Genomic DNA, 54,942 nt, shown 5'->3' on the forward strand with positions numbered 1-54,942 from the left:
CAGCGCTTGTATAAGCAGCCAACTCTTGTCGAGCGGGCCGCCGGCGACGCCGATTTTCTTGTCCTTGAGATCGGCGACCGTCCGGATCGGCGAATCCTCTTTCACCATGATCGCGCCCACGGCGGTCGAATAGGGGGTCAATGTGAGGTCGCCGCCTTCGGAGCGCTGGCGCGAGACCCACAGCCAGTCGGAGACGATCATGTCGATCGCGCCAGCCAGCATCGCGACGTTGGTTGCATCCTCGCCGGCGAAGTCGATGATCTCCAGACCGATCCCGTTGGCGGCATCGAATTTGTGCTGCCTTAGCGTATCGAGTTCCCAACTCACGGTTCCAAACTTCAGCACACCGAGGCGAATCCTGGCTGCCGCAACGCCCGGCCTGGTAGCAAGAACAGCGGCTGTCCCGAGAACCGCCAGACGCAGCGTCATGCGCCGTGAAACCATCATGACACCTCCTCCCCAGGGTTCCGCGCTGCCAAATCAGATGGCTCGTTCCTTGTTCGGAAATGCGCATTTCCAGCGCATGACCTTGAGGGTTGGGTGTTCTTGAGACCATTTCGCGATTTCGCTGGGGGCAAGGATCATGCATTGGAACAGAGTGCCGCGGCTCTCGAAATAGAGATGCTCGTCTCGGCAATTGCTCGGATTGGCGCTGAGGCAAACCGTCAATATGAGATCGACCATGTCCATCCAGCACCTCTTGCGCGTTCCCAAACGCCCATCTCGGCGAGCTCAGCCCAACCAGGAGCGAGGACAAAATCACCGCTTGCCGGATTTCCCGAGGTGCCAATGGAGAAACCGGAATGGGGTCAAGCTACGCGCTCGCCCGATAGCCGTCAACAAAGACGAATGGACAGGTCTGTTGAGCACCCAGGCCTCTAAACCTTTGTACGATTGACTTTCACAACATGCCAATTAGCTTCTGAATCACGCGGCGCGGCTCCACGGGAGAAGCGGATATTCCACACCACCGCGTAAGGCGCATGCCGACGGATCAAAGGATCGGCATGCGCAAATCGTCCAGGGCACCCAGACGATCAATGAGGAAATGCCATGCGCGCAATCGCATTTTTCGCAGTCATGTCCGTTGTGCCCTTCATCGCGAGCCAATCCCAGGCACAGGATGCGGCGGCGGGTGAGAAGGTCTTCGCCAAATGCAAGGTCTGCCATGTCGCCGACCAGGACAAGAACAAGGTCGGCCCGTCGTTGAACGGCGTCATCGGCCGAACGGCCGGCACGCACCCGGGGTTCAGCTATTCTCAGGCGATGGTCGCGGCAGGCAAGTCCGGCGTCAAATGGGATGAACCCACGCTGAAGACTTACCTTCACGATCCCAAGGCCATGGTCAAAGGAACAAAGATGGCGTTTGTCGGCCTCAAGCAGGACGAAGACATCGCCAATGTCATTGCCTATCTGAAGCAATTCTCGAAATAGAGCGCAGCCGGCCGTTCGAATTTGCGTTCGGCCGGCGGACGCCTCGATCACGCATCGGCTTGCAGCCTCTGCATTGCCGAAGGCAGATCGAAAAGGCTGTCGCAAACAAGGTCGGCGCCAAGCTCTTCCACCGGAATGTGGCTGTAGCCGCCGCGCAACAGAATGACGGGCATGCCGGCGGCGCGTGCGGCGCCCAGGTCAGCGCCACTGTCTCCGACCAGCAGCGCGTCACCGGCGTCGACCCCAAGCTGTGCCAACGCCAGCAGCAGGGCATCGGGCGCCGGTTTCAGGAATGTCACCGCGTCTCCGCCAACGATTGCGCCGAAATATTCCGTCAATCCGAAATGAAGCAGGATTTCGCGGGTCGCCAACTGCGGTTTGTTGGTTACCACCCCCATGCTTACTCCGCCCAAATGAAAGTGGGTGAGAGCCTCCCTGACGCCAGGCATCAGCCTTGTCAGGCCGGTCAGATGCCGGCGGTAGATAGGCGCCATGACGCGGTTGGCCTCATCGAGAGCGTTACCGAGCAGTGGCGCTCCCGACGCCGCGAAGGCTCGCTCGATCAATTTCCTGACGCCGCCGCCGATCATGGCCGTGACCTGATCCAGGCGCAGCGGCGGCAGATCGCGGCTGGCCAGCAATTCGTTGACTGCGGCCGCTATGTCCGGCGCCGAGTCGACCAGCGTGCCGTCGAGGTCGAACAGGATCGCCTTCGGCGATCGAAGCGGCCTACCTGCGCCGACGTTCATGCGGCATCCTTCCACTTGATCGAGCAGCCGATCGAGGCGATCTGGTCCAGCGGCCCGTCGCCGGTTCGGGCAACCTGCTTCATCGCCTCGAACAGATCGCGTCTCAGCCCGGGCGCTCCGGCTTCTCGTCGCGAGGCGTCCAGCCGACCGCGATATTGCAGTCCCAACTCGCTGTTGAACCCGAAGAAATCGGGAGTGCACACGGCTGCGTAATCGCGCGCCACAGTTTGGTGCTGGTCGTGCAGGTAAGGGAAGCTGAAGCCGCTCGTCGTGGCGAATAGCTTCATTTGGTCGAAGGAATCCTCCGGGTAGGCATCGGCATCGTTTGAGTTGATCGCGACAAAGCCGATACCTTCGGCCTTGAGGTCGTTGGCATCGCGCACGATACGTGAAATCACCGCCTTCACATAAGGGCAGTGATTGCAGATGAAGGCCACGACCAGGCCGTTCGGGCCGGCCTGGCTGAAGATCGAATGCGACCTGCCGTCGACGTCAGGCAAAACGGCATCGATGGCGCGCCAGCCGAAATCGCAGACAGGGGGGACGGCCGCCATGCTTGCCTCCGATGGAATGGTTTACGCGGCTTTCCGGATCGCACCGTCGGCCGCCTGTCGGATGGTTCCAATGTTGGCGCGATAGGCCGCCTCGGTGCCCCCCTTGAACACGGCCGACCCGGCGACCAGCACATTGGCGCCGGCCGCGGCGACCAGCGGGGCGGTTTCGGCCGTGACGCCGCCATCGATTTCGATGTCAATCGGGCGGTGGCCAACCAGTGCCTTGATTCGCCTGATCTTCTCGATGACCGCGGAAATGAAGGCCTGGCCGCCAAAGCCTGGATTGACCGTCATCAGAAGCACCAGGTCGAGCCTGTCGAGCACATATTCGATGGCGCTCTCCGGCGTCGAAGGATTCAGCGATACGCCGGCCTTCTTGCCGAGATTTTTGATCGCCTGCAGGGAACGATCGAGATGCGGCCCGGCCTCGGCGTGCACCGTGATGATGTCGCAGCCGGCGTCGGCGAAGGCGGCCAGATAGGGGTCGGCCGGCGCGATCATCAGATGGCAGTCGAAGACTTTGTCCGTTCGGTCGCGGATCGCCTTGATCACCGGCGGACCGAAGGTGATGTTGGGTACGAAATGCCCGTCCATCACGTCGAGATGGATCCAGTCGGCACCCGCCCGCACGACAGCTTCGACCTCGTCGCCGAGCCGCGAGAAATCCGCGGAAAGCACGGAGGGTGCGATGATTGTCCTGGTGACCATGGTCGTCGTCTCCAATCCTGTCTGCGCTGTTGGTCTCTGCGCCAGCCGGCTTCATCCCGTCAGCGCATCTTCGTCTCCGGTTCGCCTTCGAGTTTCCCTTCCGCGAACACGCGGCTGCCGCGGATGTCGGATTCCTCGATGGTGACAAGATCGGCCTTGGTCAACACCCTGCTGCGCGATGCGAAAAGCCGGTTGGCCTGCCGCAGCCGTGCCCGATCGAGCCCATTGCGGACCGAACGCGCGTTGGAGAAATGCGGCAGCCTCATGCGGATCGGAAGATACTCTTCGAGCGCACGGGATGCCGCCTCGCTGAGGCGATAATTCTGCTCCGCGAGCATAATCTCGGCGATTGATTTCAGTTCGCTGACACCATAGTCGGGGAAATCGAGATGGTGGGCGATGCGCGAACGCATACCGGGATTGCTGTCGAAGAAGCGGTCCATCTTGTTCTTGTAGCCGGCAAGGATCACAACCAGATCGTCACGGTTGTTCTCCATGCACTGCAGCAGGATTTCGATCGATTCCTGGCCGTAGTCGCGTTCGTTCTCGGGCTTGTAGAGATAGTAGGCCTCGTCGATGAAAAGCACGCCGCCCATGGCACGCTTGATCACCTCGCGGGTCTTGGGCGCGGTGTGGCCCACATACTGGCCAACAAGATCGTCGCGCGTCACGGCGACCATGTGGCCTTCGCGGACATAGCCCAGACGATGCAGGATTTCGGCCATCCTCAGCGCCACGGTGGTCTTTCCGGTGCCGGGATTTCCCGTAAAGTTCATGTGCAGCGTCGGGGCGCCCGAGGTCAGCCCGAACTTGCGGCGAAGCCGGTCGACCAGGAGGAGAGCGGCGATCTCGCGGATGCGGGTCTTGACCGGCTTCAGGCCAACGAGTTCGCGGTCGAGCTTGTCCATCACCTCGTCGATGTTGGAGGCCTCGAACTCGGCCTGCAGATCAACCGTCGCGTCCTGTGCGGCAGCGTCCTTGGTCATCGCGTTCAGCATGGTTCAGCTAGCTCCGCTCGCCCTCGGGCCTGTCGGTCGCATAAGGCACGATCGAATAACCCTGGCTGCGGCCGTCGCGCTCCTGGCGCAGCAGCCGGAACCCGGGTTCGCTGGGCGGCCGGTTGACAATGAACGACATGCGCGGCGCTTCCCAGCCCTTGGTCGAATCGAAGGCGGTTACCCGCACATACATGTTCGGACAGGCTTTCCGGCAAGCATTGACCTCGAGCAGTATGCCCGCCGGATCTTTCAAATCGAACATCGGGTTGCCGTACATTTCCCAGTAGGTGTTTCGCGGATGCGGATCGTCCGTGTACTCGACGCTGACCGCCCAATGGTTCTTCAGCGCGTATTTGATCTGCGCCGAAATCTGCTCGTCGGTCAGGTCGGGCAGGAACGAGAACTGTCCCTGCGTGACCTTGTTTCCCGGATTGGTCATCATGACGACGGTTCCTTTCGTCTAGAAGCTGGGTGTTGCGGTTGGCACGAAGTCGGCCGTGTCGGTCGATTCGTAGTTGAAGGTGACGTCCTTCCAGGTCTCCAGGGCAGCCTTCAGCGGCGTGCACCATCTGGCCGCCTGTTCGAGGATCTTGGTCCCTTCGCGCAAATAATCGCGCCCCTCGTTGCGGGCCAGGATCATCGCTTCCAGGGCGACGCGATTGGCCGTCGCGCCTGCCTGGATGCCGTCCGGATGGCCGATTGTGCCGCCGCCGAACTGCAGGATGACGTCCTCGCCGAGATAGTGGATCAACTGATGCATCTGGCCGGCATGGATGCCGCCCGAGGCGACGGGCATCACCTTGTTGAGCGAGGCCCATTCCTGATCGAAGAACAGCCCGGTTTCGAGGTTCTGCGGCGTGCGCTCCTCACGCAGCGTGTCATAAAATCCCTTGATCATGAGCGGGTCGCCTTCCAGCTTGCCGACCACCGTGCCGGCATGGATGTGGTCGACGCCGGCCATGCGCATCCATTTGCAGATGACGCGGAAATTCATGCCGTGGTTCTTCTGGCGCGAATAGGTCGAGTTGCCGGCACGGTGCAGGTGCAGGATCATGTCGTTGCGGCGTGCCCACTTGGCCATCGACTGGATCGCCGTGTAGCCGATGACGAGGTCGATCATGACGATGCAGGAGCCAAGCTGCTTGGCGAATTCGGCGCGCTCGTACATCTCCTCCATCGTGCCGGCGGTGACGTTGAGATAATGGCCTTTGACCTCGCCGGTGGCAGCCGACGCCTTGTTCACGGCCTCCATGCAGTAGAGGAAGCGGTCGCGCCAGTGCATGAAGGGCTGCGAGTTGATGTTCTCGTCGTCCTTGACGAAATCGAGGCCGCCCTTCAGCGCTTCGTAAACGACGCGGCCGTAATTGCGGCCCGACAGGCCGAGCTTCGGCTTCGTCGTAGCGCCGAGCAGCGGCCGGCCGAACTTGTCGAGCCGCTCACGCTCCACCACGATGCCTGTCGCCGGCCCCTGGAAGGTTTTGAGGTACGCGACCGGGATACGCATGTCTTCCAGCCGCAGCGCCTTGACTGCCTTGAAGCCGAACACATTGCCGATGATCGATGCGGTCAAATTGGCGATCGAGCCCGGCTCGAACAGGTCGAGGTCGTAGGCGATGTAGGCGAAGTACTGTTGTTCGGTCTTGGTTCCGGGACCGGTGTTCGGCACCGGCTCGGATCTGAACGCCTTGGCGCGGTAGAGCTCGCAGGCGGTCAGCCGGTCGGTCCACACCACGGTCCACGTCGCAGTGGAGGATTCGCCGGCGATGGCGGCCGCCGCCTCCTCGTGGTCGACGCCCGGCTGCGGCGTGATCCGGAACATGGCGATCAGATCGGTCTCCTTGGGCCTGTAGTCAGGCTCCCAATAGCCCATCTTCTTGTAGGGGATGACCCCTGACTTATAGCGTTCCTTGCCTTCCTTGAGCGTCCCCGCTGGCAGTATGTCGATCTTGTTCATGACAGGTCTCCTGTTTGTTGCTCAGGCGGCTTTCGCGGTTGCGATATGGGGGTCGAGTTTTCCCGCGGCGTAACGTTTCGCCATCTCGTCCATGGCGATGACCTTGATCTTCGAGGCGTTGGAGGCCGTACCGAAACGCTCGAAGCGGTCCCGGCAGAGATCGCGCAAGGCATCCATGGCGGGTTTCAGGAATTTGCGGGGATCGAACTCGCGCGGGTCTTCCGTCGCGACGCGGCGGAACTGTCCGGCCATGGCCATGCGGCAATCGGTGTCGATGTTGACCTTGCGCACGCCGAAGCGGATGCCGCGCTCGATCTCCTCGACCGGAACGCCAAAGGTCTGGGGCATCTCGCCGCCGTATCTGTTGATGATGTCCTGCAGCTCCTGCGGCACAGAGGAAGAGCCGTGCATGACCAGATGCGTGTTGGGCAGCTTCTCGTGGATCGCCTCGATCACCTGCATGGCCAGGATGTCGCCGTCCGGCTTGCGGGTGAATTTGTAGGCGCCGTGCGAGGTGCCGCAGGCAATCGCCAGCGCGTCGACCTGGGTTGCAGTCACAAAATCGACCGCCTGATCTGGATCGGTCAAGAGTTGGTCGTGAGAGAGCGCGCCCTCGGCGCCGTGGCCATCCTCCGCCTCGCTTTGGCCGGTTTCCAGCGAGCCGAGCACGCCCAGTTCGCCTTCGACGGAAGCGCCGACCCAATGCGCCATGCGTGCGACGCGTTCGGTTATGGCGACGTTGTAGTCGTAGCTTGCCGGCGTCTTGGCGTCCGCCATCAAGGATCCGTCCATCATCACCGAGGTGAAGCCGTGGCGGATCGCGGAAAGGCAGGTGGCCTCGCTGTTGCCGTGGTCTTGATGGATGCATAGCGGGATGGCCGGGTGGATTTCGGTCAGCGCCTCCATCATCTTGGCCAGCATGATGTCGTTGGCATAGGACCGGGCGCCACGTGAAGCCTGGATGATGACTGGCGCGTCGCAGGCCTTGGCCGCCTCCATGATGGCGAGGCCCTGTTCCATGTTGTTGATGTTGAATGCCGGAACGCCGTAGCCGTGCTCGGCGGCATGGTCGAGAAGCTGGCGAAGGGTGATGCGAGCCATTGTGAATCCTCCTAGATGATGAGCTTCAGCGCCGCTGCAGCAACCGCTTCGGACGTTATGTTGAAATGCCGGTAGAGGTCGGGGGCAGGGGCGCTGGCGCCGAAGCCGGTCATGCCGACGAAAGCGCCGGTCTCGCCGATCCAGCGGTCCCAGCCCAGCCGGGCTGCCGCTTCGACCGCGACGCGCGGCGCCGAGCCGAGAACGGCCTTGCGGGTGGCGCTTTCCTGCTCCTCGAAAAGCTCCCAGCACGGCATCGACACGACGGCGACGGCGACGCCATGCTCGGTCTCCAGCCTTTCGGCGGCAGCAACCGCGATCTCGACCTCCGAGCCGGTGGCGATCAGGGTGACGGCGCGGTGCTTTGTCGGCTCGCGCAGGATGTAAGCGCCTTGGCAGGAGCGGTTCTCGTCGCTGTGCGACCGACGCAGCATCGGCAAGTTCTGGCGCGACAGCACCAGGACGCTCGGCCGATCCTTGCTCTTTAGCGCGAGTTCCCAGCACTCCGCCGTTTCGATGACATCCGCCGGGCGGAAGACGTTGAGATTAGGCGTGGCACGCAGCATCGCAAGGTGCTCGACCGGCTGGTGCGTCGGGCCGTCCTCGCCGAGGCCGATGGAATCGTGTGTCATCACATAGATGACGCGCTGGCCCATGAGCGCCGAGAGCCGCATCGCGCCGCGCGCATAATCGGCGAAGCACAGGAACGTACCGCCATAGGGCACGAAACCGCCATGCAGCGCGATGCCGTTCATGGCGGCAGCCATGCCGTGCTCACGAATGCCGTAGTGAATGTAGCGGCCCGCATAATCACCCGGCGCAATGCGGTTCATGCCCTTGGTGATCGTCAGATTTGAATGCGTCAGATCGGCCGAGCCGCCGACGGTCAATTCCGTTACGCCGTTGATGGCCTCCAGCGCCATTTCGGAGGCTTTTCGCGTCGCCACCTTGGTTGCCTTCTCGACATGTTCGCGACGAAAGGCGTCGAGCGCTTTGAAGACGGTGTCGGGCAGTTCGGCGGCGACGGCGCTCTCAAAAGCCTCGCGCCGCGGCGAGGCGGCAAGCCGCTGCTCCCAGGCGCGCCGCATCGCTTCGCCGCGACCGGCAATCTCGCGCCAGGCGAAAAGGATATCATCCGGCACATCGAACGGCGCGTGGGCCCAGCCGATGTTTTCGCGTGTCGCGGCGATCTCTGCTTCACCCAGCGGTGCGCCGTGCGTCTTCTCCGAACCGCCGAGATTGGGGGCACCCATGCCGATCACTGTGCGGCAGGCAATCAGCGATGGCCGATCCGACCGCCGCGCCGACTCGATTGTCGCGGCGACTGCCTCCATGTCGTGGCCGGCGACGCTTTGGACATCCCAGCCGGCGGCCTTGAAGCGCGCCGGCTGGTCCATCGACGTGGAGAGGGAGGTCGGCCCGTCAATGGAAATCGCATTGTCGTCCCAGAAGACGATCAGGCGGGAAAGCTTCAGGTGACCAGCGAGGTCTATCGCCTCGTGACTGATGCCCTCCTGAAGGCAGCCGTCGCCCGCAATCACATAGGTATGATGATCGACCAGATCGGTACCGTAGCGGGCGGCAAGCATACGTTCCGCCAGCGCCATGCCGACCGCCGTGGAAATGCCCTGTCCCAGCGGTCCGGTGGTGGTCTCCACGCCAAGCGCATGGCCGTATTCCGGATGTCCGGCGGTGCGGCTGCCCAACTGCCGAAATCGCTGCAATTCCTCGATCTGCATGTCTTCATAGCCGAGCAGATGATGCAGCGCGTATTGCAGCATCGAGCCGTGGCCGGCTGAAAGCACGAAACGGTCACGGTCGGGCCAGCCCGGCCTCGACGGATCGATGTTGATGAAGCGGTTGAACAGCACCGTTGCGACATCGGCCATGCCCATCGGCATGCCAGGGTGACCCGAATTCGCCTTTTGGACACTGTCCATCGCCAGCGCGCGAATGGCGTTCGCCATGTCGCGCTCCGAGACGGGAGCGGTTGTGGTGACGGGCTTCAGTGCTGTTTGGCTGGTCATTGCATCCTCCTCACGACACACGGCTCTTGCGTTCAATCAATTGCAGGATGAGCGGCGTCAGGATCAGCTGCATGGCAAGATCGAGCTTGTTGCCTGGCACCACGATGGAATTTGGCCGCGACATGAACGAGTCGTGGATCATCGACAGCAGATACGGAAAATCGATGCCGCGCGGATTGGCGAAGCGGATAACCAGCATCGATTCGTCCGGCGTCGGGATCCAGCGCGCGATGAACGGGTTGGACGTGTCGACGATCGGCACGCGCTGGAAGTTGATGGCGGTCTGCGAGAATTGCGGGACGATGTAGCGGACATAGTCGGGCATCCGGCGCAGGATCACGTCCATCACCGCCTCGGTGGAATAGCCGCGTGTCGAACGGTCGCGATGGATCTTCTGGATCCATTCGAGATTGATGACCGGCACGACGCCGATCTTGAGATCCGCATGCTTGGCCAAATTGATCGTGTCGGTGACGACACAGCCGTGCAGCCCCTCGTAGAAGAGCAGGTCGCTGGGAGCGAATTCGCGCCATTCGGTAAAGGTTCCCGGTGGCGTGCCGTGCTGCTTTTCCTCTTCCTCATCATGAATGTAGGTGCGGGTCTTGCCGGTTCCGCGGCGGCCATATTCCGTGAACACCTCTTCGAGAATTCCGAGTTCGTTGGCCGCGGCATTGAAATGGGTGAAGTTCGGGTTGCCGGCCTTTTCCTCCTCGGCCACCTTTGCCTTCATCGCCGCGCGGTCGTAGCGGTGGAATGCGTCGCCTTCGATGAAAGCGGCCTCGATGTTCTCGCGCCGGAAAATCAGCTCGAAGATGCGCTTGACCGAGGTCGTGCCGGCGCCCGACGACCCGGTGATGGTGATGATGGGGTGCTTGGCTGACATGGTGCTGCTCAGGCTCTGAACAGGCCGCGGCGGCTGAACAGCGGCGCACGCTCACCGATGTTGCTCGGCTCTGTGTGGTAGCGGGTGATGCGCGCGACTTCCCGCGCCGACCCGAAGATCATCGGCACGCGCTGATGCAGGCTCTCGGGTTCGATTTCCAGGATGCGGTTGATCGCATCGGTGGCGGCACCGCCAGCCTGTTCTATGAGATAGGCGATCGGGTTGGCCTCGTAGACGAGGCGCAGCCGTCCCTGACCATAGCCCTTGCGCCGATCGCCGGGGTAGAGAAAAACGCCGCCGCGCATCAATATGCGGTAACAGTCGGCAACCAGAGAGGCGATCCAGCGCATGTTGAAATCCTTCTCGCGCGGTCCTTCGGTGCCCTCCAGGCAGTCGTCTACATAGAGCCGCACGGCCTCGTCCCAGTGCCGGTAGTTGGCGGCGTTGATGGCGAACTCCTGAGTGCGTTGCGGAATGATCCGGCTTTCATAGGCCTGGACGAAGGTTCCGAGCCTTGTCGAGAAGACGAAGACATGCGTGCCGCTGCCGAGCGACAGGACGAGTGCCAGCTGCGGCCCATAGATGAAGAAACCGGCGCCTAGCTGGTTCACGCCCGCCTGCAGGAAAGAGGCGGCCGGATCAGCGTCCGGCGCGCCAGTTGCGGTCAGGAGCGAGAAGATCGTTCCGATCGACACGTTGGTGTCGATGTTGGAAGAGCCGTCGAGCGGGTCGATCGCGATGGCGAGTGGCGCTTGCCTGTCGAGCAGGACTGGCTGCTCCAGCTCCTCGGAGGCGTAAAGCGCGACCGGTGCACGGCGCATGGCGTCGAGGAAGATGTCGTCGGAGAAGACGTCGAGATCCTTCTGGACGTCGCCATCGGCATTGGCGCCACGGGTTTCGGCAAAGGCGGCGCCGAGCACCCCTTGGTTGATGGTGTTGCGGACCTTGATGGCGGCCTGTGTCAACTGACGGACGGTCGTCACAACTGCCGAGCGAAATTCGTCAGGCTGGCCGAGATAGGAGTTCAGAAAAGCGTCGAGCGTTGCCGCTGGCATCGTAACCTCCCGGTCGGGCCGCATCTCCTCGGAGCGGCTGGACTGGAGGAATGGAAACAAACGTCGCCAGATAAGTAAAATTCAATAACTTTACTTAATCAGTAAAAATAATTTAGTATGCGGCATGAGAAACCTCACCCTTAAGCATTTCAAGACCGTCCAGGCAATCATCAAGTGCGGCAAAATTGTCAGCGCAGCCAAGATGTTAGGTCTGTCTCCTCCAGCGCTGACAATCCAGCTGCGGCAAGTGGAGGAAGAATTCCAGCTGGCTCTGTTCGACCGAACGTCGGACGGCATGCGTCCCACTGCCGCAGGTCGGGCTTTCGTCGAGACAGCGCAGGTTATCGAGGAGCATCTCGGTTTGCTCGAAGACAAGATGGATGCCATCAAGGGCGTACGCACCGGCAGCTTGAGGCTCGGCGTTGTTTCCACCGCCAAATATTTCGCGCCGCGGCTGATGGCTGCGTTCATGAAGGACCATCCCGACATCGACATGCGGCTTGCCATCGGCAACCGTGCCCAGACGATCGACAACCTCAGGAATCACGACATCGATATCGCGCTGATGGGGCGCCCGGCGAAGGAGGTTCCGGTGCGTGCTTCGGTCTTCGGCGATCACCCGCTGGTCATCATCGCGCCGCCCGACCATCCGTTGGTCGCGGCGCGCGATATCTCCAAGGAGCGCATCGCCGAGGAGCATTTCCTTATTCGCGAGCCCGGCTCCGGAACCCGCATCTCGTTGGAAATATTCCTGAGCGACGTACCTGGGCGCATCGACGACCTCGGTGTCGAGATGGCCTCGAACGAAACGATCAAGCAGGCGGTGATGGCTGGTCTCGGCATCGCCTTCATCTCTGCCCACACCATCGCTGCGGAAACCGAAGCAGGCCGGCTTGTCATCCTCGACGTTGTCGGCATGCCGATCCGCCGGCAATGGTTTTCGGTGATGCGAACCGATCACGCGATCTCGCCGGCCATGGCCACGTTCAACGATTTCCTGATGCGCAAGGGCGCGATGTATCTGCCCCTTTTCGGAAAGCTGTATCCAGACAAGGCGGGATGACATTGCACGAACGCAACGGATGAAAGCCCGGTGGAGAACGCTCGCGATCGTTGGTGTTATATAAGCAATATGTTATGTTGCAGTGCGAAAGAGCGGGGGCCACGTCCTTTCACACCCGTAAGCGATCCGTATGTGCAACCCCTGCAGACTGTTCGGAAACCTCCCGGGTAGCGTTCGGGAATTCGAAGGGGAAAAGGGGCAATGCTCTACACACTCGTTATGATGGTCTGCCTGACGGATGTACCGCGGACCTGCGAACAACGCGAACAAATGGTGGACGGTATGGCGATGAACCCCGGGACCGCCTTCATGCAGGCGCAGCCGCTGGTGGCTCGGTGGATCGAGACGCATCCCGGTTATTTCGTGCAGCGCTGGCGTGTGCTGCCTGGCAGGGGGTCATGAGGCAGGCGGCCAAGGTCTATTTCTTCACGACGAGCGTTTCCGAGACGGTCTTCGACAACTGGTAAAGCCGCTGCTCGATTATCGTAGGCACATCGCAGACATAAGTCAGCGACTGGACCCGTTCGGTGAAAATTCGCGTCGCGAAATTCAGTTGGTCGGTTCGCCGTTCGACTTCGTCCGGATCCGCATCGGCCTTGGCGCGCAGCGCGTCGACTTCGGATGCTTCCTTGCGCAACTGTGCCGCCATTTCGAGCTGTTTGTGCGCGTAGCGGGAGATGCCGGAGATCACGTGCGAACGCTCGGCGTCCATTTGGTCGAACATTCCCTGCACCAGCATCGTCATTTTTGGCGCAACCTGCTCGGGCGGCAGGGAAGTCGCGAAATCCTTGATCTCTTTTTGGGCTTCGGCAATCGGCGTCCGCCGGGCCGCCACCGCCTCGACAAGCGCCGACACACCGTGATCCTTCGCCCAATCTTTCGCGGTCGCAGGAAGCTCCGGCCCATTCCAGATCTGGCCAAGCGAGAGCTGTGGCACCTTACGCTGCATGCAGGGCCAGTCGGGATCGGTGTTTGCCGCGCCGGCGCTCCCCATCGAGGCAAGCGTGGCGACCAGAACCAGAGTGTGAGCAAGCCTCATTCGCGCCATCAGGCGTTTCCTCCCATGTCCTGTTTGCGGATCACCAAACCGCGCGAAGGGTCGTATGCGATGATGGCGCCGCCCAGAAACAGCAGCGTGCAGCCGGCGACGACGCCCAGCGACAGCCATTCGATCTGCCCGTAGAAGGCAAAGCGGATCAGTTCGACGGCATAGGTGAACGGGTTGCAGAGGCAGATCTTGTAGAGCAGCGGGCTCGCCTCCTGGATGCGCCACAAGGGATACAGCGCCGGAGACGCGAAATAGCCGGGAAAGATGACGAAGTTCATGATGCCGGCGAAGTTTTCGAGCTGCTTGATCAGCGAAGACAAGAGCATGCCGAGCGCGCAAAGCATCATGCCCGACAGGAACAGTGCCGGCAGCACGTAGAGGTAGCCGAGTGGCGGCGCCTTGACGCCCCACAACCAGGCAACGATCAGGAACGCGTAGACCTGCACGATCGATACGGCCACACCAGCGAGCATCTTCGACACCAGCAGGAACCAGCGCGGAAACGGGCTGACCAGCAGGATGCGCATGTTGCCCATCTCGCGGTCGTAGACCATCGACAGCGAAGACTGCATGCCGGAAAACAGCAGGATCATGCCGCAAAGGCCCGGTGTGATATAGACCTCGTAGAGCACATAGGTCTTGTAGGGCGGGATGATCGACACGCCGAGCACCTGGCGAAAGCCGGCGGCGAAGATGAACAGCCAGACGAGCGGCCGGACCAGCGAGGAAATGAAGCGTTCGCGCTGGTGCAGGAAGCGCAGGCACTCGCGCAGGACGACACCTTTCAGGCAAATGAGATAGTGGCGCAGGCCGAATGGCTCAGACCGCACCGGCATGATGCCGGCGAGCTTTCCGGGCATCGCTGGAGCGCTCATGGTGACGTCTCCACCATGCACGCCGCATCGACGCGGCTGAGCTTCGAAAAGGTTTCACGAAGCGAATTTCCGCCGTTCGCACGGATCACATCCGACACCTTGCCGCTCGCGACCAGGTCACCTCGCCGCAGTATGACGACATGGTCGGCGTCTTCGACTTCGTCGATCAGATGCGTGGCCCAGAGCACGCCGATGCCCTCTGCCTGGACGAGCTTGCGGATGGTGGCGAGGATGCCCGCGCGGGACTCGATGTCGAGGCCGACGGTCGCCTCGTCAAGCAGGAGCAGGGAAGGTCGGTGAAGCAGCGCCCTGGCGATTTCGATGCGTCGCATCTGACCGCCGGAGAGGCTGCGTGCCTTGTCGTGCTGGCGGCCCTGCATGTCGACCGTTTCAAGCAGCGCGGCAATGCGCTGGCGAGCTTCGCGTCCGCCAATGCCATGCAGCGAGGCGTGGTAGGAGAGATTCTGGTAGACGCTGAGGTCGAGGTCGAGCGTGCGTGCCTGGAACACGATGCCGACCCGTCTGAGTGCTTCGCCGGACGCGCGGCGAATGTCATGGCCGAAGATGCGGATCGATCCGTGACGCGTGTCGTAGAGGTGGCTTATCAGTGAGAACAGCGTTGTCTTGCCGGCCCCGTTGAGGCCGAGCAGAACGGTGAAAGTCGCCGGCGCGATCGAGAAGGAGACGTCGTTGAGCGCCCGCTTCTGGCCATAGGAATGGCTGGCGGCGCCGACATCGAGCGCCGCCACCTCTTCTCCCGGACCGTTTGTCCTCATATGCTGCATGCCGGGTCGCTCCTTCAGGACGCGTTGGCTATCTGGCGCCCTGGTCGCCTTTGTCTCACTTGATCGTAATCTTGCCCTTCAGTCCCTTGTCGGCAAGGTCGGGAACCGACCAGGTATATTCGCCCGGGCGAACGGTATGGAACTGCACCTGGATCGTTCCCGCATCGTCGAATTCCAGCCAGGCTGGTCCGCCGTCCATATGCACTTCCAAATCGTTGATGACGATCTGGTCCATCCAGACATTGCGGAAGAGGTCGGTCACGAACTTGTATTCGAAACCGCCTTTGGAGGTGATCTTCCAGCGATACCCCTGGCCGGCGATCAGCTCGAAGTCCTTCTGATTGACGGCATAGGTGGAATCGGCCGAACCGATAATCAATTCCGGCAGGTTCTTGCTGGCACGCGACGGTTTTGGTGTTGCGTCGTCGGCGCTTGCTCCGATCGGAGCAAGGACAAATCCGGCGAGCGCGGCGAAGAAAAACCTGCGGCAAAGTTTCATGTCTTGAGCCTCCCGATGATCAATGTCTGCTATTTGGGCGAAATGACCACACCCCAGGGCTGCTGGCCCACGGTGAGCGATTGGACCGGCTCGTCGGTGGCCGTGTCGATGAAGGTGATATCGTTGGAATTGCCATTAGTGGTGATTAGCGTTTTCTGGTCGGGCGTGAAGGCCAGATGCCAGACGCGCTGGCCGACGAGGATGTATTTCTCCACCTCGTAGGTATCGGTATTGATCACCGCGACATGGTTCGCCGGGCCGAGCGCGACATAGGCTTTCTTGCCATCGGCACTGATGGCGATGCCTACCGGCTGGATGGTTTCGGCCCGCAGTCCCTGAATCGCGAACTGGATCTTCTTCACCACTTCGCGTTTGGCGTTGTCGATGACGCTGACGGTGCCGCCAACCTCGGCGCTGACCCAGACCTGCGTGCCGTCGGGCTTGAAGTCGGCGAAGCGCGGGCGCGTGTCGACCAGCACGTTGTCGGTCACCTCATGCGTGCCGGTGTCGATGAAATGCGCCATGCTGGTGGTTTCCGAGGTGTTGACCATGGTCTTGCCATCGGGGCTGACACCCATGCCTTCCGGTTCCACGCCGACCGGAATCTCGGCCAGGACTTGCTTGCTTTCGACGTCGATGGCGGTGACGAGATTATCGTCCTCATTGGCGACATAAAGCGTCTTGCCGTCCGGCGAGAGCACGAACAATTCGGGATCGGGGCCGGATGGCAGCGTACCGACGATTTCAAGCGTCGCGGTATCGATGATCTGGACCGTATCGTCATCGCTGGCGCATAGGTAGACGAATTTGCCGTCATGCGAGATGGTGATGCCGCGAGGTCTCTGGCCGACTTCAACTGTCTTCACCACCTGCATCGTCGCCGTGTCGACGACGGTCATCGTGTTGTCCTTCTCGTTGGAAACGTAGGCCGTATAGGCCGATGCCGGACTGGCCGTCAGGCCGGCCGCGAGAATGGCGAATGCGCAAGCTCGTTTCTGCACGCAAATTCCTCCCGATTGACTCTACTTGAGAGCGCATTTCGTTTCCGGCTGATCGACACCGAGCGTGTCGAGTTCGGAGACCTGGTGAAGATAGCCCTCTTGTGGCGATGTCGAGACGACGGACTTGGTGTCGCCAAGCAGGATCGGCTGGCGAAGCTGGAGGTTCCATTTGCGGAAGGTCAGCTTCTGCCCCTTGAAAGCAGCAACCGAAAAATCGTCAGAGCGCATGTAGTCGCTGATCTTTTTCGCATCGTCGCCCTTGGTGCGCGTGGTGGCCTCGCCGACGGCACGCACCGCCGTCCAGGCCGACATGTCCTTGGAGAGCATCCGCCGGCTCGTCGTCTTCAGGAAGCGGCTCTGCATCTGGATGCCGCCCCATTGTTCGCTGGCGGGATGCCACGACGATGCAACCAGACCGGCCGTGCCGGCGACCAGCCGCGGCGTCCAGGTGCGATAGGGCACGTAGGTCCCGAAAACCTCGCTTTCGTCGGCGACAAGCACCACGTCATGCTCCGGGAGATCTTGCGTGAACACGGAAATCTGCTGCTGTATCTGCGTGGCGCCGGTGTCGGTGCGCCTGGCTGTGCCGGTATCCTTGAATTCCTTCTCGGCGACGATCTGGCCGCCGAAGCGGGTTGCCGCGCGGCGCAACGCATCGGCGTAGAGATGATCCTGCTTATGCGATCCATAGAGCAGCACCCAATTCGGCCACTTCTTTACCATGAGATACTGCGCCAGCGCATCGGCCAGCATGCTGCGCGTCGGCGCGATATGGAAAACGTTGATGCGGCAGTCCTCCTCGCGAAGGCTGTCGTCGGTCGCGCCGACGTTGAAGATCAGCACGCCTTTTTCGCGGGCGATGTCGGCGATCGACAGCAATTGTTTGGCTGAAAGATCGGCGACCACATAGCGGTCGCCTTTGGCGATCATGTCCTCGAACGCCCGAACCGCGTCGCCTTCGGGTTTGATCTCGGTCACGTCGAGGCTGAATTTCTGGTTGGTGAACTTTCCCGTCGTATTGTTGTCGCCGATCGCCACCTCGGCGCCGGCGACACCTTCGTCGCGCGGCGGCAGGTCGAGCATGGAAAGCGTCAATTGCGGCGCGTAGGCGCGCAAATAGCCTATCTTGATTTCAGTTGTCTTTTTTTCCGGCTTCGCCACCGTTTCCTGGCCTGCCGCATCGGAAACGTTGACGGTCAGGGAAAAAAAGCACAAAAAGGCAGCGAGAGTGCCTGGCACCGCGCTCGTCATCGATAGTAATTACCCATTCTTGCGCAAAGGTTCGACTGTTGCCGGACCCGCGCCAAGTCAAGGTGCCCATGATCAGCTTAGCGGACCCGCAAAATTTATCAAACCCCATCGGGAAACTTTTCGCGTCTGCCGGAACGGTGCGGAAGGTCTCTGACTTTATCCTCCAAATCAACGGCTACGCTCATGCCGCCGTCCCGTCGCGGCCGGCAGCTGCCGCCAGCGTCGATTTGCGTGGCAACACCGAGGAGACGTGGCGCAGCGACGTCGACTGCCTTTATAAAAACGTCTTGTCCTCCAAGCTGGAGAAACTGTTCAAATGACCAGAATGCTGGCAAGCGTCACCGGCATCGAAGAGGCGGAGATCGCTCTTTCTGGAGGTGTCGATATCGTCGACCTGAAGGACCCGAAGGCGGGAGCCCTGGGCGCGGTGTCCACGGAAACCATGCGCCGAACGATTTCGTTCATCGCTGGTCGGGCTCCGGTCAGCGCCGTCTGCGGCGACCTGCCGATGGAACCTGAAACGATCCGCATCAAGGCCGAAGAGATCGCGGCGACCGGCGTCGACTATGTGAAGATCGGATTTTTCCCTTCGGCAAATATCTCTGCCTGCGCGGAAGCGCTCGAACCGCTCGCCGCACGAACGAAGCTGATTGCCGTGCTGTTTGCCGATCTGGCGCCGGAGTTCGAGCTTCTGCCGATGTTCGCCAGGCATCGCTTCCATGGCGTGATGGTCGATACCGCGCAAAAGGGGAAGGGCCGGCTGCTCGATCATCTGCCGCCGGAGCATATTCCGGGATTCGTCGATCGCACGAAATCGCTCGGTCTGATGGTCGGCCTGAGTGGATCGCTGGAAGCTCCGGATGTTCCGCGCCTCTTGCCTTTCGCTCCCGATTTTCTCGGCTTTCGGGGGGCGCTGTGTGGCCATTCCGGTCGCACGAGTTCGATCAGCGCCGAGGCGGTCTCGCAGATTCGAGAGTTGATCCCGGCGGAATCCGGGACCGGCGGTCAATCGAGTATCGACTATCGCCTGTTGGCGGCGAGAGGCTATTCGCCGGACACCGACCCGACACTGGGCACGGACAGGATTTTTGTGCGGGATTTTGTTCTGCCGGTCCAGATCGGTGCCTACAGCTTCGAGCATGGCCATACTCAAAAAGTGCGCTTTGATGTGACCGCCGACGTGCTGCAAATCACCGACCATCCCGAGGACATGCGCCATGTATTCTCTTATGACATCATCATGGACGGCATTCGCACCATCGTCGCGCGAGGCCATATCCAGCTCAGCGAGGCTTTGGCCGAGCAGGTGGCAGCGCACGTCCTGGAGAACCAGCGGGTCGTGCGCGTTACGGTAAGGGTGGAAAAGCTCGAGCTCGGTCCTGGCGGTGTCGGCGTCGAGATCGAACGCAAGCGCCAATCGGCGGGACGCGGCGCTGCCTCCGGCACCGCTGGCCGAGAAGACCGAAGCGTTGTCTTCCGGCCGCGCCAGGAACGCCCCGAAATGCTCCGACGGGCCATCGTCAAGCTTGGCGGCAGCACGGCCCACGCGGCGGAGATGAAGAGCTGGATCGCAGCGCTGGCGGGTTCCCGGCTGCCGATCGTCATCGTGCCCGGCGGCGGGCTCTTTGCCGATCATGTGCGTGAGACGCAGACACGCATGGATTTTTCCGACACCGCCGCACATGCCATGGCGATCCTGGCCATGGAACAGTTCGGCCATGTCATCCTCGACCGGGACGAAAGGCTGACGCCGGCACGGTCGCTGGATGAGATCGGGCGAGCGTTGGAGGCGGGGAAGGTTCCGGTGTGGCTGCCGTCGTCACTGGCACTGCCGGCGCTGGATGTTCCGGCCTCCTGGGACATTACCTCCGATTCTCTGGCCGCCTGGCTTGCCGGTAAGCTTGGCGCAAACGCGCTGTTGCTTATCAAGCAGACCGGTGCATTCTTCGACAGCGATACCGCTGACAGCCTGAGGACCCGAGGCATTGTCGACCCAGGCTTTGCCGCCATGCTGCCTGACGGCGTCGATTTCCATCTCGCCGGTCCGAAGGATGCTGCCGAGGCCGGCGCGATGCTCGTGTTAGGCAAGCTGCCCGGCATCAGGATCGTGGCTTCTACAGGGTCGTCGGCAAAGAAGGCGGGATAGCCGATGGTGAAGCTGCATGTGCCGCGCTGGGCGTGGGTTTTGACGGGTTCCGGGCATTTTTTTACGGAGAGCTTCGCACTTGTTCGCCAACTCGAACATTGCGATGTCTTCGTGTCGAAGGCCGCCAACGAAGTGCTGCGCATGTACAAGCTCAAACTTGATTTCCCGGAGACGACGCGCGTGCTGCACGACAAGACCGCGAGCGCGATCCCGGTCGGCGAATTCTACCACGGTGTCTATCACACGGTCGTGGTGGCGCCGGCCACGTCCAACACGGTCGCCAAATGCGTGCATGGCATTTCCGACACGCTCGCCACCAATGTCTTTGCCCAAGCGGGAAAGTGCCGTGTGCCAGCCATCGTCTTTGCTTGCGACACCGCACCGGAACTCGAAACCCAGGCACCGCACGGGCTGGTCAAGGTCTATCCGCGCAGGATCGATCTGGAAAATACCGAGCAGTTGAAGAGTTTCGAGCGGACCCAGGTGGTCGAGTCGCTCGCTGATCTCGAAGCCTCGCTCACACGGCGACAGGCCGAACTCGCAAGCGATGGCTGAGCGGCTGGTTTTTCTTACCGGCCATCTGGCCAAGGCGCGGCTGGAACGGCTGCTGGCCGGGCTGGGCAGAACCGAATTCGCGTGGGAAATCGTCGACGTCGGCGTCAAGGTCGCCGCGCTGATGAGCGAGGACATTGTGAAGCGTCGGCTCACTCTGACAGGAGACGCCGACCGCGTCATCCTACCCGGACGCTATCGGGGAAACATCGAGCACCTGTCGGAGCATTTCGGCGTGCCTTTTGTGCGCGGCCCCGACGAGATCGCCGACCTTCCGGCCTTCCTTGGCCGGGCGGGCAAACCGCCGGATCTGACGCGTCACGATATGCGCATCTTCGCCGAGATCGTCGATGCGCCGATGCTGTCGGTCGAGGCACTGATGGCGAGGGCCTCGATGCTAGCTGCGGCCGGCGCCGATGTCATCGATCTGGGCTGCCTGCCGGAGACGCCGTTTCCATTGCTGGCGGAGGCTGTGCGAGCGCTCAAGGCACGGGGATTTATGGTCAGCGTCGATTCGGCCAGCGTGGACGAACTGACGATCGGGGCACGCGCCGGCGCGGACTATCTTCTCAGCCTCGATGAGAACACGCTGCCGTTGATCTTCGATCATAGGGCTACGGCAGTGTTGATACCTTCCACGCCTGGCGATCTGGATTCGCTCGGCCGGGCCATCGAAGCCGCGCAAAAGGCCGGTATCGCCTTCATTGCCGATCCCGTGCTCGACCCGATCCATTTCGGCTTCGCCGTTTCACTCGGGCGCTTCATCGAGGCGCGGCGCCGCTGGCCGGACGTCGAATTGCTGATGGGCACCGGCAATCTCACCGAATTGACCGACGCGGACAGTTCTGGTGTTACGGCCGTTCTAGCGGGACTCTGCTCGGAACTCCGGATCCGAAACGTGCTGGCGGTGCATGTCAGCCCACACACGGTGCGGACGATCGAGGAGCACGATATCGCCCGCCGCGTCATGTTGGCTGCTTGCACGGACGGCGCCTTGCCGCGCGGCTATCACCCAGGCCTGTTGCAGGTCCACGATCGCAAGCCTTTCACAGCCTCAACCGACGATATCGAGGCATTGGCGGTCCAGGTGCGCGATGCCAACTTCCGGATCGCGGTAGCGGAGGACGGCATCCATGTTTTCAATAGCAAAGGGCATGCAGTTGCCACGGATGCGTTCGAACTTTTTGCCGGGCTGGACGTCAACGCCGATGGCGCACACGCTTTTTACCTCGGCGCGGAACTGATGAAGGCCGAGATCGCGTGGCGCCTCGGCAAGCGTTATGTGCAGGACGAGCCGCTCGCATGGGGCGTTGCCGCGCCGGCTCCCGAAACCGACCGTACCCGTCTTGCCGAGCCGGGCAAGACGCTCCGCGCAAGGAAAGAGCGCTAGGACCATGCCCTACATCCGCGAATCGATCATCACGACGGTCAACAAGGCAGGCAACGTCCACATCGCGCCGATCGGCATCATTGCCGAGAATGACGGCTGGGTGATTGCGCCGTTCCGGCCGTCGGTCACGCTCGACAATCTCGCCGAAGTGCCGTTCGCCATCGCCAATTATACCGACGACGTGCGTGTCTTTGCCGGCTGCCTGACAGGCCGCAAGCATTGGCCAATCGTTCCGGTTGACGGGTTTCCGGTGCCGAGGCTCGAGGCGGCGCTGGCGTATTCGGGGCTCCAAGTCCAGGCAGTCGATGACAATGGCGTGCGCCCCCGCCATTTCTGCCGCGTGGTGCGGGAGGAAGCGCTTGCGCCGTTCACCGGCCTCAACCGAGCCAAGGCGGCGGTGCTTGAGCTGGCCATCCTGGTCAGCCGGCTCGGCATGCTGCCGCGCGACAAGATCGAGGCGGAAATCGCCTACCTTTCGATCGCCATCGAAAAGACAGCAGGCGACGGTGAAAAGGAAGCCTGGGGCTGGCTGATGCAGCGTGTCAGCGATCACTTGACCGCCAAAAGTTCCGGTAGCGAGGACGCGCGAGCATAGGCGCGGGCGCCGCAACCTGCTTACGAAGGATATCCCGCCAAAAGCGCCACCGCGGACGCGGGTGCCGCGCTGCTCGCTTGCCCGCGAATGGTGTCATCAGCGGGGATGATGTCGGCGAAATCAATGTAACTGCGTTCCATGCGTTCTGCCAGTCGCCTGATCTGCCAGCGGCCGATTCCGGCGCCGACGATCGGGACATCCCGAGGCAGGGTTCCGGCAACCAGCGACGCTGCATCGTGCACTTTGCGCAGTTGCTGCTCGCTGAACCAGCGCGCGACTTCACCCCATTCCGGCGGGGTAAGGTCAGTGGCGTCGCGCCCGACCATGCGCGCCAGCCGCGCGATCGAGCCATCCACGGTCTTTTCCTTGCCGTCGGCGGGAGGGTGCCTGTCGTCGTCCTCGTCGAGCACGCCCAGGATGCGGTGAGCGTCGGCGATTGAGGCGAAATACTCGTTCATCAGCGGCGTTAGCCTGCCACGGACGGGAGCCGACGAGGCTACGCCGAACAGGAATGTTCTGGTAAAGCCGGTATAGACCAATTCGCCGGTTAGAAGCCGTCCGGCGTCGGTGTAGCCGTCATTGGCCACGGCGCCGTTCTTGATGGCGATGATATCGGTGGTGGTGGAGCCCATGTCGACGAACAGGGCATCGCCGGCAAGTTTTGCCACCAATAAGGCTGTCGCGTGCCAATTGGCGGAAGCCACATCGGCGCCTAGCTGCGCTGCCCGCTCGACCCCGACGAAACCGGATGGTCCGGCATAGACCAGCTTTTTGTCTGTGGGGAAATGGGTGGAAATCTGACCCAGCAGAGCCGCTACGCCGACATCGCGAGACGGAAAGATGTCCGACAGTTCGCCTGTCATGGTGAATGCGTTGAGATCCGCACCCGCGTAGATCGGAGCCGTTTCGTCGAGGGCTGAAGCCAGCTTGTGCAGCCCTTGCCAGAGCGGCGTTGCGATCGTTACCGCCTCGACGATGCGACCGTCTTGTGCGCGGGTCACCTTCAGATGTGCGCCGCCAATGTCGAAACCGGCAATGATGCCCTTTCTTTTTTCCACGCTTCAAGCTTTCATGACGGGGGCAATTGGTCGGTGAAAAAAGCGTTGCGTATCATTCCGGTTCTCGACCTGAAAGACGGCGTGGTGGTTCGCGCCCAGCAGGGAAAACGCGATCGCTACAGGCCGATCGTTACGCCGCTCAGCCGAAGCCCTGATGTCGTCGCGGTCGCTGAAGGACTGCGTGGGCTTTATCCTTTTTCGACCTTCTACATCGCGGATCTGGACGCTATCGAAGGCGGTGTGCCAAACAGCGACGCACTCGCCCGGCTGAGGACGATGGCGGAGCCGCCGGAACTTTGGGTCGATGCCGGTGTGGCCGACGAAAAGACACTTTTGGCGGCGCTTGCCGAACGCTCGCTGTCTCCTGTTTTGGGCTCTGAATCGCAGCGGGACGACATGTTGCTGCGGCGTTTTCGCGATCATCCCGATCTCATCCTGTCCCTTGATTTCGTCGGCGATAGTTTTTGCGGACCGCGTTCTCTTCTCGATGAGCCCGAGCTTTGGCCGCAAAAGGTGATTGTCATGACGCTGGCCAAGGTCGGTGCGGCCGCCGGTCCCGACTTCGGGCGGTTGCAGGAGGTCAAGGCCAAGGCCGGAAATCGCGCCGTCATCGCGGCCGGCGGCGTCCGAGATGAGACCGACATCAGCGCCTTGTCCGCGATGGGTGTCGCCGCGGCGCTGGTCGCAACCTCATTGCACAACGCTACGCTCACCCCCGGCCGCCTCGCGTCACTCGGCGCCTGACAATCGTCGCTCGTCAACTCCCGAAGGGCGAGCGCCCTTCGGGAGTTGACGTTTCAAAAGCCCAGAACCTTTTTCAGCCGGCGCAACAGACCATCCGTCTCAGAAGAGGGTTTTTCCTGTGCGGGGCTGTCTCTTGTCTAGGCTGCGAACGGATGCTTGACCTTGTCGCGCTGGGCCGTTGCTTCGGCGGCGGTCGGCGTTCCTGCAACGGCGCGCTGGATAGCTTCCTTTGTCGCCTCGTAATTGTATTTCTGGATCTTGGCGTCGTCCGCCGCGTCCCAATGGATGAATACCCCGACGCAGATGAACACGTCGTCCGCTTCGTTGGCCGGAATGGTCCCGTCCGCGACGCTGTCCTGCACGGCCTTTGCCACGGCGTGCTGCGCCGGGCCGAACATCTGGACCGCCTGCTTGGCGCCCTTGATCGTGACCTTGTTGAACATCACGGTGTTGGGCTTGCATTGAAGATTGGGCGCGATCACCGCCAAAAGCGAAGTAAAGCCGTCCTTGTTGTTGGTAAGCGCGTTGCAGAATGCCGTTTCGACCGCGCTCCCCCGCGGGCCGATGAGCAGGTCGACATGCGCGACTTCGTTGCCGTCTCCCACCAGCGATTCACCGACCATAACCTTTGAGATTTTTGCCATGCCAATTTCCTCCAAGACACAATTATGGTGTCCACGGACGCTGCAACCGAGCAGGCGCTCGATGGACAGCTATCCTTGTTGGCAGCGTCCGGATTTGCCCGGACCGGTTGGCTAGATAGCCGCGGAAGCACAGCTTCCGCTTTTGGAAGTCAAGCACCAACGCCGCGATTATGCAAGGTGAGGGCGAGGGTGTGGACTAAAAGAGTAGCCACGGTGAGGTCGGCCGAGGTGCCGGGATTGATGTTGTCGGCCTTTAACCGACGGTCGAACTCCATGAGCAGGCGAATGCGAGACGGTTCGTCGCCCTCGGCATGGAGCGCCGCCTGGACGGCAACGGCTTCCTGCCGCGCCTGATTTGCGACGTCAACGCCGTGCTTGCGCATCACATGGCTGTCGGGGAAGTCGGCGAAAAACGCCATGTAGACGAATATCGTCGGCCACATGCCGGTTTCTCCACGTGCCAACGCTCCATCCAGCGCCGCGAGCCCGACCCCGAACACGTCGCCGAAACAGCTGCCGTACTGGCGGGCGATCATGTCGCGGTCGGTGGCCTCCCGCATCGCGTCCAGCAAATGGATCTTCGGCTCCTGCCGCACATCGTTGGCGGCTTCTCCGAGGCCACCTGGCGCGGCCGTGACGATCGCCTCGAACACCGCCTTGGTATCCTGCACGCTCAAAGCCCGAAGCAGCGAGTCGAGATTGTCCTGCAGTCTGTCACCGCTCATTTCGGCGGCGCATATCAGTGGCCCTGTCAGAAGGATGATTCCGAGATTGGTATTGGTTGCGACCGCCAGTCGGGTCGCGCGCACCGCCTCCAGCATGCGCTGTCCGACCGGCAGACGAGGATCGGTCAGCGGCCCGGAAGAAACCTCCGCACTCATCATGAATTGAGCGGCCGACATGCCGTGTCCGTCGGCGAACAGATGGACGTTGCCCGGTTTGAGGGCTTCGATCTCCATCCTGCAGGCATCCTTGTAGCTGGCCCGGAGGCGTTCACGCGATAGCGCCAACCTAGCGGCCCTCACGAATTCGCAGGCGCGGCGAAACGGTAGGGCCGCGGCGCGGCGGCCGCTTCGGCGCGGTCGGCCAGGAGTTTCAGCAAGGCATCGGCGATTGCTTCGGCGATGTTCACGGCGACCACCGATTGCAATCCCGACCAGGCGGGCATGCTGTTCACTTCGAGTATGAGCAGATTGCCGTCGTCAGCCCGCACGATGTCCACGCCGGCAAAATCCGCGCCGACCGCAGCTGACGCGGCGACAGCCAGCGAGGCCAGTTCCGCCTTGCCATGTTCGGAAACCTGTTCCGGCACGCCGCCCCTGTTGACGTTCGTGATCCAGTCGTCGCTGATGCGGCTCATCATCGCCACGGTCTCGCCGGCGCAGACAAAGACGCGAAAATCCCGGAAAGGCGGACCGGCACGCGACACATATTGCTGAAGGTAGTAGACGCTGTTCACCTCTTCTGCGGCCGGCAGGTCCGAGAGCGTGCGGATCAGCTTTATCCCGCGGCCTTGCGCCCCGAACAATGGTTTCAGCACCAGCGGTCCCCGCGGAAGCTCTTGCGCCGCGATCTCCTCGGCGACGGCAAGTCCTTCTACGGCAAAGGTGCGTGGCGTAGGCAGGCCGGCATTTTTCAAGAGGAATGTCGTCATCGACTTGTCGACGCAGCGCTCGATCGCCTGCGCGGAATTCCACACGGGAACCGACAGTCTGCTTAACGCGTGCAGCACGCCGAGGCGCCGGGTAATCGCTTCGAACGATCCAGCGGCGATCGAACGGACGAGCACGGCGTCGGGCAGCGTGCCGCCGAAGCCAGGGATCGAAAGCCCGCTCGGGCTGCCGGTGTCGAATGCGATAGCCGCCAGCGGCGCGGCTGCAACGGCGGCGCCCCGCCGACCAAGCCCTGCCGCCAGGCCGTTGGAGCCGGTGTCCACTTTGTCGCTGACGATCAGGATGCGAGGGATCATGTGGCCTCTCGGGTGCGGGAATGTCGGCGGCGCGAGCGATTCCACGCCCTCATTGCCGCGTCCGCGGCAGGGCTGCACGAAATGCAGTCGTCGGGCAGGCGAATGACGGACGAATCCCTTTGCACCGCCATCCTCTTAGCCGAGACTCCGTTCGAGCATCTTCAGATCACGCCCACCGGCGCGAAACGTATCGCCGGTTTCGATCGCTGTCACGATCACTTCGGCCGGGCTGAACAGCAGCGGGTCGATGGCATAGAAATCGCCCTTGAACCGCGTGAAGATCTCGGCGAAGGGTTGGCCGTAGTCCCGTGAGGCGCTGCTTGGGAGTTTTTCCGCGAGTTTGCCAGCTTCTTTCGCCGATCCTTTCACGAAGAGCTGGACGCTGCCGCCATAGATGATGGCATCGTTGGTTCGGCCCATGGCGGTCAGGAAATCCGGATGGGGGGCGGGGATCGGAGCCGTTCCGATGCCATCGACAACGTTCTCCAGCGGGAATTTGAGATCGTTGATCTTGTGCAGGGCAACCTCGAGCGCGCGCGCAACGATCTGCACGCCGCCGGCAAGGCTTTGTGTCGGCGCATAGAGGAAGGTGAGCTTTTCCGTCGCCAGTCCAGTTGCCTTGCCCACTTTCTCAACGATCGCGCGGGGAGGCGGTTCGGCGGTCTCCAGGATAAGCACCGCGGACGATGCGATGTCGCGATAGGAAAGTGTTTCGAACAGCGGTTCGACCCGGGCGAGTGCCCGCGCCGGTCCAGATCCCATGGCGAAATAGTCCTGGCCAGACAGGTTCCAGCCCGCATACTGGCTGCCCAGGCAGGCTAGCACCGGCTGCGAAGATCGCGCTTCGACGGTGAACGGCCATTGCTGTGACGCGCGATCCATGAACACCGAAACGCTGCCGAGACCGCCCATCGCGGCCTCAGCCATGCGCAGCCCGGCTTCGACGCTGCCGACGGTCTTGGCGCCGGCATCGATCAGGCGCTCGCCCAATGGCCCCGTGGAGACGACGATACGCAGGCGTTCGGCGTCGCCGATCATGCCGTCAACGATGCGCTGTGCATTGTCGTTCAGGAATGCCGAACCGTCTTTCATGTCCGGTCTCCTTCCCATTGGAGTTGCAATTGACTGGCTTGTCCCTTGATGAGCCGCTTGGTCGATTGGACGCTCGGACCGCGTGCGAAGACCGTGCAGACAGGGTCGCCGGCAATCAGACGGGTGCCAGCCGACTGCTGGTCCGCTGTCCATTCAGGCCAGGCGATCGACGGAAAGTGAGTGATTGGCGTCGCGGCGTAAGTCACCATCGACGCCATCGAATCGACGAAGCGCGGCAAGCGGAAGACCTGACCCGTCGCGGCGCGCAGATGCGCTTCGATCAATGGCGCTTCGACATCGTCGAAAATGTCGAGGGTGGCGCCCGGCCTCGGATTGATCTCGATGAACTTGTAGCCATCCGGCCCGCGGATGAGATCGGCGCTGCACAATCCAACCAGGCCGGCGCGCCGCGTCAGACTTGAGAGCCAACCGCCGATGAGCGCCGCCTGTCTGCGATCGAAGCGTCTCAACCGCACGGCGCCGCCGTAGCGATAGGGCGCTGTCGGGGAGGGGGACGTCCACTGTTGGCTGAAGCCCACGATGTGCGCGGTTTGCCCGTTGCCGACGAACAGGGCCGAGATGCTGCGTCCGGCAACGAAGCGCTGGAAATAGCGGCCGGCGGTCGGGCTTTCTCCGGCTGCTCGTCTGACGTGCCCGCCGCCGGCGCCGCCCGCGGTCTTGACCACCCAGTTCTCCGGATCAGGCGGCTGGTCCCATCGCAATTGCGGATGCGGGATGCCGAGTTCGGTGCAATCATCAGCCAGCAACTGCGGATCCTTGATCCTGCGGATCGCGCCGCCGCCATTGCCTGCGAGCGGAAAGTGTCGCGCGATCTTGTCCACGGTCTCAGGCATCCGCTCAAACCCAGAGCCCAGGATAATGGCGACCGGGAGGTCGTCGCCAGCCAATCGCCGAAGCGTGTCGATGATGCGCTCGCCATCGACGCCCCCCTGCAGGTCGCCCGGCAATGTCGTCGCGCGTTCTGCGAGCGCGACGGTGTCCGTATCGCAAAAGAAATCGGCGACCAGCGGACGATAACCGGCGCGACGCGCGGCGGCGGCCAGCGCCCGGCCTGAAATTGCCGCGATCAAAAGAGATCCGGCGTTACTTGGCAATCTCGCGTGCAAGGGAAAACGCTTCCTGAAAATCGAGCGTGATCGTCTTTTCGGATTCGATCATTCTTTTGAAGAGACCGAATTCGACCTTATATTTGACATTGCCAATGGCAAGCGGACCAATGCCGACAGCTTTTGCCGTTTCGAGTGGATCACCATTGGCATTGACGGCCAATCCTTCGATGCCGGCCGGGGGAACAGCATTGACGTCGGCCGCAATAAGCAGGTCATTGCCTTTCAATTGGGCTTTGGAGACCACTTGGACGCCGGCTTTAGCGCAAGCCAGGATAATTTCGTTTGCCTCGACCAGCTTTGTCTTGCGGGCGTCGCTCGATCCGTCAGCGGCATCGACGATGATGTTGAATCTGCTTTCGATCTCGGCCGCGATCTGCTTGACCCTTTCAATGCCGTCATGGCCGACAAGTGTGACCCGTGCACCTTCCTCTGCCGCGATGACGGCGGTGCAGAAGCCGACGACGCCGGTGGCGCCGAAAACAGCCACCCTCGTATCCCTGAGCCCACGCTGGAATTTCTTCTCCAGCGCCTTTTCGACCTTGGCCACCATCGCCGCGGCCGTGGTGAACGAGCCGGCCGGATCGGCAAATACCGAAACCTGGAAAGGCGGCACCATCGCCTTCTTCGCGGCGTCGAACATGTCGAGCGCCAACGAGGCATCTTTCCCGGCGATGAAGATGCCGGTGTCGACACCCGCATCCGGCGGGCGCGAAAAGATCGCGTCCTGGACCAGGCCTGTCACTTCGGCGAGGCTTACATCGACATAGGGGACGACGGCGTCGAAACCTGCGTCGAGCGCCATATTCACGTCGAAGGGGCTCATCTGCTTCAACGGTGTCAGCATGTGCAGGATGTGTTTGCGGGCCATTTCTTGCCTTTCTGCCTGAAACGGGAGCGTCAGCTGCCGACGAGATTCAGCCTGGTTGAGCTGATCTTCGCGCCGGAGTTCCTGCCCTTGACGATCTTGATCTCAAGGCCGTCTCCAACTTTCGTCTTCCGAACCGCGTCGACGAACTTGAGTGCGGCGTCATGCGATGGCGCGAAGGCAAAGCCTGTCGGCCCCCAGGAACTCTGGCCGATGCCGACGGCGCCTGCTTCATTGAGACGGTGGGCCGCCATCTCGACCCCCTTCGAGGTGAACACGCCGCCCTGCGCCGGGGCGAAATGGCTGCCGATCAGCATCTGTATCGCGGTGACGGCGGCGCCGAATGCCGGAAGGTCCCGCTCGACCAGAGCCGGCATAATGCCCATCAGCACCCTCCGGCAGATCTCCCCGCTGCCTGCCGTTGGGAATGGCGGCAGCGAACGAAACGCCGCGACCTCGGCAGCGCCATGCAGTCCATGCCCGGAATGGTCGAGGATGAGGATGACGCGCCACTCTTCCGGAAACGGCAGCCGCGCGACGACCGGAGGCGTTCCGCCGCGGTCGTTCTTGCCGGCGTCGACTATGACGCCGCCGTCTTCGAAACTTGCGATGCCGATGCCGGATCGGCCGCCCCGCTCGAGCAGGCTGGCGTCGCCGACGATATCCAGAGGCAAATTATGGAGAGTGCGCAATGCCGAGGCGACGGCAAGGGCGATCTGCGTGCCGGACCCCAGACCCGCATGACTGGGGATCGACTGCTCGACCACCAGATGGTGCTGGCCGCGAATGCCGAGATGCTTGCAGAGCGTCGACAGATGCTCGCTGGCGCGGGTGCTCTCGGAGTCTTCGACGATGGTCTCGCCGGACCGCGACAGGGTGACGACGGTTTCGGGTTCGCTCAATGGAAGCCCGACGCTGCCGAACCGCCGTCCGGCATCGCCATTGAGATCAAGGAAGCCGAGGTGCAGGCGAGCGGGCACTCGTATGGTAACAGAATTCGACATCTGCCCCCCGATGGGTGCATCATGGATGCATCATGGAAGTTTAGGTGCCCGGTACCATGATAACTGTTTTCGTCGATGGGGCAAGCCAAAGAGAATGCATCCACGTGTTTGCCGGCTCCGGCGCGTAGACAGACCGAGCAATTCGCGGAGGTCGAGATGAACGAGACAGTCAAGGAAAAGGTCTATTCGGAAGCCGAGATCGCCGATCGGCTTGAGAAGGAGCTGCCGAAATGGCGTTACGAAAACGGCTGGATCCGGCGCAAATACAAGACCCACAGCTGGAAATCGACGCTCATGGTCATCAACACGGTTGGCCATCTCGCCGAGGCGGCGTGGCACCATCCCGATATCACCGCCTCCTATGCCTGGGTCGAGGTGCGCCTGACGAACCACGCGGCGAAAGGCATTACCGACAAGGATTTCGAGTTGGCGAAAAAGATCGAGGATGTTGTCCAGTGGCAGCCGGCCAAGGAAGGCGGGGCACTGGAAGGCACTCCGCTGACCGATCAACGCTTCGCTTACGTCAAATATGACTAAGCAGGGTCGGAATTTGTTGACGCGTATGAAAACATTCGCTGATCTGCTGCAAGGTGGGGTTCACGGCCAATCCAGTTTCGTCTAGGATCGGGCCGGCACCAGAAAGTAGTTTAGCGAATGGCGGTTGCTTGGATCGGCAACCGGGAAGCGCTGATTGAGCACGCGGCTACGCATGCCGCGTCGCTATTGTCGTCAAGTCGGTGCCCGGTTTTCAGCTTTGATACGGATATAGACGGCACGAGGGCGGCGATCGCGCTGGCCGAGCGGGCTGGCGCGGCATACGACCATGCCGATGGCGCGGCACTTGCCCGGGAGACCGCGCTTTTTACGGACAAGGGGGCAATGACCGTCGCCCCCGGTGAGACGCGCCGGCGTGCCGATGTCGTGGTGATCGTGGGCGAGCTCCCGCGGATCCATCATGGTCTTGTTGGCGAACTCGCTGGGACGGTTCCCGACCTCTCGACCGGGAACCAGCGCGCGTTCTTCGTGGTAGGTCCAAACGGGATGTCCGTGCCGCCGCTGAACGGCGGGCGCAAGGCAACGCAACTTTCCTGTGGCCAAGCCAGCCTCGCCGCCACGCTAGCGGCACTGCGGGCACAGTACAAAGGGCAGCGTACATCGCAACCGGTGTCGAATTTCAATGATTTCGCCAAAGCTCTGGCGGCCGCGCATTTCCCCGTGTTCCTGTTTTCAGGCCACGCCGCCGAAGGCTTGGCATTGGAGATGCTGCAAGGACTGATCGCCGATCTCAATCGCAAATCGCGCGCATCCGGCCTTCATCTGCCGGCGAACGAAAACGGCTGGGGAAGCACGCTCGCCTCGGCCTGGATGACAGGTTTTCCACTGCGCACCGGCTTTGCGCGCGGCTTCCCGGAATTCGATCCCTGGCGCTGCGATGTGGCGCGCATGATCGCTGCCGGCGAAGCCGACCTGCACCTGCGGATCTCCGCCACAACGGCTCAACCGAAGGAAAAAAAGCGCCGCATCGCGCTGATTGCGTTGACGAAAACGCAAGAGCCGGTTGCCGGCGCCGCGGTCACCATCGCCATCGGCGAGGCTGGGGTCGATCACGATGCGGTTGTCTACTCCAGCCGCACGGGCTCGCTCAGGTCGATCGATGCGCAAGCGGCCTCGCAATTGCCCTCCGCCGCGACGATCATCCGCCTGATCGCTACCCATGCTTTCGCCGAGGCACTGCCATGCTGACGAAAATCGCCGGCGGCGACATCATCGATCCCGTCAACGGCCGTCTCGGCAAAGGCGACCTCTGGATCAAGGACGACAAGATCGTTCCGGCGCCGGCGGGAGGGGCGGCCGACCGGATCATCGAAGCCAGCGGCTGCATCGTGATGGCTGGCGCCATCGACATCCACTCCCACATTGGCGGCGGCAATGTGAACACCGCGCGGCTGCTCTTGCCCGAACAGCACGCCGCCCATCAGCCGCGGCCAGCAATGACGCCGCTCTCCAATGCCGGCTGGTCGACGTTCCAGACCGGCTGCCTCTACGCAAAGATGGGCTTTACGACGGTGGTCGAGCCGGCGATGTCGCCGGGAGCGGCGCTTCACACGCATCTCGAACTGGCTGACATCCCGATCATCGACAAAGCAACCCTCGCCATTCTCGGCAATGACGATTTCCTGTTGTCGATGATCCGCGACGACGCCCCCCGAACGATGATCGAGGACTATGTCGCCTGGACGGTCGCTTCGACGCGAGCGCTTGGGGTCAAGGTGATCAACGCCGGTGCGGCGGCCGCCTTCAAGGAGAACGTCCGCACCTTCTCGCTGGACGATGTCGTGCCTTCCTATGGCGTCAGTTCGCGCAAGATCGTCAAGACGCTGCAGGCCGCCGTCGACAGTCTTGGCCTGCCGCATCCCCTGCATGTCCATTGCAACAATCTGGGCAGCCCCGGATCGGCGGATACGGCGGCTGCGACGATTGCAGCGGCGGATGGGCTGCCGCTGCATCTCGCCCACCTCCAGTTCTATGGCTATGGCACGGAAGGAAAACGCGGGTTTTCTTCCGCCGCCGCACGGCTTGCCGAACTGGTCAACGCGACGCCGGAAGTCACCATCGATATCGGCCAGGTCATGTTCGGCCAGACGGTCACGGTCTCCTCCGACGTCATGCGGCAGTTTTCGGCGCGTGGCAGCGCGCACCCGAAAAAGACCGTCATTCATGACGGTGACGGCAATGGCGGCGGCATCGTGCCCTACAGCTATGGCAAGGACTTCTACGGCACGATGCAGTGGGCGATCGGGCTCGAGCTTTTTCTCCTGATCGACGATCCCTGGCGTGTGTTCTTCACCACCGATCATCCCAACGGTGCACCTTTTACCGCTTATCCGGCGCTGTTCGAACTGCTGATGAGCCGGGAAGCGCGCGCCGAAATGACCGCCGGACTTTCACGATCCGCTCTGGCGCTCTCTACCCTGGCCGCAATCGACCGCGAATACACGTTCGAGGAAATCGCCATCATGACGCGCGCGGCGCCAGCCAAGCTGCTCGGCTTGACGGACCGAGGCCATCTCGGCGCCGGCGCAACAGCAGACATCGCTATCTATCGCAGGGACCGCAGTATCGCGAAAATGCTCGGACGGGCGGCGTATGTTTTCAAGGATGGCGATCTCGTCGTGCAAGACGGGGAAATCATCCATTACCGCTGGGGCAAGGCATTGAGGCTCAAGCCGCCTGTCGACAAGGCAATGGTGCGACGGCTCGAGGACTATCACCAGCAGCGCTACGGCCTGTCGCTGGACTGGTTCAATTTTCCGGATTCCGCGATTGCGCGCGAACAGCCATTCGGCGAGGTGCCATGCCGAACATGAGCGTCAATGGGGTGACGATCGACGATACCTTCGCGGAAGCCTTCGGCATGCGCGCAACCGCCATCGTCATCACCGCGCCGAGCCGGAAATGGGCTCGCCAGGCGGCGATCACGATGACCGGCTTCGCCACCTCGGTGATCGGTTGCGGCTGCGAAGCGGCAATCGATCTCGACCTGCCGCCGTCGGCCACACCGGATGGCCGGCCGGGCTGCCGCGTCATGATTTTCGCGATGGGAACGGACGAATTGCAGAAACAACTGCTCAATCGTGTCGGCCAGTGCGTTTTGACCTCGCCGGGTTCCGCCTGCTTTGCCGGGCTGCAGGGCAGCGCCGAGCTCAAGCTCGGTTCGGCGCTGCGTTATTTCGGCGACGGCTGGCAAATCTCCAAGAAGATCGGCGACAGGCATTTCTGGCGTATTCCCGTCATGGATGGCGAGTTCCTGTGCGAAGCAACGACCGGACTGACGAAGGAAGCTGTCGGTGGCGGCAATTTCTTTGTCATGGCGCAAAGCAGCGCCAACGCTTTGGCCGCTGCCGAGGCCGCGGTCGGTGCGATCGGCATGGTGCCTGGCGCCATCGTGCCGTTTCCGGGCGGCATCGCCCGTTCGGGTTCCAAGATAGGTGGCAAATACAAAGGGATGATCGCCTCGGCCAACGAAGCCTATGCGCCGACGTTGCGCGGCGTCGTCGCGAGTGAACTCGGTCCCGACATCAACGCCGTCCTGGAAATCGTCATCGATGGTGAAACCAATGATGCAGTTGCCGCCGCGATGAAGGCCGGCATCAAGGCTGTCATAGAGCTCGGACCGAAAAGAGGCGCGGTTCGCATCAGCGCCGGCAATTACGGCGGCAAGCTCGGAAAATTCATCTACTCGCTGAAGGATATGCTGCCATGAAGGGGCTGACCTTCACCCTGGTTGCCGAGCCGCCGGAGCGCCTTGACCTGTCGCCGCTGACGCCGGAGCGGCTGGCCGGGATCGAAAGGCGCGACGTCGAAGGAATCCAGATCGGCATGTCGAAGCACGGATCGAAGGTGGGCGACATTTTTCGCGTCGCCGGCAGCGATCCGACAAGCATCGTGTTCGAGGGCGGAAGCACGCGCCTTGACCTTGTGGCGCAAGGCATGCGGGGTGGGTCGGTTCGCCTCGTTGGCAATGCCGGCGCCCAGGCCGGGCGCGCCATGCGCGGTGGCAAGCTGACGATCGAAGGCAATTCGGGTCCATACGCCGGCTCCGGCATGCGCGGCGGCAGGCTTGAAATAACGGGCAATGCCGGCGACCACCTCGGTGCGCCGCTCGTGGGGGAACTGGCCGGCATGAACGGCGGTGTGTTGATCGTCAGGGGCAAGGCGGGCGCCTTCGCGGCGGACCGCATGCGGCGCGGCCTGATCGCGGTGCTGAAAGGCTCCGGAGACCTTGCCGGCAGCCGCATGATCGCCGGCACGCTGGTGGTGGCCGGTGGCACCGGCGAGATGCCCGGCTATCTGATGCGTCGCGGTTCGATCCTTCTCGATCGCGCGCCGGCACGCATGTCGCCGAGCTTCGTCGAATGCGGCGCGCCCGAGAGCGTTTTCGCCGCCATCATCGATCGTCATCTGATCGCCGAGGGCATTTTGAAACGGCCGCTTCTGGGGAGCGCACCGCGCAAATATGGCGGGGATAATGCAGTGCTCGGAATGGGCGAGGTTCTTTTTCCGCGCTGAGATCCGTCGACACAAGAACCATAGGATGGCAGGACGCAAGTGCTGCCGCTGGGTGGCAGTAGGGGGCGACCGTCATACGACCCGCAACGTGGAGAACACATGAAAATCATCTCTCAAACGAAAGCCCATGGCGGCGTGCAGGGCGTCTATTCCCATTTGTCGACGAGTTGCCGTTGCGACATGACTTTTGCCGTTTTCATACCTCCGCAGGCGCGGGAGGCGCCTTGTCCCGTTGTGTGGTATCTCTCAGGCCTGACGTGCACCCACGCCAATGTAATGGACAAGGGCGAGTACAGGCGCATGGCCGCCGAGCTTGGCCTGATCGTCGTCTGTCCCGACACCAGCCCGCGTGGGGCCGACATTCCGGATGAAAAAGACAACTGGCAGTTCGGCTCCGGCGCCGGCTTCTATCTCGATGCGACGCAAGAGCCTTATGCGAAGAATTATCGCATGTATTCCTATGTCACCGAGGAGTTGCCGGCCCTCATCGCGGCTGAATTTCCAGCCGATATGGCCCGCCAGGCTATCTCCGGCCATTCCATGGGCGGGCATGGCGCGCTGACGATTGCCTTGAAGAATCCGCAACGTTTCAAGAGCTGCTCGGCATTCGCCCCGATCGCCCAGCCAAGCACCGCCGGCTGGTCGAGACCGGCTTTTGAGAAGTATCTCGGCAAGGATGAGGCCTCGTGGCGAACTTGCGATGCGACGTCGCTCATCGATGACGGATACCGTTTCCCCGAATTCTTGGTGGATCAGGGAACGTCGGATGGATTTCTTGACGACGGGCTGAGGCCTTGGCTGCTTGAAGCGGCCTGCGCCAAAGCGGGTATTCCGCTTAAATTGCGGATGCAGGATGGATATGATCACTCGTATCTTTTCATCTCCAGCTTCATGGACGACCATCTGAGATGGCATGCTGAGAGGCTTTGATCTGGGCAGGCCGAAGGCATGGCTAGATGCAAACAAGTTATCGACTCCGACGCCTTACACCGAGGGCGCCGCGCCTGCCGCCGTCAAACGCTACACATTCAGCCCCGACGCGGCCTATGCGAAAGAGCTGAAAGCGCCTGCCAGCCCCGATAAGATGCCCGAGCCGCCCTGCGGCGACTAGGGCGAAATACCTGACGACATCCAGTATTTCGAGGCGCCAGCGGGTGAGGGGCGGAAAGTGCTGTTCGTCCGTATCGGGCAGGATGAGCCGTTGTTTGACGAGCAGACGCTACTGGTGTTGTCGCCGGGGTAGTTTCGAGATCAAACCCCAACTTGGTGGGACGGAGCAACCCAGTAAGGTTTATCTTGAAAGTGATCTGTAATATTGCTCTGAGGCAATTTTCTCCATGGTTGCCTTGACAACTCGATCTATGGGAGAAGATTCCTGGTAGTCTGCCGGAGCAATAAAATTAACGCGCCCGTCACTCAGCATTTTCTGTGATTTTGTCTTGGCGCCTTTAGTGTGCGGTCTAAATACCGCAACTGATGTGCCGCCGAGATTTTTGACTAGACGGAAACACGGCACGTCGGTAAGTCCATCACCAATGTATAGCATGTTTGAAAAAGGAACCGGCCGATCCTCTGGTGGAACGTATTCATTTATCAATGAATTGTCGTAAACGTTGTGGCTTCCCTTGTTAATTCGAAAAAGATATTGAGTTTTTGTCGTGTAATTTAGCGCTAGCGCAGGCCAGACTGCGATTCCGTGATGATCATAGCAAAAAGAAGAGGCGTATATATTTTTGAAATGCTTAGATATCTTACTGCCAGATATCATCTCTCGAATTCCAGAAGAGATAACGTGGTGAGAAACTTTGATGCCGCCGTCTTTCCCGTAGCTATCTATACGGTCAAACCATTCGGCAACGCCATCGAACAGTTCTAGCCCTTTTCCATAGTTTTCAAAGTCTATTTTGCGAACTGTGACCTCTTTGCTAGATGCTTTTGCAAGCATCAGCTTCATGTATATAAGAATTTCATCTGCGTCATGCTTGATGCAGTCAGCTTTGACCTCACTCCAAAATGTCTTTTTGGTCATTCCAATCGCTGGAATGAAATCTCGCTCCTGCATATTTCCAGGAGCGAGAGTGCCATCAAAGTCGTAACATATTGCCAGAGGAATTAGCTTTTGAACCAATCTCTCAACTATCCTTTCGGCGGATAGGGGTCATTCCCATATGAATTCCTAGCTCTAATTTTGCCGTCCGTTCCCTGCAATAATGCTTCACTTTGTGCGCCCCGCGCAAGTCTTCTTGTTTCAGACCAAGCTTCAGCCTGGGTTGAATGCACCGAAGATGCTCGACTTGCCCCCTCTTTCTTAACGGCCCAGCCGTCGTTACGCTTAGTAGTCCAATAATTTTCCGCCATCGTTCTTCTCCCTTGTGAACAAATCGCGAACAAACTTAGGCCAGCTTCGAGCCTCCTTGCAACCTTTTTCCTCAGCTGCACCCGCTCGTCGAGCCGCATGTATCGCACTTCTCACAAGTCCCATTCCGCACCATGGTAAAGTTCTGGCACTCGGAGCAGGAATTGCCGGTGTAGCCCTGGAGCAGGGACTTGGCGCGGCGGTCGTTGGCGAGTTTCTTGGCTTCGGCCGCCTCGACGGCCGCGGCGTCGGTGAACAATCCCGCGGTGGCGTCGGATGCAGCCGCTTCCTCGAAGGCGATGTCCTCGGCCAGTTCCTTCGCCCGCTCCTCATAGTCGCGCTTGTAGGCGACCGCTTCGTCGCTGGCTGGCTTCAGCGCCAGCACGTTGGAGCCGGAGAAGGCGGTCGGTGCCGAGCGGGCAGGGGCGCCCGAGGGGGCTGCAAAGCCTTTCGGATCGTTGCCGCTGACGCGCGACACCAGCTTCACCGGCGAGGCGCCACGGGTCAGGCCCTTGGAGACCGCATCGGTCTTGCCTTCGCTGATGCCACGGCCAAGTGCGGTGTTGGAAAAGTCCGACTGGTCGACATGGGCGAGGTCGTTGCGGCCGAGATAGGAGATCGCCAGCTCGCGGAACACGTAGTCGAGGATCGACGTCGCGCTCTTGATGGCGTCATTGCCTTGCACCATGCCGGCCGGCTCGAACTTGGTGAAGGTGAAGGCGTGCACATATTCGTCGAGTGGCACGCCATATTGCAGGCCCAGCGAAATGGCGATGGCGAAGTTGTTGAGAAGGCCACGCAAAGTCGCGCCTTCCTTGTTCATGTCGATGAAGATCTCGCCGAGACGGCCATCGTCATATTCGCCGGTGCGCAGGAAGATGGTGTTACCACCGATCTTGGCCTTCTGCGTGTAACCCTTGCGGCGGCCGGGCAGCTTTTCCTGCTCGCGCGACACGCGCTCAATGATGCGTTCGACGATCCGCTCGGTGATCTGTGCGGCACGTGCTGCCGCAGGTGCGGCGAGCAGCTGCTCGACGGCATCATCCTCGTCGTCCTCGCCATCGGCGAGCAGCGAGGAGTTGAGCGGCTGCGACAGCTTCGAGCCGTCGCGGTAGAGCGCGTTGGCCTTCAGCGCCAGCTTCCACGACAGCATGTAGGCGCCCTTGGCGTCTTCCACCGTCGCATCGTTGGGCATGTTGATGGTCTTCGAGATGGCGCCGGAAATGAAGGGCTGTGCCGCCGCCATCATCTGGATGTGGCTGTTGATGGACAGCGAGCGCTTGCCGATCTTGCCGCACGGGCTGGCGCAATCGAACACCGCCAGGTGTTCGGCCTTGAGGAACGGTGCGCCTTCCAGCGTCATCGCACCACAGACATGGATGTTGGCGGCCTCGATGTCTTTGCGGGAGAAGCCGAGCGCCGGCAGGATCTCGAACGAGAAGTCGTTGAGCTGCTCGTCGGTGAACCCGAACGTCTCCTTCACCCAGTCGGCGCCGAGCGTCCACTGGTTGAAGACGAACTTGATGTCGAAGGCCGACTTCAAGGCTGCGTTGAGCGCGGCGATCTTGTCGTCGGTGAAGCCCTTGGCCTTGAGCGCGCCGGGGTTGATGGCCGGCGCCTGGTTGAGATTACCGTGGCCGACCGCATAGGCCTCCATCTCGCCGATCTGGGCTTCGGAGTAGCCGAGCGTGCGCAGCGCTTCCGGCACGGCGCGGTTTATGATCTTGAAGTAGCCGCCGCCGGCCAGTTTCTTGAACTTCACCAGCGCGAAGTCGGGCTCGATGCCGGTGGTGTCGCAATCCATGACCAGGCCGATCGTGCCGGTCGGCGCAATCACGGTCGCCTGCGCGTTGCGGTAGCCATGCTCCTCGCCGAGTTCGATGGCGCGGTCCCAGGCGGCCTTAGCGTGGGTAGCAAGGTCCTGCTGCTTCAGGTCGGAAGCGACCAGCGGCACCGGATTGACGGCGAGCTTCTCGTAGCCCTGCTTCTCGCCATAGGCGGCACGGCGATGGTTGCGCATGACGCGCAGCATGTTCTGCGCATTGCGGTCGTAGTCGGCGAAGGCGCCGAGCTCGCCGGCCATCTCGGCCGAGGTGGCATAGGCCATGCCGGTCATGATCGCGGTGAGTGCGGCGCAGATCGCGCGGCCTTCATCGGAGTCGTAGGGAATGCCCGACGTCATCAGCAGGCCGCCGATATTGGCATAGCCGAGGCCGAGCGTGCGGTATTCGTAGGACTGCTTGGCGATCTCCTTCGACGGGAACTGCGCCATCATGACGGAGATTTCGAGCACGATGGTCCACAGCCGCACCGTGTGCTCGTAGGCTGCGATGTCGATCGTGCCGTCGGCGTTGCGGTAGGGCAGCAGATTGATCGAGGCGAGATTGCAGGCCGTGTCGTCGAGGAACATGTATTCCGAGCACGGGTTGGACGCCCGGATCGCACCGGCGGAAGCGCAGGTGTGCCAGTCATTCATCGTCGTGTTGAAATGCAGGCCGGGATCCGCGGACGCCCAGGCGGCGTAACCGATCTTTTCCCAGAGATCCCTGGCCTTCAGCGTCTTCAGCACCTTGCCGTCCTTGCGGGCGGTCAGGTGCCAGTCGGCATCGTCCTCGACGGCGCGCAGGAAATTGTCCTTCAGCGACACCGAATTGTTGGAGTTCTGGCCCGAAACCGTGAGGTAGGCATCCGAATCCCAATCGGTGTCGTAGGTCTTGAACGACATCGACGAATAGCCCTGCTTGGCGAACTGGATGACGCGGTAGATGTAGTTCTCCGGCACGGCGGACTTCTTGGCCGCCTTGATCTCGCGCTTCAGCGCGGTGTTGATGGCCGGGTCGAAGCAGTCGTCGCCATTGCCTTCGCAGTTGACGCAGGCCTTCATGATCGCTTCGAGATGCTTCTTGACGATCTTCGAGCCGGTCACCAGCGAGGCGACCTTCTGCTCTTCATTGACCTTCCAGTCGATGAATTCCTCGATATCGGGGTGGTCGGCGTCGACAATGACCATTTTGGCGGCGCGGCGCGTGGTGCCGCCCGACTTGATGGCGCCCGCCGCGCGGTCGCCGATCTTGAGGAAGCTCATCAGGCCCGACGAGCGGCCGCCGCCCGACAGCTTTTCGCCTTCGCCGCGCAGCAGCGAGAAGTTGGAGCCGGTGCCGGAGCCGTATTTGAACAGGCGCGCTTCACGCACCCACAGATCCATGATGCCGCCCTCGTTGACGAGGTCGTCCTGTACGCCCTGGATGAAGCAGGCATGCGGCTGCGGATGCTCGTAGGAGGATTTCGACTTGGTCAGCTTGCTGGTGAACGGGTCGACATAGAAGTGGCCCTGGCTCGGGCCGTCAATGCCATAGGCCCAGTGCAGGCCGGTGTTGAACCATTGCGGCGAGTTCGGCGCGACGCGCTGGGTGGCCAGCATGTAGGCAAGCTCGTCGCGGAAGGCGCGCGCGTCTTCCTCCGACCCCTTGAAGTAGCCGCCTTTCCAGCCCCAGTAAGTCCAGGTGCCGGCAAGCCGGTCGAAGACCTGGCGGGCGTCGATCTCGGAACCGTAGCGCTCGGCTTCCGGCAGCTTCGCCAGTTCCGCCTCATCGGCGACGGAGCGCCACAGGAAGGAGGGGACGTCGTTCTCCTCGATCTTCTTAAGGCGTGCGGGGACACCGGCCTTGCGGAAATATTTCTGCGCCAGGATATCGGCTGCAACCTGGGAGAACTGCGCCGGCACGTCGATATTGTCCAAGCGGAACACCACCGAACCATCCGGATTCTTGATCTCCGAAAGCGCCTTGCGGAATTCGATCTCCGCATAGGCAGATTGTCCTGGCTTGGTGAAACGACGCTCGATGCGCATTGGTCCGGTCCCTTTTGTCTATATATAGCGCTTTTCCCAAGGGATTTCTGCCCCCGATGCGAAACGCGCATGTCCGCCGTCTGCCGGGCGTTCGAAACGACCGGCTCTCCATTTTCGCGGTCTCCGCCGGCCCTGCTGGTCAAACTCCTTGCGAAGTATCTGTCCAACGCGCCGACGAACCCGCGGGTCCCTCAAAACTGATTTTTTCCGATTCCCTCGATCGAGGGAAATTCACACTATCTAGCGTCGAACCTACCTGCAAACACTAAATATAGTATTAACAGACAATTTATTCAAGCCCGACAATTGTCCCTATCGTCCCAACCGCCCCACAATCCCAACGCTTCCGCCGGCCTCGTAAACAGGCGGAAATGCGAGCAAAAACGCACATAGTCCGGGAAAAAAGACCGGGCTCAGAACTTTCCGGTCGCACTCTCAACAGGAGCACATGGCCTATAAAAGGCGACTCGTTTTGCGCCGTCAAGGATTCGTTTGCGTAGCTTTTGTGACCCCAACATCTTGTGTGTCACATATGTGGATAACGGGGATAGAATGCAGGCGCGGATCACGATTTTCCGCGCGCAAGCTTGCCCGGGCGTCAGCCGTAATGCAGCCGGGGTTTTGGCTCGGTGCCGGTGAACTGCACCCCGATACGGTCGTTGCGTCGCCAGCGGACCTCGCAACGATAGGCAATGCCGTCGAGCGGCACATAGAGAAGGAAGCGATCTGGGACCCGGGCTTCGAGCGGTATCTTCAGTTCGGCGCCGCCGTCGTGCTGATTGCGCAGCGTGCAGCCCACTTCCGAATTCGAAATTCCGGTGATGATCGACCCGCCCTTGAGCACGCGCGGACGACGCTCGCGCTGGGGCTCGTCGGACTCGTTTGGAATTGGATTTGCGGGACTCGCCATCGATCAAAAATACCAGAGCTGCCGAATCCTATCCTTGATTCCTTAGCAAAGCATTCATGTCGATACGCGGCAACGCATGTCCAGCCCTTGCAAGCCAGTCCCGTTTTGCAAAGAGCGCGGTGTGGCCGCCCGTCAGGAGAAGCTGTGCGGGTCGGCGCAGAAATAGGCGATGATCTGGCAAAGGTCGGGTTCGTTGACCATGCGCACCGCTTCGCTTGCGCGGACCCATTTGCGGGTGCGTGAGTGTTTTTCCTTCCAGCGGTCCGCGACTTTGTCGACATGCAGCGGAAACACCAGGACCTCGCACGGCACTTCTTCGCCGGAAGCCAGTACCTTGGCGTAGAAGTAACGGCCGGCTTCAAGATGAGAGACACGACCGCGCAGCCCGGCCTCCTCGCCGGCTTCGCGCGCCGCGGCCTCGCAGAGCGGCTCCCTGGCCTCGGGCCAGCCCTTGGGCAACACCCATCGACCCGTATCGCGGCTGGTGATCAGCATGATCTCGACGCCGTCTCCCGTGTCGCGCCAAGGCAGGGCGGCAACCTGCAGGCGGCACGGCGCCGTGCCGAAGAGCCGTCGGACCCTTTCGGCCAGATGATTATGTGTCGTTGGCCTCGTCAACATCGAAGAAGCTAGCCCCAGCCTCCGGAATCGTTTGCCGTCTCACGAATCTTACGGCTAATTGTCGGCAATAAAAGTAAAAAATTTCATTCGCCTGGCCGATTTCCGCCGATAGACGTCGATTTCACAAAATATCCGGCCCTGCCGGACCTGTTTGCGAAAGCAAATCATCCCCAGTGCAAGCTGCCGGTCTGTAACAGGCAGGTAGTTCGAATCAGCCCGCGTGGTCGTCGGCGATCGGCTTCTGGTAGGTGAAGCCCATGTCCCACGGGAAATAGATCCAGGTGTCCTGGCTGACTTCGGTGACGAAAGTATCGACCAGCGGCCGGCCTTTCGGCTTGGCGTAGACGGTGGCGAAATGCGCCTTGGGCATCATCGCGCGCACGATGCCCGCCGTCTTGCCGGTGTCGGTCAGGTCATCGATGATCAGCACGCCGGCGCCGTCTTCGGCGAGCAGGGCAGGGGTGATCTCCTTGAGGACCTGCAGCTGCCCCTGGCTGGTATAGTCGTGATAGGAGGCGACGCAGACCGTCTCGATGACGCGGATGCCGAGTTCACGCGAGATGATCGCCGCGGGGACCAGCCCGCCTCGCGTGATGCAGACGATCGCTTTCCATTGTCCCTTGTTGGCGCCGGAAAGCCGCCAGGCGAGCGCCCGGGCGTCGCGATGGAACTGGTCCCAGGAGACCGGAAAGGCTTTTTCGGGAAGGGACATGTCGCGCACTCCACAGCACGCGGGGATCGCGCGCAGGTAAACAGGGGAATGCGCGCGGAATTAGCTGGAAAGCCCCCATCTTGGCAAGAGCAAGGGCCTTGGCAAAGGCAAGGGCCAACGATCGGTGTGGACCTACCGCGACAGGAAGGCTGCCACCGGCGCGGTGCGCAGCACGCTGCGCGTCACGCCGCCGAACAGAAGCTGACGCAGCCATGAGTGGCTGTAGGCACCAAGCACCAGCAGATCGGCGCCGGTTTCCGCGATCCTGGTCTGGATGATGTCATCGACCGAACTGCCGCCCGACTGCTGCACCGAGACGCTGACGGTGGCGCCGTGGCGCGATAGCGCCGACGCGATTTCGGCGCCGGCGGCCTCCGGGCTGTCGTCGAGCGTTTCAGGAGGGTCGATAACCAATATGTCGGTCTTCTCGGCTTCGATGATGAAGGGCAGCGCGTCGAAGGCGGCGCGTGCCGCTTCCTTGCTTCCGTTCCAGGCGAGCAAGACGCGTTTGAAGGTGGTGATCAGCGGACCCTCGTGCGGCACCACCAGCACCGGCCGGCCGGCATCGTAGACCAGCGTGTCTACGTCCGCACTGGAATCGCCGCCCGTTTCGCGCTGCGCCGCTATGATCAGGTCGGCGGCCCGCACGCTCGAAATCCCGGTCAGCGCGCTGTCACCCGAAAAGCTTTCCAGGCTTCGCCACTCGAAGGAAAGACCGGAATCCTCGATATGCCTGAGAAACAGCGTCCTCAACTTCTCGGCCCGTTCCCGGTTCATGTCTGCCGAAACCTGCAGGAATTCGGTGTCGGGAAAGCCTGTGGCGGAGGTGTAGGGCACGGGAAGCGTTTCGGCGTGGATGCCGACCAGATGGCTCTGAAACCGGGTGGCGAGCGGAATGGCGCAGTCGAGCACGCGCTCGGCGTCCTGCTCGTTCTGCAGAATGGCGACGATGGTTTTGAATCGCATGATGATCCCTCAATCTACGAGCTAGCGAACTCGTGCCGGGGAAACGTTGCAGCGTCGTGCTTGGTTCCGGTCTGGCTCAGATCAGCCGGGACTGTCGGCGAACCCCGCGACCATTGCCTCGACATCGGCGCGGGCGGCGTCCAGCGCCTCCTGGCTGCGGGCACGCACGACCAACTCGGTCCAGAACTTGCCATCGCCATATTTCGGGTAGGAGCCGATGATCGTATCGGGATGCGCTTTCTGGATATCACCCAGCGGCCCGCCGATGAGGCCTTCGCCGAACGGGCAGGGCACGGTCGCCGACAGCATCTTCGTGCCGGCCTTCAGCGTCGGCACGACATTGTCGAGCATGGCTTGGAAAATCGATGGCACGCCGGCCATGACGTGGACGTTGCCGATGCGGAAGCCAGGCGCGACCGACACCGGATTGTCGATGAGATCGGCGCCGCGCGGCATCCGCGCCATGCGCTTGCGGGCCTGCGTGTATTCGATGCCGCGCGCGGCATAGCTTGCTTCCAGCATCGCATAGGCCCGGGCATCGTATTCGCAAGGCACGCCAAAAGCCTTGGATATGGAATCGGCCGTGATGTCGTCATGCGTCGGACCGATGCCGCCGGTGGTGAACACATAGGTGTAACGGCTGCGCACGGCATTCACCGCCGCGATGATCTCGTCTTCCTCGTCAGGGACGATGCGCACTTCCTTGAGGTCGATGCCGATCGCCGTCATGATGTCGGCGAGATGGCCGATGTTCTTGTCCTTGGTGCGGCCGGACAGAATCTCATCGCCGATGACGAGCATGGCGGCGGTCACGATTTCAGGCATGGAAGGCTCCGGCAAGGCGAGTGGCCTGGGAAGGCGAGTGGTCTGAGATAGCGCGGCGCGACGGTGGCCGCAATGTCATCTTCGCGCCGCCAAGGCGAGCCGATGAGGTCAAGGATCTAGGTTCGAACTGGTCGAGGGAATAGGGCACATGCCGCAATTCGTGATCCCGGAGCGAACCGCCGCATTCATCGAGCGCATCGCCGGCCGGGCTTTGCTGGTCAGGGCCTCACCTCAGCTTCACGACAATTTCAAGGAACCATTCGGCTGACTACCGGGTTTTATGAGTGTTGCACCAAGGCGGCTAAGATACGGAGTGATTCAATGGTTACAAAAATTCTCGCAGCATCTGTTCTGACGATCGGTCTCGCAACATCGGCGATGGCGCAGTCACTAGACGACAGGTATTCCAACAATCGTGATTGGTGGCTGTTCGGCGACAACGACCAGACAACTGTCGACCCCTATACCACGGGAAGCATCCGTGACGGCTCCGGGTTGAACACCCAAGGCAATACCGGCGCAATAGGCCCATGTGCCCACAACACGCCCGGCCCGGACGCCAACGCAGGGCAAAACGTCAACGATCAGTATTGCGGCAAATAGCCAGAACGCGATTTCCGAAAAGCGCACACTGATTTTCTGGAAAGCAATGTTCGAGGGCTAGTCCGCAAGGACAGCCGCTGGCCGCTGGCGCGTCCTTTCTCCGGACGGCGCTGCGGTCGGCGCCCTGTCGGACCGCTCAACATCAAGCGCTATACCGAATTAATCTGAGACTTCTGTCTGCGGCCGGTCGCGGCCGTCGGCCAATTCTTCGTGCCATTTGCCTTCGGCGTCCTCATACTGGATGCCGTCGGTCGCTCCGGCGACCTGCTGCTCGGCCGAGGCGATTTCGGCTGCGCGCAATGCGTCCTGATGCGTGGGAAACGTCTCGGAAAAGGTCGCTCCGACCTTGTAGGCCCAGCCGCCGTCATGCTCGACGATCTTGTAAGTCAGCTTCGCCATGGAAAACCTCCGGTTGAAAGGTCCGTCTGCTCAATGCAGCCGGTCGTCGGGCAGTCTGTCGTCGGGCACCAGCACTTCCGATTCCTTGGCGGCTTCAATCAGCGCCCGGCGCGCATCTGCTGTCGAACGATAACCTTCCAGCACTTTGAGGCAAGTGTCGAGGGCATCACGATGGCGCGGGCCGCGATTGAGCGGCCACACCGTCATCAGGCACTCCGCGGCCTCCTGGGCGCTGCGGATGTGGCGATATTTGCCGACGTGGCCAAGTTCGACGACGACCGGCACTTCAAAAGGTTTGTTGTCCATCATGGCCGCAACGCAAAGCAGCCAATTTGGTTGCAACCATGGCCGTCAGCCTGCGCCCAAACGTCTCAGAGGCTGTTTGAAGGCTCTACACCTGCGGTCAGCGCGCAACCGGCAAGAATGCCCTGAACAGTTTCCTCCGACGCCCGCCGCAGCCTCGTCCCACCCAACAGCTTGCGGACGGAATAGCTGCGAAGCACCGTCAAACTGTCTGGAGACAGGAGGGGCGCGCGTTTCGGGAGCGCGGACCGTTCAGCCCACCGCCTTCATCCAGTGCTGCATCGTGGTCACCGAACGGGCAAGCTGCGGCGCCGGGTGGATCGTTTCGCTGAATGTCGCCGCCGCACGCCATCCCCAGCGCGGATCAGCCAGGAAGGCCCGCGCCAGCGCCACCATGTCGGCGCGGCCCTCGGTGAGGATCGCTTCGGCCTGCTTGGGGTCGTCGATCAGGCCGACGGCACGGGTCGGAATATCAGCACCCTTGCGCACCGCCTCCGCCAGATGCACCTGATAGCCGGGGCCGGTGGGCAATTTCTGCAACGGCGAATTGCCGCCGCTCGAGCAGCAGAGATAGGCAACGCCCTCGTCCTTGAGCGCTTTGGCCACTTCGATCGCGTCCGCCACGTCGAAGCCGCCATCGACCCAATCCATCACCGACAGCCGCGCGCCGAGCATCAGCTTTGGCGTAGCCTTGCGCACCGCCTTGGCGATTTCGACGGCAAGACGCATGCGGTTTTCCAGCGAGCCGCCCCAGCGGTCCGTGCGCTGGTTGGACAAGGGCGACAGGAACTGGAAGATCAAATAGCCATGCGCGGCGTGCAGTTCGATGAAATCGAAGCCGGCGCGTTCGGCCCGCCTTGCGGCTTCGGCGAAGCGTTCGATGAGCTGCAGGATCTCCTCGTCCTCCAGTGCGTGCGGCACGTTCCAGCCGGTGTCGTAGGGGATGGCCGAGGCGGAAACGGTCTGCCAGGGATCCTCGTTTGGCTGCAGTGGCCCGCCGCCTTCCCACGGCTTGCGGTTCGAAGCCTTGCGGCCGGCATGGGCGAGTTGGGAGCCGAATTTCGTGCCGGGTGCGGCGACGCGTCGTGCGGCGTTCAGTGCGCGGCGGGCGGCGGCTTCATTGTCTTCGGAATAAAGGCCGAGGCAGCCATGGGTAATACGCCCGCGCCGCTCGACATCGGTCATCTCGACTGTGACCATGCCGGCACCGGACATTGCGAGATTCATCCAGTGATGGAGATGCCAGTCACTGGCCGAGCCGTCGTCGGCGGAATACTGGCACATCGGCGCGACGGCGATGCGGTTGGGAAAGGTGAGGCCGTCGAGGGTGATCGACTGGAAAAGCGACGCTGTCATGAGAAACTCCGGGAGGGTTCGCAGCTATTTAGGCGACCGATGGCGCCTGCGCCAGACACGAGGCGGTGAAAGGGGTTCTGGACCAATCACTGACGGGATTGCCGAAATGCCGGTTCGCGGATAGGCCTCGGCAATGCATGGCGCCCAAAAGTGGCCCGGTTTGGGAGAACGACACGCATAAAACAGGAGCATAAAGCGCGACGCGCTTTTGCATGGAGACCACGATGGAAGATCGTATTCGCGTCCGTTCGGAGGAAATCCTCTCCGACGACTGGGCCGTCCTGAAGAAGACCGTTCTCGACTACCGTCGGCGCGACGGTCAGTGGGAGACGCAAATCCGCCAGACCTATGATCGCGGCGATGGCGCGGTGATCCTGCCTTACGACCCCTTGCGTTCGACCGTGCTTCTGGTGCGCCAGTTCCGCTATCCCGCCTACGTCACCGGCCACCGCGAGCCGCTGATCGAGGCCTGTGCCGGCCTGTTGGACGAAAACGATCCCGAAACCTGCATCCGAAAGGAGGCGGAGGAAGAACTCGGCTACCGGCTGCAGAACGTCGAGCGGCTGTTTTCGCCCTATATGAGCCCCGGCAGCGTCACCGAACGTCTCTGGTTTTTCATCGCCCGTTATTCACCCGCCGACCGCATCTCGGCCGGCGGCGGCGCGCAAGAAGAGGGCGAGGACATCGAGGTCCTGGAAATGCCGCTCGACGAGGCCCTGGCCGGCATCGCCGATGGCCGTATCCTCGACGCCAAGACCATTATTCTGATCCAGCATCTGAAGCTCAATCCGATCGCTGCCTGAACCGAGCTTCGGTGGCCGCCACCCGAAGCTCGCAGAGCGAAGGGTGGTGCGGATGAAGGGACTCGAACCCCCACGCCTTTCGGCACTGGAACCTAAATCCAGGGCGTCTACCAGTTCCGCCACATCCGCATGGACCGGCAATCCCATGTGGCCATCATTCTGTCAATGTCGGAGACAAGATGTAGAGGTCAGGGACAAGATGTGGTCAGGTCCAAATGCTGGTTATTCGCCGGGATGCGAAGACTGTTGAAAATTGGCCTCGCCTGTGACAAAAGGCGTGTCAAATGTGACGGGACGCGACGATCCGCTTCTGCAGAATGTGATAAGAAGTAGGAAAAACAAGAACTTATTCACATTTTGGAACGCAGTTTGGGAGAGTTTGAGCCGGGTTTTCGGTCAAATCGCCAGGTTCCGTACCAAAAGCCATTCCCGGCAAGAATATACCGGCAGGCTGTGAACGGCAGAGGCCGTGGCAGTCTCATTGGTGAAAACAAAGGTTTTACGATGCAGGTCACCGAAACGCTCAACTCCGGTCTCAAGCGAGAGATCAAGATCACCGTGCCGGCCGGTGACATGGAAGCCAAGCTGATGGCGCGGCTTTCGGATGCCCGCAACAAGGTCCGCATCAACGGCTTCCGTCCCGGCAAGGTGCCGGTGCAGCACCTGCGCAAGGTTTACGGCAAGTCGTTCATGGCCGAAGTGGTCAACGAAATCCTCAACGATTCGACCCGTTCGATCATTACCGGGCGTGGTGAAAAGGCTGCCATGCAGCCCGAAGTCATCATGACCGAGGACGAGAAGGAAGCCGAGAAGATCCTTGCCGGCGGCGCCGACTTCGAATTCCGCCTCAACTACGAGATCATTCCGGCGATCGAGATCAAGGACTTTTCCGACATCAAGGTGACACGCCAGGTGTTCGACGTGCCTGATGCCGAGATCGACGAGCAGGTTCAGCGCGTTGCCGAATCGGCGCGCAGCTATGAGCCGAAGACCGGCAAGGCCGCCAATGGCGACCGCGTCACCATCGACTATGTCGGCAAGATCGACGGCGAGGCCTTCAATGGCGGCGCCGGCACCGATCAGCCGCTGGTTCTGGGCTCGAAGGAGTTCATCCCCGGCTTCGAGGATCAGCTGGTCGGCGCCAAGGCCGGTGACGAAAAGCAGGTCACCGTGACTTTCCCGGAAAACTACCAGGCCGCGCATCTGGCCGGCAAGGAAGCGACCTTCGACGTCACCGTCAAGGAAGTGTCCCAGCCCGGCGCGCTGGAAATCAACGACGAGACCGCCAAGAACCTCGGCCTGGAGTCGCTGGAGCGCCTGCGCGACGTCGTACGCGGCCAGATCGAGAACCAGTTCGGCGCTATGACGCGCCAGAAGGTCAAGCGCCAGCTGCTCGACCAGCTCGACGCGGCCTATTCGTTCGAGGCGCCATCGAAGCTCGTCGACGCCGAGTTCAACAACATCTGGGCGCAGGTCAATCGTGACCTGGAAGCAGCCGGACGCACCTTCGCCGACGAAGAGACGACGGAAGAAGAGGCGCGCGCCGAGTATCTGCGGCTTGCCGAGCGCCGTGTGCGCCTCGGCCTGGTGCTGGCTGAAATCGGCGAGAAGGCCGGCGTGACCGTATCGGACGAAGAGCTGCAGCGCGGCCTGTTCGAGCAGGTGCGCCGCTATCCCGGCAATCAGCAGCAGGAAGTCTTCGAGTTCTACCGCAACAATCCGGAAGCGTTGAACACGCTGCGCGCGCCGATGTTCGAGGAAAAGGTGGTCGATCATCTCCTCGGCCAGATTTCGGTCACCGACGTCAAGGTCAGCAAGGAAGAGCTGATGGCCGACGACGAGGAGGACGACACCGCTACCAAGGCGAAGCCGGCGAAGAAAGCCGCCGCCAAGAAGGCCGACGCCAAGACGGCCGACGACGCGGAAGAGCCCAAGAAGAAGGCCGCGCCGAAGAAGAAGGTCGCCGAATAACACCAGCGCTCCGCTGAAACAGGAAGGCCGCCCTCGAGGCGGCCTTTTTCGTTGCCAAACTGCAACAGCCGCCATGCTTCGCGAGCGACGGCCTGTGGCGACCAAGCTTTGATCATTATCTGCGCCTCTATTGCAAGCCGCTTGGTTTTTGGAGGGCGTGTTGAGACTGTTCGTCGAATTGGGACACGCTTCGGCAATCGCGCTGATCCTTGTCTCGGTCTGCGGCATTGCCCAGGCCGGCACGGTGCCTGACAACTGGCGCTTCGGCACGAGCGAAGACGGCCTCGTCACGGCCTCGCTCTATGCCACCAACAAGCTGATCACCGGCGGCGGTGCCTTGAGCTACAGCCCGATCCTGACGATTGCCTGCCGGGCAAACGGCGAGCCGCATTGGACTGAATGGCTGCAATTGAACGACGCTGTTTCGGCCAGCCGCAAGATCACCATGTCGATCACGGTCGATCAGGAGAGCAAGTTCGATGAAAGCTGGGCGGTCGGGCCGCGCGGCCGGATGCTTGTGCGCGATGGCGCCGATGGCATCAGGCGCCTTGTTGCCGCGAACCGGCTCCAGCTTTCGTGGCGGTTCGGGCTGCTGGCGGGGCGCGGCGAGGCCGATTTCGACCTCGCCGGGTTCGGCGAAGCGGTCAACCAGGTAGCCGGCAGCTGCAACACCGATCCGCCGTGAACGGACCGCAACGGGCACGGCTTGCTGCACAGGCGTTCAGCTCAAATCACGTGCGCAAGCTCGCCGGGTGTCAGAACGCGACGACGTCACCAGGCAGTGGCGCAACCATGCCTGCAGTGCGGCAAAGATCGATCACTTGCCGCATGGCGGGAACTCGAGGGCGTGCCGCCGCCGGTCGATGACCAGAAGCCGCGGCTCCTGTCGAAGGGCCATGGCCCCTATGCTGCGTTGTCGCACTGCCAATCGTCTGCCCGCTAGCGGCACCATTTTTCGACGGCAATTGCAATTGCCTTGGTGCAATCGACGAGATCGCGCACCGAAACGCGTTCGTTCGGCTGATGCGCCTGCGCGGGGTCGCCGGGACCGAAATTGACGGTCGGCGTGTTGCCGAGTCCGGTCGGCAGGCCGATGTCGCTGTGCGCGCCAAAGCCACTCAGGACCGGCGAGAGATTGGCTTCTTTGACGGCCTCCTGGAAGACGCCGACAAAGGGATTGTCCGACGGGATTTCGGCGCAGTCGGCGTCGAGGATCCACTCGACGCGGGCGGGGTGCTTTCGCAGATATGGGTCTGCCTGACAGACATTGGCGATGTGCTCTTCGATTTCGCGTTTGACGTTGCCGCCCAGTTTGAACTCGTCATGCTCGCTTGGCAGATACTGGGCGTCGATGATGATCTCGCCGCGCCCTGCCATGGAGGAGGGATGTTCGCCGGCGCTCATCTGGGTGACGATGATTTGGTTGGGCAGGTCCATCAACGGATGGTTCTTTCTGGGATCGAACATCCAGCGCCGGTTGAGGATGTCGATGCCGTCGAGGATTTGCCGGCAAAGCTGGACGGCATCGACCGGGCCGCTCGAATACCAGGCATTGGGCGTCAGCTCCGCATGCCCGCCTATGCCGTCAATGATGATCTTCCCCCACAGAATGCCGTGACAGAGCGGTGCGATCCTGTTCGCCGTCGGTTCGGTCATGATGCCGGCGTCGGCGTGAAAGCCGCGATCGACCATGGCCAGCGACCCCATGCCGCCGATTTCCTCGTCGACGACCGTGGTGAAGACGACGTCTCCGGACAGGGGAATGTCGAGTCCCCTCAGGATCTCGACGGCCATCAGCATGCAGGCGACGCCGCCTTTCATGTCGACCGTACCACGGCCGTGTAGAAATCCGTCCTTGAGGACGGGCTGGAACGGGTCGGTCGTCCAGTGCCCGGCGGCGCCGGGCGGGACGACATCGATATGGCCGGTCAGCATGATGGAGCGACCGCCGCCCGTGCCCTTCAAGATACCTCCGAGATTGGGGCGGCCTTCGAACGTCCTGCCTTTGTTGGCGCCGGCCCGCCCCTTGTATTTTTCGTAGAGTGCTGCCCCATCCGGGTCCCATAGATCGGTCGAGAAGCCTAGCGCCTCGATCCGCTTTTGCAGATAGAGCTGGCAATCACGCTCGCCGGGGCCGGCCTCCTTTGGATCGGATTTCACGATCGAGGGGAAGGCGACGAGATCGCTCAGCGTTTGGACGATACGGTCAGCGCTTGCCTCGACGCGCGCGGCAATGATCTCTTCCATGGACGGCATCATGATCTCCAACGTTGGGAAAGTCGGTCGGCGAGAAGGACGAAAACCAGAAGGGCGCCGACAATCCCCACCTGCCAAACCGTGTTGATGTTCAATTGCAGAAGGCCGGTCTTCAGCGTGACCAGCAGCAGGACGGCCGCGAACACGCCACCGACGCCGCCGCGCCCTCCGGTGATGGCGATGCCGCCGAGCATGGCGGCAGTCAGCGATTCAAGTTCGAGGTTCTGGCCGATATTGGGCCTGCCGCTGCCGAGCCAGGCGATCGAGACGAGTCCCGCGGCGCCGGCGAGCGCGCCACTCAAGGCGTAGAGGACCAAGCGAACGCGATCGACCGGAATACCGACCAGCCTGGCCGAGCGTTCGTTGAAGCCCATGGCGTAGATCCAGCGCCCCCACGCTGTCGAGAGCAGCACCAAACTGGCTAGCGCAAAGCAGGGGATGGCAAGGGTGAGAAAGGGCAGGGGAATGCCCATGACGACGCCGCGCCCCCACGCAAGCAGCCAGGAGGGCACGCCGGCTTGGGCCGCGCCGCCGGTAATGGCAAGTGCAGCGCCGGAATAGACGAAGAAGGTGCCGAGCGTCGCGATGAAGGGGAGAAGCGCGAGCCCGTTCACCAGCCATCCGTTCAAGGCACCGAGCATCGCGCCGGCCAGGATGCAGACGGCGGGCAGCAGGACCGGCGGCAATCCCAGCTTGAGGCAAAGCATCGCGACGATGGCGGACAGCGAGACCGCACCGCCGACCGAGAGGTCGATGCCGGCGCCACCGGC

General features: G+C 61.7%; 58 protein-coding genes and 1 tRNA gene (2 of these 59 running past the window's edge). 19 read left to right on the plus strand and 40 right to left on the minus strand.

The genetic code is table 11. The annotated features are described in order from the left end of the window. Nucleotides 1-447, minus strand: the 5' portion of a protein-coding gene (locus NKJ37_RS05905) for an ABC transporter substrate-binding protein (RefSeq protein WP_352773173.1). The gene continues 540 nt to the left of window position 1, outside the view; 447 of the gene's 987 nt are visible here — the first part of the coding sequence; it begins with the start codon at nt 445-447; the stop codon falls past the left edge of the window. Between the two features lie 33 nt (nt 448-480). Beyond that, nucleotides 481-690 (minus strand): hypothetical protein, encoded by a 210-nt coding sequence (locus tag NKJ37_RS05910; RefSeq protein WP_023810394.1) that lies wholly within the window; start codon nt 688-690, stop codon nt 481-483. Nucleotides 691-1,053: 363 nt separating this feature from the next. Here NKJ37_RS05910 and NKJ37_RS05915 point away from each other — a divergent pair, with 363 nt between their 5' ends. Continuing rightward, nucleotides 1,054-1,434: a c-type cytochrome gene (locus tag NKJ37_RS05915; RefSeq protein WP_024504374.1), complete on the plus strand. Its 381-nt coding sequence runs from the start codon at nt 1,054-1,056 to the stop codon at nt 1,432-1,434. Nucleotides 1,435-1,481: 47 nt separating this feature from the next. Here the strand turns inward: NKJ37_RS05915 and gph are convergent, their stop codons facing one another. The 10 genes from gph to NKJ37_RS05965 are packed head-to-tail and all read right to left on the minus strand — an operon-like array spanning nt 1,482 to nt 11,460. Next, a complete protein-coding gene (gene gph, locus NKJ37_RS05920) occupies nt 1,482-2,183 on the minus strand; it encodes a phosphoglycolate phosphatase (RefSeq protein WP_023810396.1) in 702 nt (233 codons plus the stop codon). After that, nucleotides 2,180-2,737, minus strand: a complete 558-nt coding sequence (locus tag NKJ37_RS05925; protein ID WP_023810397.1) for a thioredoxin family protein — start codon at nt 2,735-2,737, stop codon at nt 2,180-2,182. The genes gph and NKJ37_RS05925 overlap by 4 nt, the downstream gene beginning before the upstream one ends. Nucleotides 2,738-2,758: 21 nt before the next feature. Continuing rightward, nucleotides 2,759-3,445, minus strand: a complete 687-nt coding sequence (gene rpe, locus NKJ37_RS05930; RefSeq protein ID WP_128303317.1) for a ribulose-phosphate 3-epimerase — start codon at nt 3,443-3,445, stop codon at nt 2,759-2,761. Nucleotides 3,446-3,504: 59 nt separating this feature from the next. Then, nucleotides 3,505-4,443 (minus strand): CbbX protein, encoded by a 939-nt coding sequence (gene cbbX / locus NKJ37_RS05935; RefSeq protein ID WP_023810399.1) that lies wholly within the window; start codon nt 4,441-4,443, stop codon nt 3,505-3,507. Nucleotides 4,444-4,450: 7 nt separating this feature from the next. Beyond that, nucleotides 4,451-4,885, minus strand: a complete 435-nt coding sequence (locus tag NKJ37_RS05940) for a ribulose bisphosphate carboxylase small subunit (protein WP_013532057.1) — start codon at nt 4,883-4,885, stop codon at nt 4,451-4,453. Between the two features lie 18 nt (nt 4,886-4,903). Next, nucleotides 4,904-6,397, minus strand: coding sequence for a ribulose-bisphosphate carboxylase large subunit (locus NKJ37_RS05945; RefSeq protein WP_013532056.1), 1,494 nt, complete (start codon nt 6,395-6,397; stop codon nt 4,904-4,906). Nucleotides 6,398-6,418: 21 nt separating this feature from the next. Then, nucleotides 6,419-7,498 carry a class II fructose-bisphosphate aldolase gene (fba, locus tag NKJ37_RS05950; RefSeq protein ID WP_352610606.1) on the minus strand — a complete coding sequence of 360 codons (1,080 nt, stop codon included), beginning with the start codon at nt 7,496-7,498 and terminating at the stop codon, nt 6,419-6,421. An 11-nt stretch (nt 7,499-7,509) separates the two neighbouring features. Continuing rightward, a complete protein-coding gene (gene tkt, locus NKJ37_RS05955) occupies nt 7,510-9,522 on the minus strand; it encodes a transketolase (RefSeq protein WP_128303319.1) in 2,013 nt (670 codons plus the stop codon). Nucleotides 9,523-9,532: 10 nt separating this feature from the next. Then, nucleotides 9,533-10,405 (minus strand): phosphoribulokinase, encoded by an 873-nt coding sequence (locus NKJ37_RS05960; protein ID WP_128303320.1) that lies wholly within the window; start codon nt 10,403-10,405, stop codon nt 9,533-9,535. 8 nt (nt 10,406-10,413) lie between these two features. After that, nucleotides 10,414-11,460, minus strand: coding sequence for a class 1 fructose-bisphosphatase (locus NKJ37_RS05965; RefSeq protein WP_023810405.1), 1,047 nt, complete (start codon nt 11,458-11,460; stop codon nt 10,414-10,416). Nucleotides 11,461-11,584: 124 nt separating this feature from the next. On the opposite strand from NKJ37_RS05965, the gene NKJ37_RS05970 reads away from it, so the two are divergent. Both NKJ37_RS05970 and NKJ37_RS05975 read left to right on the plus strand, forming a co-directional pair. Next, nucleotides 11,585-12,523 (plus strand): LysR family transcriptional regulator, encoded by a 939-nt coding sequence (locus NKJ37_RS05970; protein WP_127319312.1) that lies wholly within the window; start codon nt 11,585-11,587, stop codon nt 12,521-12,523. 201 nt (nt 12,524-12,724) lie between these two features. Beyond that, nucleotides 12,725-12,925: a hypothetical protein gene (locus NKJ37_RS05975; protein ID WP_352552657.1), complete on the plus strand. Its 201-nt coding sequence runs from the start codon at nt 12,725-12,727 to the stop codon at nt 12,923-12,925. A gap of 16 nt (nt 12,926-12,941) precedes the next feature. Here NKJ37_RS05975 and NKJ37_RS05980 read toward each other — a convergent pair whose 3' ends face one another. The 6 genes from NKJ37_RS05980 to NKJ37_RS06005 all read right to left on the minus strand — a co-directional run bounded on the left by NKJ37_RS05980 (nt 12,942) and on the right by NKJ37_RS06005 (nt 17,982). Further along, entirely contained in the window at nt 12,942-13,472 is a 531-nt protein-coding gene (locus NKJ37_RS05980) for a hypothetical protein (protein WP_352773179.1), read from the minus strand. A 98-nt stretch (nt 13,473-13,570) separates the two neighbouring features. Further along, entirely contained in the window at nt 13,571-14,407 is an 837-nt protein-coding gene (locus tag NKJ37_RS05985; RefSeq protein WP_050580490.1) for a lanthanide ABC transporter permease protein PedC, read from the minus strand. A 35-nt stretch (nt 14,408-14,442) separates the two neighbouring features. Further along, nucleotides 14,443-15,231 (minus strand): lanthanide ABC transporter ATP-binding protein PedB/LutE, encoded by a 789-nt coding sequence (locus tag NKJ37_RS05990; RefSeq protein ID WP_352773182.1) that lies wholly within the window; start codon nt 15,229-15,231, stop codon nt 14,443-14,445. A gap of 55 nt (nt 15,232-15,286) precedes the next feature. Continuing rightward, nucleotides 15,287-15,730, minus strand: coding sequence for a hypothetical protein (locus NKJ37_RS05995; RefSeq protein ID WP_023810411.1), 444 nt, complete (start codon nt 15,728-15,730; stop codon nt 15,287-15,289). A gap of 29 nt (nt 15,731-15,759) precedes the next feature. Next, a complete protein-coding gene (locus NKJ37_RS06000; protein WP_023810412.1) occupies nt 15,760-16,731 on the minus strand; it encodes a YVTN family beta-propeller repeat protein in 972 nt (323 codons plus the stop codon). A gap of 21 nt (nt 16,732-16,752) precedes the next feature. Then, the gene (locus NKJ37_RS06005; protein ID WP_352773185.1) at nt 16,753-17,982 is read right to left on the minus strand and encodes a lanthanide ABC transporter ABC transporter substrate-binding protein PedA1; all 1,230 of its coding nucleotides are present in this window, start codon (nt 17,980-17,982) and stop codon (nt 16,753-16,755) included. A 68-nt stretch (nt 17,983-18,050) separates the two neighbouring features. On the opposite strand from NKJ37_RS06005, the gene NKJ37_RS06010 reads away from it, so the two are divergent. Genes NKJ37_RS06010 through NKJ37_RS06030 form a run of 5 tightly spaced genes read left to right on the plus strand, consistent with a single transcriptional unit; the run spans nt 18,051 to nt 22,665 of the window. Continuing rightward, on the plus strand, nt 18,051-18,302 hold the full coding sequence (locus tag NKJ37_RS06010) for a DUF2380 domain-containing protein (protein WP_352773188.1): 252 nt from the start codon (nt 18,051-18,053) through the stop codon (nt 18,300-18,302). Then, nucleotides 18,299-20,128 (plus strand): (5-formylfuran-3-yl)methyl phosphate synthase, encoded by a 1,830-nt coding sequence (locus tag NKJ37_RS06015; protein ID WP_352773191.1) that lies wholly within the window; start codon nt 18,299-18,301, stop codon nt 20,126-20,128. Before NKJ37_RS06010 ends, NKJ37_RS06015 begins: the two co-directional genes overlap by 4 nt. A 3-nt stretch (nt 20,129-20,131) precedes the next feature. Beyond that, entirely contained in the window at nt 20,132-20,683 is a 552-nt protein-coding gene (locus tag NKJ37_RS06020; RefSeq protein ID WP_023810415.1) for a flavoprotein, read from the plus strand. Further along, nucleotides 20,676-22,070, plus strand: a complete 1,395-nt coding sequence (locus tag NKJ37_RS06025) for a DUF6513 domain-containing protein (RefSeq protein WP_352440194.1) — start codon at nt 20,676-20,678, stop codon at nt 22,068-22,070. The genes NKJ37_RS06020 and NKJ37_RS06025 overlap by 8 nt, the downstream gene beginning before the upstream one ends. Before the next feature lie 4 nt (nt 22,071-22,074). Continuing rightward, nucleotides 22,075-22,665 carry a DUF447 domain-containing protein gene (locus tag NKJ37_RS06030; RefSeq protein WP_023810416.1) on the plus strand — a complete coding sequence of 197 codons (591 nt, stop codon included), beginning with the start codon at nt 22,075-22,077 and terminating at the stop codon, nt 22,663-22,665. 20 nt (nt 22,666-22,685) lie between these two features. Here NKJ37_RS06030 and NKJ37_RS06035 read toward each other — a convergent pair whose 3' ends face one another. Continuing rightward, complete coding sequence (locus tag NKJ37_RS06035; RefSeq protein ID WP_023810417.1) at nt 22,686-23,723, minus strand: hydantoinase/oxoprolinase family protein; 1,038 nt, start codon at nt 23,721-23,723, stop codon at nt 22,686-22,688. Between the two features lie 33 nt (nt 23,724-23,756). On the opposite strand from NKJ37_RS06035, the gene NKJ37_RS06040 reads away from it, so the two are divergent. Next, nucleotides 23,757-24,467, plus strand: a complete 711-nt coding sequence (locus NKJ37_RS06040; protein WP_128303328.1) for a HisA/HisF-related TIM barrel protein — start codon at nt 23,757-23,759, stop codon at nt 24,465-24,467. A gap of 137 nt (nt 24,468-24,604) precedes the next feature. Here NKJ37_RS06040 and fae read toward each other — a convergent pair whose 3' ends face one another. The 7 genes from fae to NKJ37_RS06075 all read right to left on the minus strand — a co-directional run bounded on the left by fae (nt 24,605) and on the right by NKJ37_RS06075 (nt 31,171). Next, nucleotides 24,605-25,111: a formaldehyde-activating enzyme gene (gene fae, locus NKJ37_RS06045; protein ID WP_013532036.1), complete on the minus strand. Its 507-nt coding sequence runs from the start codon at nt 25,109-25,111 to the stop codon at nt 24,605-24,607. Nucleotides 25,112-25,260: 149 nt separating this feature from the next. Beyond that, on the minus strand, nt 25,261-26,136 hold the full coding sequence (locus NKJ37_RS06050; RefSeq protein ID WP_352440195.1) for a triphosphoribosyl-dephospho-CoA synthase: 876 nt from the start codon (nt 26,134-26,136) through the stop codon (nt 25,261-25,263). Further along, a complete protein-coding gene (locus NKJ37_RS06055) occupies nt 26,133-27,080 on the minus strand; it encodes an ATP-grasp domain-containing protein (RefSeq protein ID WP_352440196.1) in 948 nt (315 codons plus the stop codon). Before NKJ37_RS06055 ends, NKJ37_RS06050 begins: the two co-directional genes overlap by 4 nt. 135 nt (nt 27,081-27,215) lie before the next feature. Next, nucleotides 27,216-28,172 carry a methenyltetrahydromethanopterin cyclohydrolase gene (gene mch / locus NKJ37_RS06060; RefSeq protein ID WP_352440197.1) on the minus strand — a complete coding sequence of 319 codons (957 nt, stop codon included), beginning with the start codon at nt 28,170-28,172 and terminating at the stop codon, nt 27,216-27,218. Continuing rightward, nucleotides 28,169-29,140 carry an ATP-grasp domain-containing protein gene (locus NKJ37_RS06065; RefSeq protein WP_352773195.1) on the minus strand — a complete coding sequence of 324 codons (972 nt, stop codon included), beginning with the start codon at nt 29,138-29,140 and terminating at the stop codon, nt 28,169-28,171. Before NKJ37_RS06065 ends, mch begins: the two co-directional genes overlap by 4 nt. A gap of 136 nt (nt 29,141-29,276) precedes the next feature. Continuing rightward, complete coding sequence (locus NKJ37_RS06070) at nt 29,277-30,170, minus strand: NAD(P)-dependent methylenetetrahydromethanopterin dehydrogenase (protein WP_023810423.1); 894 nt, start codon at nt 30,168-30,170, stop codon at nt 29,277-29,279. A 29-nt stretch (nt 30,171-30,199) separates the two neighbouring features. Then, nucleotides 30,200-31,171 carry a beta-ribofuranosylaminobenzene 5'-phosphate synthase family protein gene (locus NKJ37_RS06075; protein WP_128303333.1) on the minus strand — a complete coding sequence of 324 codons (972 nt, stop codon included), beginning with the start codon at nt 31,169-31,171 and terminating at the stop codon, nt 30,200-30,202. A gap of 156 nt (nt 31,172-31,327) precedes the next feature. On the opposite strand from NKJ37_RS06075, the gene NKJ37_RS06080 reads away from it, so the two are divergent. From NKJ37_RS06080 to fghA, 6 genes are all read left to right on the plus strand, one after another. Then, nucleotides 31,328-31,708, plus strand: coding sequence for a 4a-hydroxytetrahydrobiopterin dehydratase (locus NKJ37_RS06080; RefSeq protein ID WP_013532029.1), 381 nt, complete (start codon nt 31,328-31,330; stop codon nt 31,706-31,708). A gap of 117 nt (nt 31,709-31,825) precedes the next feature. Further along, entirely contained in the window at nt 31,826-32,914 is a 1,089-nt protein-coding gene (locus NKJ37_RS06085) for a tungsten formylmethanofuran dehydrogenase (protein WP_352773198.1), read from the plus strand. Beyond that, nucleotides 32,908-34,539, plus strand: a complete 1,632-nt coding sequence (locus tag NKJ37_RS06090) for a formylmethanofuran dehydrogenase subunit A (protein ID WP_352673758.1) — start codon at nt 32,908-32,910, stop codon at nt 34,537-34,539. Before NKJ37_RS06085 ends, NKJ37_RS06090 begins: the two co-directional genes overlap by 7 nt. Next, nucleotides 34,527-35,435: a formylmethanofuran--tetrahydromethanopterin N-formyltransferase gene (gene fhcD / locus NKJ37_RS06095; RefSeq protein WP_352552632.1), complete on the plus strand. Its 909-nt coding sequence runs from the start codon at nt 34,527-34,529 to the stop codon at nt 35,433-35,435. The genes NKJ37_RS06090 and fhcD overlap by 13 nt, the downstream gene beginning before the upstream one ends. Beyond that, a complete protein-coding gene (locus NKJ37_RS06100; RefSeq protein WP_352773201.1) occupies nt 35,432-36,241 on the plus strand; it encodes a formylmethanofuran dehydrogenase subunit C in 810 nt (269 codons plus the stop codon). The genes fhcD and NKJ37_RS06100 overlap by 4 nt, the downstream gene beginning before the upstream one ends. Nucleotides 36,242-36,340: 99 nt before the next feature. Then, entirely contained in the window at nt 36,341-37,171 is an 831-nt protein-coding gene (fghA, locus tag NKJ37_RS06105) for an S-formylglutathione hydrolase (protein WP_352773204.1), read from the plus strand. Between the two features lie 361 nt (nt 37,172-37,532). On the opposite strand, the gene NKJ37_RS06110 is transcribed toward fghA, so the two are convergent. From NKJ37_RS06110 to NKJ37_RS06145, 8 genes are all read right to left on the minus strand, one after another. Continuing rightward, nucleotides 37,533-38,369, minus strand: a complete 837-nt coding sequence (locus NKJ37_RS06110) for an HAD family hydrolase (protein WP_352773207.1) — start codon at nt 38,367-38,369, stop codon at nt 37,533-37,535. Between the two features lie 8 nt (nt 38,370-38,377). Then, nucleotides 38,378-38,698, minus strand: a complete 321-nt coding sequence (locus NKJ37_RS06115) for a DUF2188 domain-containing protein (protein WP_352773210.1) — start codon at nt 38,696-38,698, stop codon at nt 38,378-38,380. After that, nucleotides 38,671-42,447: a vitamin B12-dependent ribonucleotide reductase gene (locus tag NKJ37_RS06120; protein WP_352773213.1), complete on the minus strand. Its 3,777-nt coding sequence runs from the start codon at nt 42,445-42,447 to the stop codon at nt 38,671-38,673. The genes NKJ37_RS06115 and NKJ37_RS06120 overlap by 28 nt, the downstream gene beginning before the upstream one ends. A gap of 598 nt (nt 42,448-43,045) precedes the next feature. Beyond that, nucleotides 43,046-43,357 carry a PilZ domain-containing protein gene (locus tag NKJ37_RS06125; RefSeq protein ID WP_352773215.1) on the minus strand — a complete coding sequence of 104 codons (312 nt, stop codon included), beginning with the start codon at nt 43,355-43,357 and terminating at the stop codon, nt 43,046-43,048. A 132-nt stretch (nt 43,358-43,489) separates the two neighbouring features. Beyond that, entirely contained in the window at nt 43,490-43,978 is a 489-nt protein-coding gene (locus NKJ37_RS06130; protein ID WP_023810435.1) for an NUDIX hydrolase, read from the minus strand. Between the two features lie 211 nt (nt 43,979-44,189). Next, on the minus strand, nt 44,190-44,690 hold the full coding sequence (gene gpt / locus NKJ37_RS06135; protein WP_128303340.1) for a xanthine phosphoribosyltransferase: 501 nt from the start codon (nt 44,688-44,690) through the stop codon (nt 44,190-44,192). A 132-nt stretch (nt 44,691-44,822) separates the two neighbouring features. Further along, the gene (locus NKJ37_RS06140) at nt 44,823-45,656 is read right to left on the minus strand and encodes a universal stress protein (RefSeq protein WP_023810436.1); all 834 of its coding nucleotides are present in this window, start codon (nt 45,654-45,656) and stop codon (nt 44,823-44,825) included. Between the two features lie 81 nt (nt 45,657-45,737). Continuing rightward, a complete protein-coding gene (locus NKJ37_RS06145) occupies nt 45,738-46,481 on the minus strand; it encodes a competence/damage-inducible protein A (RefSeq protein WP_352773218.1) in 744 nt (247 codons plus the stop codon). A 321-nt stretch (nt 46,482-46,802) separates the two neighbouring features. On the opposite strand from NKJ37_RS06145, the gene NKJ37_RS06150 reads away from it, so the two are divergent. After that, nucleotides 46,803-47,084 (plus strand): hypothetical protein, encoded by a 282-nt coding sequence (locus NKJ37_RS06150; RefSeq protein ID WP_023810439.1) that lies wholly within the window; start codon nt 46,803-46,805, stop codon nt 47,082-47,084. A 159-nt stretch (nt 47,085-47,243) separates the two neighbouring features. Here NKJ37_RS06150 and NKJ37_RS06155 read toward each other — a convergent pair whose 3' ends face one another. From NKJ37_RS06155 to NKJ37_RS06165, 3 genes are all read right to left on the minus strand, one after another. Beyond that, complete coding sequence (locus tag NKJ37_RS06155) at nt 47,244-47,483, minus strand: DUF2188 domain-containing protein (protein ID WP_013532013.1); 240 nt, start codon at nt 47,481-47,483, stop codon at nt 47,244-47,246. Nucleotides 47,484-47,513: 30 nt separating this feature from the next. Beyond that, the gene (locus NKJ37_RS06160; RefSeq protein ID WP_013532012.1) at nt 47,514-47,792 is read right to left on the minus strand and encodes a DUF982 domain-containing protein; all 279 of its coding nucleotides are present in this window, start codon (nt 47,790-47,792) and stop codon (nt 47,514-47,516) included. Between the two features lie 246 nt (nt 47,793-48,038). Continuing rightward, complete coding sequence (locus NKJ37_RS06165) at nt 48,039-49,142, minus strand: NADH:flavin oxidoreductase/NADH oxidase (protein ID WP_128303343.1); 1,104 nt, start codon at nt 49,140-49,142, stop codon at nt 48,039-48,041. A 224-nt stretch (nt 49,143-49,366) separates the two neighbouring features. Here NKJ37_RS06165 and NKJ37_RS06170 point away from each other — a divergent pair, with 224 nt between their 5' ends. After that, complete coding sequence (locus NKJ37_RS06170) at nt 49,367-49,945, plus strand: NUDIX domain-containing protein (RefSeq protein WP_352555253.1); 579 nt, start codon at nt 49,367-49,369, stop codon at nt 49,943-49,945. 44 nt (nt 49,946-49,989) lie between these two features. On the opposite strand, the gene NKJ37_RS06175 is transcribed toward NKJ37_RS06170, so the two are convergent. Beyond that, nucleotides 49,990-50,074: transfer RNA gene (locus NKJ37_RS06175), tRNA-Leu, on the minus strand. Between the two features lie 375 nt (nt 50,075-50,449). Here NKJ37_RS06175 and tig point away from each other — a divergent pair. Both tig and NKJ37_RS06185 read left to right on the plus strand, forming a co-directional pair. Continuing rightward, the gene (gene tig, locus NKJ37_RS06180) at nt 50,450-51,916 is read left to right on the plus strand and encodes a trigger factor (protein WP_352773221.1); all 1,467 of its coding nucleotides are present in this window, start codon (nt 50,450-50,452) and stop codon (nt 51,914-51,916) included. 160 nt (nt 51,917-52,076) lie between these two features. Continuing rightward, complete coding sequence (locus tag NKJ37_RS06185) at nt 52,077-52,601, plus strand: hypothetical protein (protein WP_127327511.1); 525 nt, start codon at nt 52,077-52,079, stop codon at nt 52,599-52,601. A gap of 254 nt (nt 52,602-52,855) precedes the next feature. Here the strand turns inward: NKJ37_RS06185 and NKJ37_RS06190 are convergent, their stop codons facing one another. Then, nucleotides 52,856-54,175 (minus strand): M20 family metallopeptidase, encoded by a 1,320-nt coding sequence (locus tag NKJ37_RS06190; RefSeq protein ID WP_352773224.1) that lies wholly within the window; start codon nt 54,173-54,175, stop codon nt 52,856-52,858. Then, on the minus strand, nt 54,172-54,942 hold the 3' portion of the coding sequence (locus NKJ37_RS06195) for an ABC transporter permease (RefSeq protein ID WP_352773227.1). 231 nt of this gene lie beyond the right edge of the window; the window shows 771 of its 1,002 coding nt (coding positions 232-1,002); its start codon lies beyond the right edge, outside the window; the stop codon is at nt 54,172-54,174. The genes NKJ37_RS06190 and NKJ37_RS06195 overlap by 4 nt, the downstream gene beginning before the upstream one ends.

Origin of the sequence: Mesorhizobium sp. M0140 (assembly GCF_040322475.1) — a bacterium.
Taxonomy (GTDB): domain Bacteria; phylum Pseudomonadota; class Alphaproteobacteria; order Rhizobiales; family Rhizobiaceae; genus Mesorhizobium.

What these genes read in the sequence shown, in the direction of transcription:
- NKJ37_RS05910 (WP_023810394.1), bottom strand. Translation starts at nt 690, where the DNA reads ATGGACATGGTCGATCTCATATTGACGGTTTGCCTCAGCGCCAATCCG.
- NKJ37_RS05915 (WP_024504374.1), top strand. Translation starts at nt 1,054, where the DNA reads ATGCGCGCAATCGCATTTTTCGCAGTCATGTCCGTTGTGCCCTTCATC.
- gph (WP_023810396.1), bottom strand. Translation starts at nt 2,183, where the DNA reads ATGAACGTCGGCGCAGGTAGGCCGCTTCGATCGCCGAAGGCGATCCTG.
- NKJ37_RS05925 (WP_023810397.1), bottom strand. Translation starts at nt 2,737, where the DNA reads ATGGCGGCCGTCCCCCCTGTCTGCGATTTCGGCTGGCGCGCCATCGAT.
- rpe (WP_128303317.1), bottom strand. Translation starts at nt 3,445, where the DNA reads ATGGTCACCAGGACAATCATCGCACCCTCCGTGCTTTCCGCGGATTTC.
- cbbX (WP_023810399.1), bottom strand. Translation starts at nt 4,443, where the DNA reads ATGCTGAACGCGATGACCAAGGACGCTGCCGCACAGGACGCGACGGTT.
- NKJ37_RS05940 (WP_013532057.1), bottom strand. Translation starts at nt 4,885, where the DNA reads ATGATGACCAATCCGGGAAACAAGGTCACGCAGGGACAGTTCTCGTTC.
- NKJ37_RS05945 (WP_013532056.1), bottom strand. Translation starts at nt 6,397, where the DNA reads ATGAACAAGATCGACATACTGCCAGCGGGGACGCTCAAGGAAGGCAAG.
- fba (WP_352610606.1), bottom strand. Translation starts at nt 7,498, where the DNA reads ATGGCTCGCATCACCCTTCGCCAGCTTCTCGACCATGCCGCCGAGCAC.
- tkt (WP_128303319.1), bottom strand. Translation starts at nt 9,522, where the DNA reads ATGACCAGCCAAACAGCACTGAAGCCCGTCACCACAACCGCTCCCGTC.
- NKJ37_RS05960 (WP_128303320.1), bottom strand. Translation starts at nt 10,405, where the DNA reads ATGTCAGCCAAGCACCCCATCATCACCATCACCGGGTCGTCGGGCGCC.
- NKJ37_RS05965 (WP_023810405.1), bottom strand. Translation starts at nt 11,460, where the DNA reads ATGCCAGCGGCAACGCTCGACGCTTTTCTGAACTCCTATCTCGGCCAG.
- NKJ37_RS05970 (WP_127319312.1), top strand. Translation starts at nt 11,585, where the DNA reads ATGAGAAACCTCACCCTTAAGCATTTCAAGACCGTCCAGGCAATCATC.
- NKJ37_RS05975 (WP_352552657.1), top strand. Translation starts at nt 12,725, where the DNA reads ATGCTCTACACACTCGTTATGATGGTCTGCCTGACGGATGTACCGCGG.
- NKJ37_RS05980 (WP_352773179.1), bottom strand. Translation starts at nt 13,472, where the DNA reads ATGCAGCGTAAGGTGCCACAGCTCTCGCTTGGCCAGATCTGGAATGGG.
- NKJ37_RS05985 (WP_050580490.1), bottom strand. Translation starts at nt 14,407, where the DNA reads ATGCCGGTGCGGTCTGAGCCATTCGGCCTGCGCCACTATCTCATTTGC.
- NKJ37_RS05990 (WP_352773182.1), bottom strand. Translation starts at nt 15,231, where the DNA reads ATGCAGCATATGAGGACAAACGGTCCGGGAGAAGAGGTGGCGGCGCTC.
- NKJ37_RS05995 (WP_023810411.1), bottom strand. Translation starts at nt 15,730, where the DNA reads ATGAAACTTTGCCGCAGGTTTTTCTTCGCCGCGCTCGCCGGATTTGTC.
- NKJ37_RS06005 (WP_352773185.1), bottom strand. Translation starts at nt 17,982, where the DNA reads ATGACGAGCGCGGTGCCAGGCACTCTCGCTGCCTTTTTGTGCTTTTTT.
- NKJ37_RS06010 (WP_352773188.1), top strand. Translation starts at nt 18,051, where the DNA reads ATGATCAGCTTAGCGGACCCGCAAAATTTATCAAACCCCATCGGGAAA.
- NKJ37_RS06015 (WP_352773191.1), top strand. Translation starts at nt 18,299, where the DNA reads ATGACCAGAATGCTGGCAAGCGTCACCGGCATCGAAGAGGCGGAGATC.
- NKJ37_RS06020 (WP_023810415.1), top strand. Translation starts at nt 20,132, where the DNA reads ATGGTGAAGCTGCATGTGCCGCGCTGGGCGTGGGTTTTGACGGGTTCC.
- NKJ37_RS06025 (WP_352440194.1), top strand. Translation starts at nt 20,676, where the DNA reads ATGGCTGAGCGGCTGGTTTTTCTTACCGGCCATCTGGCCAAGGCGCGG.
- NKJ37_RS06030 (WP_023810416.1), top strand. Translation starts at nt 22,075, where the DNA reads ATGCCCTACATCCGCGAATCGATCATCACGACGGTCAACAAGGCAGGC.
- fae (WP_013532036.1), bottom strand. Translation starts at nt 25,111, where the DNA reads ATGGCAAAAATCTCAAAGGTTATGGTCGGTGAATCGCTGGTGGGAGAC.
- NKJ37_RS06055 (WP_352440196.1), bottom strand. Translation starts at nt 27,080, where the DNA reads ATGATCCCTCGCATCCTGATCGTCAGCGACAAAGTGGACACCGGCTCC.
- mch (WP_352440197.1), bottom strand. Translation starts at nt 28,172, where the DNA reads ATGAAAGACGGTTCGGCATTCCTGAACGACAATGCACAGCGCATCGTT.
- NKJ37_RS06070 (WP_023810423.1), bottom strand. Translation starts at nt 30,170, where the DNA reads ATGGCCCGCAAACACATCCTGCACATGCTGACACCGTTGAAGCAGATG.
- NKJ37_RS06075 (WP_128303333.1), bottom strand. Translation starts at nt 31,171, where the DNA reads ATGTCGAATTCTGTTACCATACGAGTGCCCGCTCGCCTGCACCTCGGC.
- NKJ37_RS06080 (WP_013532029.1), top strand. Translation starts at nt 31,328, where the DNA reads ATGAACGAGACAGTCAAGGAAAAGGTCTATTCGGAAGCCGAGATCGCC.
- NKJ37_RS06085 (WP_352773198.1), top strand. Translation starts at nt 31,826, where the DNA reads ATGGCGGTTGCTTGGATCGGCAACCGGGAAGCGCTGATTGAGCACGCG.
- NKJ37_RS06090 (WP_352673758.1), top strand. Translation starts at nt 32,908, where the DNA reads ATGCTGACGAAAATCGCCGGCGGCGACATCATCGATCCCGTCAACGGC.
- fhcD (WP_352552632.1), top strand. Translation starts at nt 34,527, where the DNA reads ATGCCGAACATGAGCGTCAATGGGGTGACGATCGACGATACCTTCGCG.
- NKJ37_RS06100 (WP_352773201.1), top strand. Translation starts at nt 35,432, where the DNA reads ATGAAGGGGCTGACCTTCACCCTGGTTGCCGAGCCGCCGGAGCGCCTT.
- fghA (WP_352773204.1), top strand. Translation starts at nt 36,341, where the DNA reads ATGAAAATCATCTCTCAAACGAAAGCCCATGGCGGCGTGCAGGGCGTC.
- NKJ37_RS06115 (WP_352773210.1), bottom strand. Translation starts at nt 38,698, where the DNA reads ATGCGGCTCGACGAGCGGGTGCAGCTGAGGAAAAAGGTTGCAAGGAGG.
- NKJ37_RS06120 (WP_352773213.1), bottom strand. Translation starts at nt 42,447, where the DNA reads ATGCGCATCGAGCGTCGTTTCACCAAGCCAGGACAATCTGCCTATGCG.
- NKJ37_RS06125 (WP_352773215.1), bottom strand. Translation starts at nt 43,357, where the DNA reads ATGGCGAGTCCCGCAAATCCAATTCCAAACGAGTCCGACGAGCCCCAG.
- NKJ37_RS06130 (WP_023810435.1), bottom strand. Translation starts at nt 43,978, where the DNA reads ATGTTGACGAGGCCAACGACACATAATCATCTGGCCGAAAGGGTCCGA.
- gpt (WP_128303340.1), bottom strand. Translation starts at nt 44,690, where the DNA reads ATGTCCCTTCCCGAAAAAGCCTTTCCGGTCTCCTGGGACCAGTTCCAT.
- NKJ37_RS06140 (WP_023810436.1), bottom strand. Translation starts at nt 45,656, where the DNA reads ATGCGATTCAAAACCATCGTCGCCATTCTGCAGAACGAGCAGGACGCC.
- NKJ37_RS06145 (WP_352773218.1), bottom strand. Translation starts at nt 46,481, where the DNA reads ATGCCTGAAATCGTGACCGCCGCCATGCTCGTCATCGGCGATGAGATT.
- NKJ37_RS06150 (WP_023810439.1), top strand. Translation starts at nt 46,803, where the DNA reads ATGGTTACAAAAATTCTCGCAGCATCTGTTCTGACGATCGGTCTCGCA.
- NKJ37_RS06155 (WP_013532013.1), bottom strand. Translation starts at nt 47,483, where the DNA reads ATGGCGAAGCTGACTTACAAGATCGTCGAGCATGACGGCGGCTGGGCC.
- NKJ37_RS06160 (WP_013532012.1), bottom strand. Translation starts at nt 47,792, where the DNA reads ATGATGGACAACAAACCTTTTGAAGTGCCGGTCGTCGTCGAACTTGGC.
- NKJ37_RS06165 (WP_128303343.1), bottom strand. Translation starts at nt 49,142, where the DNA reads ATGACAGCGTCGCTTTTCCAGTCGATCACCCTCGACGGCCTCACCTTT.
- NKJ37_RS06170 (WP_352555253.1), top strand. Translation starts at nt 49,367, where the DNA reads ATGGAAGATCGTATTCGCGTCCGTTCGGAGGAAATCCTCTCCGACGAC.
- tig (WP_352773221.1), top strand. Translation starts at nt 50,450, where the DNA reads ATGCAGGTCACCGAAACGCTCAACTCCGGTCTCAAGCGAGAGATCAAG.
- NKJ37_RS06190 (WP_352773224.1), bottom strand. Translation starts at nt 54,175, where the DNA reads ATGATGCCGTCCATGGAAGAGATCATTGCCGCGCGCGTCGAGGCAAGC.